The sequence below is a fragment of the Legionella navarrensis genome, assembly GCF_052527415.1.
The window spans coordinates 1-57,671 of sequence record NZ_JBNVZR010000003.1; the positions used below are offsets into that span (position 1 = coordinate 1).

The window sequence follows — 57,671 nt, forward strand, 5'->3', positions numbered from 1 at the left end:
GCGGTACGTAGGCAGTGTAAAAGTAAAGAAAAACTTAAGGCTAATTGGAAGTCCCCGCCTGCGCGGGGAGGGTAAATTATATAAAAATTGAAAAGTGATCCAGTACCGAATTCATATTTCCTTAATATTTTATGCGTATGATACGGCGATATACAAATTGATAAGGTAGTATTCGGACAGACTATGATAAATGATGATGACTTTTCTCTTGAATTTTATGAATCAGACAGGGAGGGTTTCCTGGGGGATTGCTCTACACCCGTTGATGCGACGGCATCTCCTGCTTCTCTGTATGATCCTTACCATAATTTTCCAACACCGGAACTGTTTGACTCTTCCATGCACGGAATTTTAAGTGTACCTGAAATAACACTCTTGTCTTCAGCCACTGATGCGTCAGAGAGCCGTGCCTGCCAGACAAATGCCCCCGGTTCTCCGGCAGAGGAAGGAGGTGTTTCAGCAGAGGCGCCATCCCTCATTACTCAGACACAGGTAATCGGTGGATGGACAATTTTGACATTTGATAATTCTCACGCCAGGGTGGGGAAGCGAGACGTGCGAAACGTGGTACCTGAACCTTCTTCAAAACGGACAAGAACAACCACAAATCTACGCAAAGCAGCAGTAATAAACAACGAGCCTTTAATTTCTCGACTGAAAAAATTCGGAATACACCCCGAAACCTACGTGCGTTATTGTGCTTACCTGAATGAGCTGGGCTACGATGAGAAGAGCATCAACAGACTGGTGATAGGCAGGAGCAGGCATAAAACGATTGAGGGTGTGCTCTCAATGCACCGTATCTTTATGGATCGGTTCAGCAAGTATGGGTTAGGCCATCAGGATTTGGTTCATGTCTGCGCCCGCGATGGTGGTCATAAAAACCTTAAGGCACTGATTATTAATTATAAAAAACTTAAGAAACGCGGCTATTCGCCGAGGGATATTATAAACCTGGCCTCTAATAAAGGCGGTACCGCGATTATAAAAGCGGTACTGAAATATCATGGAAAACTCTCCCGGCGGAACTTTAAAATTAAGCAGATTGTCAGGATGGCTGCGATGGATGGCGGTTCCCGGAATTTAAAGTCTGTAATTAAATACCATGACGCCCTCAAAACGCTGAACCTTTCTATCGAGGAGATAATCCGCGTGGTATCCCATCATGGCGGTTCATCGAATATAAAAACCGTTGTAAAAACTCTTAAGGTTCTGAATGATCATAAGTTTACTAATAGTGAGATTGTCAAATTAGTGTCCCGTGATGGCGGCTCTGGGTGTTTGCAGGCCCTGGCTGATAACGAGGTGGCTCTGCGTGCTCTTGGATTTACCAGAGCCGAGATTATCCGTATGGCAATGACAAAAATCAGCTCTGATAAACTTGCTCTTGTTGTAGAATTTTGTAAAAAAGTGCCAGGGCATACTTTTACGACTACGCAGATTGTGGGTTTGATCTGCAAGGGCTGGCCGTATTTCGAGGCTTATAGAATGGAAATGGAGACGCTTATATACTCATCTTCGGGACCGAAACCCGCTGCCGTGTATAGTCCGACTTTCTTTACGCGCCCTGCGTCTCACAGCCTGCTGCCTGATGCGCTGGTTTACCCGATGTCACAGCCACTTTTTACAGACACCGAGTTACCCAGTTCGTTATTTGATGGGTCAGGCAGTTTTTTCTCCCCCGGACAATCGGTTGTAGAACTGTCTGAGTCTGTTGAGCCGGAATACCCTGGTGTTAACCTGTTTTAATGAAGCGGCTCCCGGCGGTGTACTGATGATAATGCTCGTTTCATTTGCCACGATGTCAATGATTAACTCCGCCAAAGTCGTATCGATGGGCGGTGGCGAGGCGTCGTGGGGTAGGGTATAGACCATATCTCCCTGATCATTTATAGACTTTATCGCATTTACTTTCCTTAACAGTCTCGATACTTTGGATTGATTTAACTTATGCCCTTTGGCTTCGAGGCTGAGCATATGGCTTTCTGGGTGCTGTTAACCCCTTGAAGTAACACATTTCTCAGATCATCAAGTACGCTTAGCAAGCATTTTTTCGGTTTTCGTTAACAAGAGTTAATTTGGTCAAATACTGTGGACTTATGAAAACTATTCAATTATTGTCGGCATGACCGTAGAGTAATTATTAATAAATAAGGAGAGTTTTGTAATGAGTAGTAATTCTAACGGGTTATTTAGTGGTGAAACTGGAAATCAGCTGGCGGCACAATCATTAGTCAAAAAACTATTAACTTTAGATGCGGCGGCTGGTAATGATTTAATTAATCAACTCATTCAGCGTAAGAAATTTGAAGTATTGGCAGCAGCCGGAATGATTATCAAAGCTGATTTGGAAGCACGTTTATCGCCCATGCAAGCCATTGAAAATGAAGCTAAAGAATCGTTTCCAACAGCCCGGGCTACATCCGTGCAGAGTGATTTGATAGCTTGTTACAGCGCAATCAGTAATAATCGTGGCGAATCATTTGTGCCCCAAACACCAGAGCTTCAAGACGAAGCCAGTTTGCAAATATTAAAAAGCTTAGCCAATAAACTTATAGCCTTGGTCGAGGAGTCAGAAAGAGTTGTGGCGGTGGTGCATAAAATGGAGAGTGCGCTCCAAGATGCAGCGCTTCAAGAAAAGCTTAATGCAGAAAAATCATCTTCATGTGCGTTGTTATAATATATTGACTGTCAAACCATCAGATGAGATCTGAGTTTCCTGATGGTTTTCTTTTTTCTTACCTTCATAAAAAAAAGGAAGCGATCTGGCTTGAGTTTAAAGGCATATATTTTATCACCCTCATGGCGAAATTTTGTTATGTCTTTAATAATCCCAGCATCCCCCATACGCTTGACCAGCTTTGAAAGCTGGATTTTTTCATCCTTGCTTTGCTGTTTATCATCGAATCAGTTCATATTTCCTTAATATTGAATATGTAAAATATCACGGTAATACGGGTTTGCATAAATAATATCAGGACCAATGATGCCAGATGATCTTTTTTTTCCCTGTAATCCATCGAATGATGGCGAAGCATACAGTTCGGCTTTTTCCACGGCACTCTATGCGCCGGTTTATATGAACAATGTCCCATGTGCCGATGGACCCTCCCTTCAGACGCGGGGAGATGATTCGCTTCCGGAATTACCTGTTATAGCTCCTTTGTCCCCGCCTCCTGACTCATCCCCCCTTCCTTTATTTGAAGTGCGAAGACCGGTCTCGCCTTTCCCTCAAGCCATGGTTGATTCCTACAGCAGAGGATTGAAGCGGGTTGAGCGAGGCGAGGAATGGGCGGCTTCAACGAGTTCAGGCGTTGCTAAAAGTCAACGCACGAGGTCAGGAAAACAGGTTGTTTCAGATGTTCGAAACGACGCATCGGTGGTTTCCCGGCAGCTACTGGACCTGACAGACGACGCTGATGTTATGCCGTTGCCCTCGGTTAACAGAGCTTTCTCTCAACTGGGTATACCGGCATCCGTTCTCTCTCTTTTTTCGGAAGAACGAAGACCGGTTATGCTTTTCCCTCATCCCATTCCACAGACTCCCATGATCCACGTCATGGATACTGAATACTCCTGGCCACCTCAACCGGCTCCCAGTGCATTAATAGAAAATCCTGGTGGGGATGATGATTTAGAAGCTGACCTCAAACCATTTAAATTACTTGGCTATTCGGCTCAGGCTATTAAAAAGCTGGCCTCACCATCGTTCGGCCTGGATTATTTAGAAGCCATATGGAAACACCATCGAATGCTTACTGGTTTTGGCTTCAAACCTGACGAGATTGCCCGCGTCGTGTCTTGCAAAGGTGGTCCAGATTTTTTACAGGCCATGGCAGAGAACTGTGAGTTTCTGATGAAAAACAGGTTTCAAAGAAGCGATATTCTACGCATCGTATGCCATCCGGACGGCATACATAAACTGGATCTGGTCAGAGAGTTTTTAGGCCGTGTGCCTTTGACCACGTTAACGGGCAGCGATATAACGGATATTGTTGTCTCAAAGCCCATGGAAAATATTCTGCAGGCTCTTGAAAATCAAGAGAAGTGGTACCTTGAGGAGGTGCGTAAAGACGCCGTTCAAGACGCAATTCACCCTGTGCAGGTGCCCGCCTCAAAAGATAGTCCCATCACCTGTGAAGACATATTATCTCTCAGCCAGTTGCCTGTTGCTGCCGTTTCGGCACTACCGCATCGCTCTGCAGATGCTGCGCCATCGAGCCCCCTGTCTGGCGGTCGCAGCCGGTTTTTCCGTCATCAGTATCCTGTTTCAGGACAAGGTGAGCAGGAATCTCCGGCTCAGGATTATCTGGCCTCTCTACCTGGAGATCAGTGGTTCATATTCCCTTAATACTGAAAATGATGCAACGCCCCTGCAATGTGAACTGATTAACTTCAGTTCACTTTAAATATTCACAAGTCGAAGTTTATGGCTTATATTCAGCTGCTGATTATCTGGAATGGTTTTATATTCCACACCGTTTATAAGGGATATCTATGCTCCAATCTGCGCTAATACTGGCACTCATGACGTTTAGCCTCATTTCTCACGCGGTCTTACCTGCTGATCCCATCCAGAGATGTCTGGATGTGAGACGGTTTGTCGATTTTACCTCAAGGCAGAAAATGGCGGCAAAGGAACCAGGGGTACTGCGCTTTAAGTTTCATAAGGTTTCGGCCTCGGAGCTGCCTTCGGAAAATCCCCAGGGTAACATGCAGGAAGTGATAAAGGCCCTGGAAATCCAGATAAAAAACTGCAGCAAAAAACGCGCGGAATATCACCGGGTGACCATCGCCGGACGCAGTGTAAAGCGACAGGAATGGTGCATGGATACCAATAAGAAAATGCTGGAACTCGCCAGGGCTGCCCGCGGTGATTTTAAAAAATATATATCCAGCATCAAAAATGAATTTGACTGGTATAAAAGTGAGGGCTGGCCTGAAAATCATGCCGGATTTAAAAAGGGCGAGTTTCAGTTTACAGCCTATTACGCACCTGCGGCAGTCGAGGCTCGCAGTAAGCGCAGCGGACAGTTTGTCCACCCGCTTTATCGCAACCCAGGTATTGTAAATGCCTCTGCCGAAGCAAGAAAGCGTGGTATGAAAGGACCACTTTGCGGCGTTGATCCGCTCACAGGCCTGCCACGCTATTTTTGCCTGAAAAATCCTGATGGCTCTTATTCCATGCTGCCAGATCGAGGCGAAATTGAGCAGGGTGCTCTGGATAAAAAATACATCATTGCCTACGTTAAGGATCCCAATGATCCGCCATTCTTAATGGTAGAAGGTTCTGGCTCCCTGATGCTCGATGGCAAATTATTTCACATCAACTACGATGGCGCCAACGGCCGGCCCCGCACCATGCTCGGCCGCATAGTGCAATGTGCGCAGGATCCCACCTGCGGTGGCAACCTTGACACCATGGAACGCTGCGCCAGGGATCCACGTTGTCACGATGAGGAAAAACTGCGCTGCAACGTTACCAAAGAAATCAGACAAAGCGCCGCATCCGAAAAACAAATCCGCCAGTATCTGGATCACCCGCTCAACCGAAGCAAGGCTGCAGATTTGCGTAACCGCGACCAAAGCTACGTGTTCTTTGCCAAAGAAGACGGTGGCCCCTATGGTTCAGATAACATACCCCTAACACCCCACGTATCCTGCGCGACCGATCATAAAGTCATTCCTGTGGGCATGAATTTTATCTTTAACTGTAAGCAGACAACGTCATGGTGCGTTGCTCAGGATACCGGCGGAGCGATTGTTGGAGCTCATGTTGATAATTACAAGGGAGAGGGTGATCAGGCGGGGATAGAAGCCAACGATTTGAATCATGCCGGTACATTATTTGTGGCTCTGCCAAAACGCGGTTGATTCTTTCTGTTAAGAGACTACTGATATGCTGGGACTGGTTCCGTTGTATAAAAATAATTTTTGGCACCAGTTCCTGGCGTTTCGCATTCGATACTACTGTAATGAAACCAGCGAGCTTATCGCCAGACATAAATTATTAACTGTTTTTATATTGTGTCTGCTGGCACCGGGGGTAAGAAATATTCAGGCTGTTGGTGTTCCATTTTATGCGCTGATTGATCCAGCTGCCGCTCTTAACACGAAATTTTTTTATCTGGTCGGGTTACTCTTTTCTCTGTTGAGTCTGACCAGGGCACAATCCTCTTTCATAAAAGGCGGGGTGTTCAGAGACTATCTGCAGACCGTATACATTCCAGCCCGTATTCACAAACGGATAGATTTTATTATTCTTGTGCTTTCTCTCAATATAATATGGATTGCCATTATCTTTGGGGGTGTCACAATTCTCTCAAATACGGATGATTCTGTATTTCGTACATCCCAATACTGTCTGTATGCCTCCACCATATTCGCACTGTGTACCTTGCTGTTTAATTTTCTTCATAAAAATACAGGCAGGGTATTTATCGTTTTACTGGCCCTTTTATTAGTTGTCGATATTTCAAGGCAAGGACAGTGTGTAGTAAATTTTGGTCTGGGAGCAGGCGTCGCTGTTTTGTGTGGCCTTATGTTCAAAACGACAGAATTTCATCGTCCCAGGTACGCCTTTACATTTAAAATACCTCGTGCGGATGCCTTCAATGGCTTAAGAGGTGTTTTTATTATTCAGCTGGCTGTTTTAAGAAAATACAGGCTTTCGCTCGTCATTCGATTTGTGATTTGTTGCTCCCTGTCGATACTTGTCTTCAACATATTAAACTTTCAGGAAACAACGGAAAGACCTCAGGCGATTGTTCTTGTATTGTCTGGATTGCAGATTTATATCCTGTCGACCCTGTTTACTCTTTTTGAAAGAGAAAGATTAGAACATGCTGTATTTCACCATATATTTCCTTATCAGAAACAGATTCAGCCCTTAAAAGAAGCAGTGCTCATCTGGACGGGATTCATGTTGGTATCAGCACCCGTATTGTCAGGCACATTTCATTTGATAACAGCTTTGATTATTATTGCGCTAAACAGATTTATTTACACACTCTCCTTGCGGTTTTGCCTGTTTAGCTCTTTGCTGGCAACAGCAGGGGCCTGCATTGCGCAATATTTTTTTCTGGGGGCCTGGTATGGCTGGTAACATACAATTACATGAGGTTAACAAGGCGTTTTCTAATAAGGTTTTGTTTGCAAATCTTTCCTATGTTTTTCTTCAGCGGACTTACCATATTATTGGTAATAACGGTACCGGAAAGTCGTCTCTGTTACGTATGCTGGTTGGCCTGGACACCCCTGACTCAGGTTCGATAATATTAAATCATCATTATTCAGCAGGCGATTACAGCGTCAATGCAAAAAGGCTGTTTTATGTTCCAGACGATTTGGCTGTTTATCCTTTCCTGACTGGAATCGAGTTTTTATCCTGGCTTGCAAACGCAAGAACAAATAATGCCGGGGATCTGGATCGCATCCTTGAGCTTTTCGAATTACAGCCACATTTAAACACCCGCATTTCCAGCATGTCTTTTGGCACTAAAAAGAAGTTTCTTTTATGCTCAGCATTAATGGGGCAGCCAGATTTTATTATTTTGGATGAGCCGTTAAATGGTCTGGATAAAAAATCTCAGCAAACCCTGCTGCTTCTTTTACAGGAGAAAGCCCTTCATTGCGGTATTATTTTAACAACCCACCACGAGGCGCAGCTTGATTTACTTAATCCTGTCAGAGTTGAACTGACCGGGCAACGTCTGGTTGATCTAAGCCATTTGCAGCCGGAGCTGTCCCAGTAAAACTGATATGAAGCGATAGCACGATCTGCTCCCTTCTTCCTGTGTTTAGGGAGAAGGGCTGGGGATGAGGGTGAGGCTAAGTGATAACCGGGAGCCCTATTATGAAACCCATATAAATAAAAAATAACGCTGGCTTCGAAGCCCTGGTGTATCTGATGAAATGACCCTCATCCCCAACCCTTCTCCCTGTGTTGAGGGAGAAGGGAGCAGATCGTGCTATCGCTTTATATCCGTTTTGTTGCAACAGCCCTGCATTTGCAGCGGCAACTCCTTGTACACGTGGAAGAATCTCCGCTAAGATGAACATTGGTTTTATTCTCTCGGAACAGGAGGTTCCTTATGAATCGCACGTGTATTTCATCGTTTATATTATTCGCCGCACTCACATTGGGCATGGTGGGACAGGCAGTGTCGGCTGAAACGAGTCCGTCTCCCTATGGCAGGATCATGACCGAATCGAAACAACAGAATATGACACCGGATGAGGCTTTGCAAAAGCTCAAAGACGGAAATAAGCGCTTCCTATCCAATACTCCACGCCAGCGCGATTATCTGAAGCAGGCAAAACTGGCATCCTATGGTCAGTTTCCTTTTGCTGTAGTTTTAAACTGCATGGATTCCCGTAGCATTCCTGAATTGGTTTTTGATCAGGGGCTGGCTGATTTGTTTACAATCAGAATTGCCGGAAACGTGCTGAATCCTGATATTGTTGGCAGTATGGAGTTTGCAACAGAGGTCGTGGGAGCACGGCTTATCGTGGTACTGGGGCATACCTCCTGTGGAGCCATGTCTGGCGCCTGCAGTGGCGCAGAACTGGGTGATTTAACTCAGCTTCTGGATAAAATAAAGCCGGTGGTTAAACCAGCCATGAAATCGACAGGTCTGGAAAACTGCACCGATCCAAAGCTGATTGACGCCATTGCCAGTGATAACGCCACTTTTGTCGCTAATCAGATTCAGGAAAGCAGTCCCATCATAAAAAATCTGGTCAGCAAAGGGCAGATTAAAATTGTAGCGGGCATGCACGATATTAAGACCGGCGAGGTACGATTCCTTGATGCTGCCGCAAAATAACCGCTCACTCGCAATGACGGCCGGATTCCGTCATTGCGAACCTTGTCGCAGTAACCTCTTATCCAACCCCGTGGTTTATGATAAAGTGGCAGACATGATGTCCAATATGATGGAAAACCCGTGTTTGAGCGTTTTTACTGCCGTGCAGGCAAAATATCCAGAATAAAGCTCATGGTCCTGGTCGGCCTTCTGGCAAGTGCTGTTGCTGTCTTTTACTATAAACGTGCGACTCCTGCCGGTAGCCCGGATCCAAAAAAAATTGTTGAAGTGGTCACCCTGAAAAGTCAGCCTTTTCAACACAGCATCCGCCTGCTGGGCACGATACACCCGGCTCATGCCACAGTGCTTGTTTCTAAAGGCGCCGGTACACTTGATGCCTTGATTCCAAGCGGGCAAAAAATAAAAAAAGGTACCCTGATCGCAAAAATCATTAATACCGAACTGGAGCGCAGTCTGCAATTGTCCATCAGCGCAGAAACCCTGGCCAAAGCCCAGTTTGATCGATTTACTCCGCTGTTAAAGTCTGGCTTCGTCAGCACCCGCGAAATTGAAGAAAAAAAACAGGCCGTGATTGATGCCCAGAAAAATGTGGCTAAAGCTCAAATCGAACTGGATAATCTGCGCTTTTATGCCCCATTTGATGGCGTAATCGGCGCCTACAAAAAACGCGAAGGCACACAGGTCAATCCCGGGGATGCAGTAGTCGCGCTCTACGATCCCGCCACGCTCGTGGTCGATTTTGACATTCCCTGCCACAAGGTCATGGCAATTCACGAAGGGCAGCCGCTGCGGGTTCTGGGACATACCTACGCACTCAGTCACGTGCAGAAAATGCTGGATGAGGAGACCCATATGTGTCCTGCTGACGTGGACATTGTCTGTGATGACTGCGTAGTTGGTTCAACCGTTGCCCTCGATCTGGTGCTCGTTGAAAAGAAAGATGCCCTGGTTATTCCGATGCAGTCGGTCTTCCTGCGTAATGGTAAAACCTTCGTGTACGTGGTTGACCATGGGCAGATCGCCCTGAAGCCGGTCACAACGGGATTACAACAGGACGATACCATGGAGGTTGTTGATGGACTGGAGCCTGGTGCGCTTTTAATCAGCAAGGGAACAGAGCGTCTGTATCCTGGTTTGGCTGTTGATATTGACCAGGATGCAGTGAAAACCATATGAAACTGACACGTTACTTTATTGAACATCCGGTCATCGCTATTGTCTTGAACAGCCTGATTGTCATGCTTGGCCTGCTTTGCTGGTATAATCTGCCCGTGAGAGAGTATCCCAACATCAGTTTTCCGGTCATCAGCGTCAACGCCAGCTATCCGAATGCCAGCCCTGAGTTGATTGAAAGTTCGGTAACCAATATCCTCGAGGATCGCCTCGCGGGCGTGGAAGGGCTGGATACCATCACCTCACAATCAAGCGCCGGACGCGCTGAAATCACCTTGCTTTTTCGCTCGGGTGCCTCGATGGATCGAGCCATGAGTGCTGCCCAGGACGCCGTTGCTCTGGCCAGATCCAGGCTGCCGCCTGAGGTTCAATCGCCGACTGTCGAGCGTCAGCGTAAGGTCAACGGTCTGCCTTTTATTGGGATTTCAATCGAATCGACCAGCAGCAGCTTCGGTGATCTGACCCATTACGCCAATCTTAATCTGAAAAATCTGTTTCGCAGTATCCAGGGGGTGTCATCCGTCAATATCTGGGGGCAGCCATATACCTACAGCGTCAGCCTCGACCCGGAGCAATTGTTTTCTTTTGGTGTGAATGTTGATGAAGTGACCGACGCACTGGCGAAAAGCCGGGTATCAATGCCCGTTGGCCTGTATAAAAATAAAATTCCCGGCACACTGGATTCTGAACCAAGGAGCCGTGACGACTATGAAAACCTGTTGATCAAAGCTGATCCACAGCATCCACTTGTGCTTAAGTCTGTGGCGCAGGTGGCACTGGAATCAGACAACAGCCGCATGCGTATCCGCGTAAACGGACATACCGGCGTGGTTTTATCCATCAATCGAGCCAACGACGCTAATCCGCTCGATGTATCGCGCGAGGTGCGCAGGTTGTTAGCCCAGGTACAGCAAAGCCTGCCGCAGGATATGAAGGCCACTGTGATCATCGATCAATCCAGTTTCATCAATGCCTCCATAAAAAATATCCGTTCGGCCATTGGTGAAGCCATTTTGCTGGTTTTGATCATTGTATTTTTATTTTTGCGTAACGTCAGAGCTACCTTAATTCCTCTGGTCACCATTCCCATTTCACTGCTGGGCTCTCTGCTCTTTCTCAAACTCTTTGGTTTTTCGCTTAATCTGATGACCTTGCTGGCCATGGTACTCGCTATTGGTCTGGTCGTGGATGATGCCATCATTGTGCTGGAAAATATCTGGCGCCACATCGAGCAGGGGGCTTCTCCACGGGAGGCCGCGATCAACGGTGCCTCAGAGATTGGGTTTGCCATTGTCGCCATGACGTTTACCCTCGCCAGCGTGTATTTACCGGTCGCATTCATACAGGGTATGCTGGGACAGCTGTTTATCGAGTTTGCCGTGGCGCTGGCGGGCAGTGTGGTGATTTCCGGCGTTGTGGCGCTCACTCTGTCGCCTTTGATGTGCGCTGGTTTTTTGAAAAGCGACAGTAAAAACTGGTGGCCACAGGTGGACAGGCTGCTGGATAATCTGGAAACGCGCTATGCCGGTATTCTAACCTTCCTGCTCAAGCGCCGTTCCATTGCCTATAGCGCTGCCATCCTGTCGGTTTTGACCAGTATTGCCCTGTATTTTGTCATCCCTCATGAAACAGCCCCAAAAGAAGATCGTGGCCTGATTGGCGTTTATGTTCCACCGGTGGCCGGTGAGGATATCCCGATTATGGACGCACGTGTCAACCTCGTTGAGCAGGCGGTGAGACAAGTGCCCGAAGCCGGCAATCGCCTGACCTTTATTGGTGACTGGGGTGGTAACGTGCTGATGCCGCTCAATGCACATGCCAGAAGGCAGCGATCCGCGAATCAGATAGTTGAAGATCTGAAACCCCTCGTTAATCATTATCCATCCATGGATCCACACGTCTGGAGCTGGGACACCGGGCTTCCTGGCATTGATAATGCCGGTACAGGTTCCGAGCTGGCGCTGGTGATTTCAAGCCCGGATACTTATCGTCAACTGTTCGAGCAGACTGAAAAACTCAAGGCCAGTATGGATAAAAGCAGTCAATTTGAATCGACGGGTTTTGATTTGAGACTGGATACCATGGGCTACCGGATTGAGCTGGACAGGAATCAGATGGCCAGGCTGGGCTTATCCCCTGCAACCGTTGCCAAAACCATCGAGGTGTTTTTCAGCGGGGACAAATCGCAGACCTTTGAAAAAGACGGCGTTATGTACGAGCTGACTATCAAAGGACGAACCAGCCCGTCCACGCTGGACGAGCTGTATGTGACTACTCCGGCAGGAAAGCGGGTATCATTAGGCTCGTTTACAAAAATGGTTCCTCAGGCGCAGCCGGCAACGCTTGAGCACGTTCAGCAAATGCGTTCAACTACGCTGCATGTGCAGCTGCATAAAGGTGACTCCATGGAAAAAGCCATGGATAAAGTCTGGACGATCGCCAAAGAGTCATTACCCAGACAGTATCAGCTCAGCTGGAGTGGTGCGGCCAAATCATTTCATGAATCATCCAGTACCATGTTGTTTTTATTCTTTTTGTCTCTTTTTTTTATTTACGCCATACTGGCGACACAGTTTGAAAATTTTATCGATCCGTTTATCATTTTGTTTACTGTTCCACTGGCTTGTTCGGGTGCGATGTTGTTTACTTATATATTCGGACAGTCTCTTAATATTTATACGCAGGTGGGGTTGATAACCCTGACAGGGCTTATCAGCAAGCATGGTATTTTGATTGTCGAATTTGCCAACCAGCTGCGGAAGAGCGGTGTCTCCGTGCAGGACGCAATACAGAAAGCCGCTGTGTTGCGTTTAAGACCCATTCTGATGACCACCGGCGCCATGGTATTTGGCGCAATACCGTTGATTTTATCGCATGATGCCGGCTCTGAATCGCGACATGCGATTGGCACCGTTCTGATCGGTGGCCTGTGCCTGGGCACCTTGTTTACGTTGTTTGTGTTACCTGCGGTTTATACGAGGATTAAGTCAAAATAAGGATAGGGATTAATGTCATTTTTAAATGATTTTTTTCAGCAGGGATTGCCGCCGGCCAATGCGATATCTGGCTACTATAATTACAGCCTTGTGGCCTTGTCTTACCTGATTGCAACCGTTGCGTCATACATCGCTCTGGATTTTTCAGCCAGACTGCGCAGGGAGCATAATCGTCAGGCACGGCGCCCATGGCTGCTCGGAGGTGCCTTTGCCATGGGGGCCGGAATCTGGTCCATGCATTTTATCGGAATGCTGGCCTTTGTCATGCCAATGCCCATGACTTACGAACCGGTTCTGACGGCTCTGTCCATGCTGGCTGCCATCATCAGCTCCGGTCTGGTTTTATTTTTGCTGCAGAGCGAAACCCGGCAAACCCGCTATTTGATTGTGGGGGGGATTTTTTCAGGTCTTGGGATCGCAGGCATGCACTATATCGGCATGTCGGCCATGTTAGACATGAGCATTCGCTATCAACCTGCCTTGTTTTTCCTTTCCATAGGTATTGCCATTTTTGCATCGGAAGCGGCGCTCTGGCTGATTTTACAGAGTAATCAAGGCACGCAGCGACAACAGATCAGGCTTAAGTTAATCAGCGCGCTGATCATGGGCTTCGCCATTTGTGGCATGCATTACACCGGCATGTCTGCCGCTGTTTTTACCTCCGCGCATGATATGTCAATGTTGCCGGAAGCTGCCATAGACAGCCATGCTCTGGTTTATTATGTCACGGGTATAACCGGCTTTATTTTTGTCATCGCTCTGATTGTTTCTACATCCAGACAGCTGATGCTTGGGGCTGTTGAAAAGGAAAGGAACTTTTTAAATGCCATTCTGCATAATTTATCAGATGGGATTCTGGCCTGTGATATAAATGGAACCATCACGGTCGTTAACAAGGTATTTCAACGCATGACCGGCCTCAGAGAAATGCGTGGCAATGCAGGGGATGTTCTGTTTTTTCAACCCAATAATGAAACGCCGATTCCGGCTACGGAGCAGCCGCTTATCCGTGTATTACAGGGAGAGTCAATCCATCAATTAGAGCTCGAATTGCAAACGATCGATAATTCCCGTCGCTACGTCATCATTGACGGTGATCCCATTTACAATAATGATCAGGAAAAAACAGGCGCTGTAATTGCCGTTCATGACGTGACCGAACAGAAAAAACTTGAGGGCCAGCTTTTTTATCAGGCAACACATGATGCCCTGACAAATCTGCCGGGACGCATTTTGTTGATGGATCGGATTGATTCCGCTATTGCTCAGGCGAAACGTAACAATAACAGTATTGCGGTTATATTTATCGACCTGGATCATTTTAAAGAGATTAATGACAATTACGGTCACAGTGAAGGGGATCGTCTGCTAAAAACCATGTCGGAACGCATGACGCAGGTTATTCGTGCCTCAGATACGGTGTCTCGTCTTGGCGGAGACGAATTTATCATTTTGTTAGGCTCGCTCGATAATGAAACAACGGTTGTTTCCATCCTGCATAAACTGATGCAGGCCCTGGCTCAGGATTTCAGGATTGGGGATCAGGTGATTAATATGACGGCCAGCGTCGGTGTCAGCACTTACCCTAAAGATGGCGAGGATCCCGAAACCCTGCTGAAACGTGCGGATATCGCCATGTATCGCTCTAAAACGCGGGGACGAAATGCCTTTCAGTTCTACGCAGAAGAGATGAATATCAGCTCCATGAAACGGCTTGAGAAAGAACTGGCTCTACAGAACGCCTTGAAGCTGAATCAATTCAGTGTGCATTATCAGCCGGTTTTTGATCTGGCTAATGAATCGATTACCGGCGTTGAAGCCCTGTTACGCTGGGAGCATCCTGATTTGGGTTCGGTACCTCCCGGAGAGTTTATATCCATAGCGGAAGAGCTTGACCTGATTATTCCAATAGGTGCCTGGGTCATGAAAACAGCCTGTGCGCAAAACAAAGCCTGGCAAAGTCAGGGATTACCTAACCTGAAAATTGCCATTAACGTATCCGGAAAGCAACTGAGCAGCCCCGATTTTCTGGAGACGGTAAGGGCCTGTCTCGATGAGACGCAACTGGAGGCGGAATACCTTGAGCTGGAAATCAGAGAAAGTGTTATTCTGGAAAGTCCAGATCAAGTGATTCAGTCTCTGCACGCACTGAAGAAGCTGGGTATTCATATTGCTCTTGATGATTTTGGCACGGGTTATTCCAGTCTTGGTTATCTGGCGCAGTTACCCATCAACAAAGTAAAAATTGATCGTTCGTTTATTAGTCAGATCGATCACAGCCTGAAGAAGTCAGCGATGGTTTTGGCGATTATCGGTATGGCCTCCAGTTTAAAACTGAAAGTAGCCGCCGATGGTGCTGAAACAGAAAATGAAATGACTTTTCTGCGTTTTAACCGCTGTGACCAGGTTCAGGGCTTTTACCTTTGTAATCCATTGACTGCAGAGGCATGTACTGAATTTTTACACGAATACAAACGCAGCAAAGGAAAAAATAAGGCTTGACGTCCTGGCGCGCGGGATGATTTAAAACAATGTACATACAGTAGGTTGGGCCTTGGCCCAACAAGGAATATACCAGATCCATTGTTGGGCCAAGGCCCAACCTACGCTCGAGGCATGGTTGATTTAAACAGTGAACACCGTTGACGACAGGGCATTCAATTGTTTGCTTTCCGGGTTAAGAATGCTGACCCCTGCAACAGCCGGCAGGTTCAGGTAATGCTCTGCTTCATCCCATTCAATTTCTGCAGGAAACAGGCGCAGCATGGGCAGGCACTTGTTTAACAGTGCGCAAAAAGACAGGCTGGCAGGGTAGGGTCTGGCCTGATGACAGCCCAGAGCCATAACCTGCATGGCCTCTGAAATGGTGGCAATGCCGGGCAGATAATTAATAGAGTAAATAGATGCTGTCTGAGCAATGCCAGGTAAAAAGCCCGGGCTGGTGATAAAGTGCGCGCCCGCCTGGTAACAGTTTTCCAGCTGCTGGGTATTAATGACGTTACCGGCACCAATCCGCAGCGAAGGAAACTCCTGTAAAATCGTTTTAATTAAACCCTGATCCGCGGTATTGATTTCCGCGATGGAAAAGCCAGCCTGAGCAATCTGCTTCAGCCTGTTGAACAGCAGGGCATCAACATCCAGTGTTATAATAACAGATTGTGTGTCGAATAATTTGTCAGTCATAATGTCTCTTACTCGCTATCTCCAACATGTGACTATGGTAGAAGAATTGCGGCTGGCAGGCAATGACTATTCCGATTAATTCATCGCTCAATAACCTGCTCCTGCTTTCCTGATGAAATGTACAGGCGTCCAGGGATGACCATGATTCCCCGGATTACGGCTACGCCTAATCCGGGCTACGTATCGGTTGTAAACGACCATCGCAAATTCCTCGTAGCCCGGATTAGCGCCAGCCTAATCCGGGAAATAGGCTAATAGAGGACGTTATTTTCCTGGCTTGGGCGGCCAGGTGCCAAAAGGCGTTGGTGCCGTAGAAACCGGAGCTGGTGCAATCGGAGCCACCTTTGGTTCCATTTTTGCCTTGATGGATGCAAACTCCAGTTTAAACAACTGCGCGTTCAGATTCATCATGATGCGCAGGGGCACGGGTTGTCCGGGTTTGATGCGGTTCATGTCCTGCAGGACGTGTTTAGGTACGTCCTGTCCGATTTTATTGAAGAGGTTTGCCATGCCGCCTGAAAAGGCTGTGATTTGAGCCTGATTGGGGTTGCGCTGCATGTTATTGAGAGTTTGGCGCATACCCTGAATGCTTGCATCGTGGCCAAAACTGCCGTAGGCGAAGGCGTGACCATTATTGGACAGTTTAGGAATGGCATTGCCAAGACCCACAGCACGTTCCATATCGGGGGCTGGTTTTGTCAGTTCGGCGGTAATCGCTGCCTTGGCCGACTCGAGGTGACGTCGCTGGTTAGCCAGCAGATTGATGTCATCCTGCAGGCTTTTGCTGTGCAGATGCGCGTTATGTTCGCGCTGGCGGTGCAGTTCCTTTTCCAGTCGGCAATGATGATGAACCAGCCGGGGTACCGTCAGAATCTCGGTCTGTTTCTTATCAAATCGATTCAATGCCTTACTTTTTTGCGCTTCGTCCATCTGATTCAAATCTTCATTAATACCAATCAGATAAAACTTGCCGGCGCCGTCTTTAGCGATTTTCTGGCTGGGTGTCAAAATAAAATGCGCATCGTGCATCGAGCGTGTTTCCTCGCCATCGAGGTTGAACAGACGCCTTTCGCCACGGGCTACCAGCAGCATATCCTGCAGGCCTTCATTGTGAAGGAGATGAGCGCTGTGACGCTGCATTAAATGACTGGCCTCGCTGTGTCGGTTATTGCTGATGCGATCATTAATCTCGGCATCGAGCATCGACAGGCTGGTGCTGATTTCGTTAATTTTAAGGTTGATTGCGTCTTCGTGCCGATCGGGTGTAACCGCCAGCTCAGACAGATGTCTGGAGAACTGCTCCAGCTCGTCAACACTTGCTGTCAGAACGGCCTGCCTGTCCAGAATGCTGTCCCATTGCTTTTGCAGCGTATGCAGTTCGGCATCAATTAATGCTTTTTCTGCCTGTCTGGATTGCAGTTTCATATCGAGCGCTTTAGACGATTCAGAATAGGTGCGCAGATAGTCATCGAGCAGCTCGTTACGCAGGCTTACAGCATCTTCGCTGCTGTCTTTTTTATGAAGCCTTTTATCAATCTGCTCCTGGATGAACTGATTCAGGTGCTGTGCATGAGCGCGGCGTTTGTGGAGTAACCCGAGAAAAAGCCAGGCCATTGCGCGCAGGCGTCTCGTCTGATGATCACGTTCTTCAATGAACTGCTGCTCCTGAATCGAGGCGATTTCTGCCAGTTCTTCATTAATTGCTTTTAAAACGGCTTCACCGTTTTTGGATTTTAGAAAGGCAATGACGTCATGCGGAGTTTTCAAACCATATCGCCCTAAAAGCTGATCGTGGAGTGGTTCCTCGAGAAACTGATCTTTTTTCTGCTCCTGTCTTTTATCATGCAGGGTGGCGAACCATTGCTCCAGTCTGACCGTGCTTAATTCGTGTTTTTTACCGTCACGGGTTTGAAAGACAACAGATTCCGGCAATCGTAGCCGCGCATGAACATGTTGCAGGACTTTTGAATCGGCAGGAGGGGTCATCTGGATTGAATTAGACATGGGCTCGTTCTACCTGTAAGAAACATAAATTACATTATACACCATCATTATGGCCTTGCAATGTTCTGATTGACTTCAAACTATTCAACAAGGCGTGCTGAAACTGGCTTACCAGCATTTGCTGACAGGACCGGTTGGTGTGCCTTTGGCGCCGGCAGCAATGCCTTTAGCGCCGAGATTGGTCAGGGTCAATGACTGGCAGGTTGTATCTGCGGTGGCCTGAGCATTGTTGGGTGATGCCTGAAGGGTGTAGGTTGATGCGGTCTGTACTGGAATACTCAGGGTATACCAGCCTTCCGGCGATTGATTGGATGCGCGTACATCGTTGGCACCGCCTGCGCCAAGCGTGGCATTGAGATACGTATTGCGCTCAGAGTAATAGCGTTCCATCTGACTGGCCAGATCCAACAGGGCAGCCTTACCGTCGCTGCGTCGGCTGCGTACGATATAATCCTTGTAGCTGGGGACGGCGATGGATGTCAGAATGCCGATAATAACCAGGGTTATCATCAGTTCCATCAGGGTAAATCCGTTTTTCATGTTCATGCTCCATCTAAACCTGTTAAGAGGACTGCAACAACACAGGCGCGTGGGCTGCATCCCGTGATCCGGCCTGAGTGGAGGCCTGCCACAATGAGTAACTGTGATGATCCTCGTCGTCATCTCTTTTTTCCAGGGAACCTGTCCCGGTTACTTTATGGTTCAGCAAGGCACTCAGCAGACAGGTGGTCGAGTCGCCGTGCCGGTGAGGCAGCTGTTCGAGACGCAGTGGCCTGTCGAGAAAATAATCGACGTCGTTGTTGACCGCATGCGTGCGCGCATCATCCTCAGCAAAGGCCCAGTGTTGTGTGGCTCGACGCCCGACCTGGATCTTTTCCAGGATGAACTGTTTGGCCGCACCGGCTTTGTTGTCCAGCCAGTTGCTGCTTAAGGTCACGCCTTCTGCCAGCGTACGCAACAGGATTCCGACGGAATTATCCCATACATACCCACTCAATACCAGCGCCTTTCCAGCGGCAAGCATGAGCAGGCGACTTAAGGGATCGAGCAGGGTGGCGCCGACTCTGATGCTCAGGGACATGATTTCCAGAGCCGGCAGGATCGCGATATTTTTAAGGAGCTGTGCCGTCGGCAGAATGATAAGCATAGGTACGATGATGAAACCATTCAGGATTCGATTATCGACGTATTGCCGCACAGGGTTATCAAATCCATAAAACTGGGAGTGGTGATAGCCAGACAGGTAATCCATACGCGATTTGCGATTGGCGACACTGAGCAGTAAGCCGCCAATGGGCTGCCAGTGTCCCAGCAGTCCAAGGCTCCGGCTGAGCGCGTTGGTAACGCCGCGAAAGGGTACGTGAATCATCATGGCGGTGAATTCAAGGAAGGGAATGGTGGCTATGGCCAGTGTCAGATCCACCAGCGCGGCAATGGTCTGTTTCAGCGTTTTGACCAGCAGAGCCCCACTTTTACGCCAGCCAGAAAGAAAGCCGTCGTGATATCCATAGTAGCGTCCTTCAATGAACGGGGCGATGAGGAGCTTACTCAGTACCATCACGCCGCGCATGAACCATTTCATTGAGCCAAGCAGCCAGTCGTCACCTGGGTGCATGATGGTGTCATATACCGGTGCGCCGACAAATTTCGCGCCCAGAGTTGCGTAGTTGGGATAGGGGAAGGGGCCCATCTCTTCCTGAAAAGCCGGTATGGCGCGGCAAAGGCCATAGCCAATTGCGATAGCCAGCGTCACGATAATGGCGACCTCAGCCGGGTCGTCACGCAGGACGGTGATGGCCTGAATCAGAAAGTTGTCCAGATCGCCCGCTGTGATGATTCCCTGCCAGTAGGTTACCGCGGCCGAAATCGCTTCGGACAGGGTGCCGTTACTCATCCATTTTCCAAACTCCTGGGTGGGTTTGATCCCGGCAATCAAACCACTCATATGCAGTTTGGTGAGAATGGCTGTCAGGGTTTGGGGCGCAATAACCGCACCAGCGGCATAAAAATAAACCGCCAGGGCCAGGGTGCCCACAATGGGATTTTTTTCGCTGCTTTCGACGAAATAAGCGGAAAAATGACGCAGGACGCTGAGGCTGCGATGAAGCGGGTTGTTATAGGCTGTCGGACTGGGTGGGTGCTGTTCGCGAACAATCACATACTGGCTGTTTTCCAGATGCTGGCGCACAAAATCTTCGAGTGTCTGCCCACTGCTCATTAAGCCTTGTCCAGTCAGAACATCATGCAGCGAATCCAGGCTCAGTCCGACACCGTTCTGGTTCTGTTCCGCTAATGAGCTTCTCGTCTCACCGACTCGTTCGCGGGCGGGATGATTACTGTGAATATGCTGGCGCCAGTCATCAGGCAGCTCAACGGTCAGAGCGTGGCGCAAATGTTTGTACAGGTATTTGAAAAATGCCGGTACCCTGGTGATAAAGGTTTTGAAACCGAGGTATATTTTTTCGAGGAGAAACAGATGCTTTTTACTGATCTGACTGAGCCTCTCCAGATCATCGCCATTAGGCAGTAAAAAAAACTGCTCGTGGTCCCGGGCGTAGCGAAGTGGTCGCATCTCGTCATTGAGACGGATGATGATCTGGTTTGTGCCACGTATGCTGACCCACTCACCATTCGCTCGACAGTTCAGCATGGACAGGGCATCGTCACGATTGTCTGCCTGCAGCCCCGGAAATTGTCTGCCCGAATAGGCCGTAACCATATCGTTTACGTTGTTATATCGCTCTTGCTGTTGCCCATCGAAACAGTAGTAGGGCGCGACATCTGTACTGGAAATGCCTTTGTGCACGGTTTTGACGGTGTGTTTCTGCTTTGGCTTACTTGACTGGGAGAGGTAAGCCACCCAGTCCAGACCATCCTGCCAGAGCTGGTGAAAAAATCTGTTCATGCGATCGAATCGATTGGCTGGCTGATTCGTCAGGATGGTTCCTGGATCAAGGCCATAGGTCTGACAGATGGCGCGCAGGGTATCTTTCAAAGCCAGCTCATCATGGCCAATGTGGAGGTCGCTGTCCCAGACGAAGCAGGGCTGCTTATCATGGTTCGCCGTCTTTTGATCAGAAAAATCGAGTTGGTCCAGCTTCGTAACCGGGTAGACGCGATTGTATTCATATTGCTGAACCCGTTGCCTCAGATCATAAAGCAGATTACCGAGCGCCCCTTCGGTAATTACCGGGTTGTTGGCAATCAGGCGATTGGTGTCGCGGCATGTCTCAATGATGGTAATCACCTCTGTGCGCAGGCGCTCCTGAGCCGACCAGTCGGTACTGCCCATGTTACGTTCCCTTTCAAGCAGCAGGCTCAGAGACTGAATTGCCTGGCGAGTGGCATCGTATTTTGCCTGTTGTTCCATTGAGCGTGGCTGAGCGTAGCTGTCGGAGCGAATCAGATAGCGATTGAGTGTGGCGATGGTGCCTGCAACCAGCGACGAGGGACGTTTTCCTGGCAGGCTGCGCAGTTTTTCCGGATCGTGCGTGAGGAGAAAAACCTGAGCCTGCGAACGGTTATGATTGGCAACCAGTTGCAGGCAGTCGCCGCCTGGAAGGTCGTAACGCATGGTGTAGTGGCCATGCAGTAAGGTTCCTGCCTGTTTACTGATGGTGGAACCGGTAATGGTTGGCATCGTACTGAAATGGGGTTGTACGTGTAAGGAAAAAATCGCCTGCCGCTGCTCGTTGACCTTAACCATCACATCTCCCTGTTTTGTGCATTGATTAATCGACACTACCTTAATTTTCGATTAAATTGCAACCAGTTTTTATGCCTTGTCGAGAGGCTGGTATTCCGGCGGACAGGCTGTTAAAATGACTTAAAAATAGACAAGTAAAATCGAGGATTCATGACAACGCATTGTGGTTATATCGCTTTGGTTGGACGCCCCAACGTGGGCAAATCAACCCTGCTGAACTGTATTTTAAAACAGAAAATCAGCATCACCTCCCGTAAGCCGCAGACGACGCGGCACAGCATTCTGGGTATCGACAGCCATGAGGATTATCAATACATCTACGTGGATACCCCAGGTATTCATCAAGGCTCAAAAAAGGCGATGAATCGTCTGATGAACAAAACTGCCAACAGCGTGCTGCGTGATGTAGACGTTGTGGTGTTTCTGGTTGATGGTCTGCACTGGCATGATGAAGACGAGTTTGTGCTGCGCAACATCATTCAGGCCGGTACGCCCTGCATTCTGGCCGTAAACAAGGTCGATAAGATTGAAGACAAAATGCAGCTGCTGCCCTGGATAGACAACCTCAGCAAACGCCATGATTTTGCCGCCATCATTCCTTTATCGGCCAAAACAGGGCTGCAGGTAGACGAGCTGCAGCAAAAACTGCGACCCTTTCTGCCGGAAGGGCCGCATTTGTTTTCTGACGATCAGGTTACCGATCGCCCGATTAAGTTTTTGTGTGCCGAATTATTGCGCGAGAAAATTTTCCGTCGCTGCGGTCAGGAGATTCCTTACGGAACCACGGTCGATATTGAATCCTATAAAGACGAAGGCACGCTCGTGCGCATTCACGCGCTGATTCTGGTCGATAAGGAGAGCCATAAACGCATCGTCATTGGTGATAATGGTCAGAAACTTAAGGAAATGGCTACCGATGCCCGCCTCGATATGGAGAAGCTGTTGGGTAAAAAGGTATTTTTGCAATGCTGGTGTAAGGTCAAGTCGGGCTGGTCCGATGATGAGCGCATGCTGAAGCAACTCGGTTATGATAACTGACGCGCTGGATGCCTGGTTATTAGCAAAAACACCCTCCGGTGACAGCAGCCTGCGTCTGCACCTGTTTACGCGGGAACAGGGGATCGTCAGCTGCTTTTACAAAGGCGGACGTACCCCGAAAAAACAGGCCGTGCTGCAGGCCTTTCTTCCCTTATGTCTGTCGCTCGACAGCCGCCGCGACTGTCATTTCGTCCGTAGTATTGAAACCCCAGGCGCTGCCTTGCCACTGGCCGGCCATGCGCTGTTTTCGGCGCTGTACGTTAATGAGCTGATCCATCACGCCCTGAAGCCCTTTGATCCACATCCTGACGTATTTGAAACCTATCAGTACACCCTGCAGGGTCTGACCCTCGCCCACGAACGCCTGACGCTGGAGTCTCTGCTGCGCCGTTTTGAATGGGTGTTGCTGCGGGACTGCGGTCATCGTCTGGCATTTGTTGACGACAAAGTGGCCCCATTTTATCAATTTGTTGCCGGTTCGGGCTTTGTTTCTGCTCCAGAAGGCTTTCCGCACGATACTGCATCCGCTATTATCGCGGGCGAGTTTCATGATGTTCGCGTAGTACAGGCCGCTAAACGCACCATGCGTCAGGCCGTTGACTATTTACTCGCAGGCCGCGAATTAAAATCGCGGCAATTGTTTGGTACTCCGCGCGTCCCACAGAATGTTTAAATATCCGTTAGGGTGACTTATGAGAAAAGAGATTTTATTAGGCGTGAACATCGATCATATCGCAACTGTCCGCCAGGCACGGGGAACCCGTTACCCTGATCCCGTTCAGGCTGCCATAGACGCGGAAGAGGCCGGCGCCGACGGTATTACCCTGCACATGCGCGAAGATCTGCGCCATATTCAGGCACGCGATGTACGCTTAATCCGCGAGGTGCTGCAGACCCGGATGAACCTGGAGCTGGCTGTAACCGATGCCATGCTGAGCTTTGCGGAAGAAATTGTTCCAGAGCACAGTTGCCTCGTACCTGAAAACCGGGCAGAAATTACCACCGAAGGCGGTTTAGACGTGCTGGGTAATTTTGATACGGTTGCGCGGGCCGTCAATCGTCTGCAGGCCTTTGGCAGTGAGGTGTCTTTGTTCATCGATCCGGATATTCAGCAGATAGATGCTGCTGTTGCCGTGGGCGCACCCGTCATCGAAATTCATACCGGATGCTACGCTGATGCGACAACAGTAGCCAAGCGCGAGCAAGAGTTGTATCGTATTAAGATAGCTGCAAAACATGCGGCAAGTCGGGGCTTGATTGTAAACGCCGGACACGGGTTGAATTATCAGAACGTAAAACCCGTTGCGGCAATAGGCGAATTACACGAACTCAACATTGGTCATGCCATTATCGCGCGTGCGTTGTTCACAGGATTAAAAGACGCCGTAAGAGACATGCGCCAACTTATGCTGGAAGCAAGAAACTATGTCAACGAATGACGCAATTGTTATCCGAATTACCGGGGACTCCGGTGACGGGGTTCAGCTTCTCGGTGAACAGCTGACCATTACGGCGGCTGTTACCGGCCGAGATGTGCGCACCTGGCCTGATTTTCCAGCCGAAATCCGGGCGCCTGCCGGTACCGTTGCCGGGGTATCGGGTTTTCAGCTCGCCATGGCGGAAGAGGCACTGTTCACCGCAGGTGAAACGCTGAATGTGCTGGTGGCGCTGAATCCTGCTGCGCTGAAAAACTCCCTCGAACAATTAACACCCGGCGGCCTGCTGCTTATTAACGAAGACAGCTTTCAGGATAAAGACTGGCAAAAAGCCGGCCTGGACAGCAGTTTTCTCAGCAACGTAGCGGAGCATTATCAGGTCATCAGATTGCCGCTGATAAGCCTGACGCTGCAGGCCGTGGAATCGCTGGCCATGAATCATGCCCAGGCGAAAAAGGCCAAAAACTTCTATGTGCTGGGGCTGGTGCTCTGGCTGTTTGATTTGCCGACTGAGCATTGTCTGGCCTTTATTCAGCAGAAATTCAAAAACAAAGCCGACATCATCGAGGCGAACAAGCGGACTTTACTGGCGGGCTACAATTACGCCATGACCCTGGAGTTGAGCCGTCAGTCGTTCATGATGAGTCAGGTGAATCGTGAAGGTGGGGATTATCGCCAGGTGACCGGTGTGGAAGCAGTAGCCATGGCTCTGGCAACGCTTGCGGTTGGCACCGGCACGCGCATGTTTGTTTCCGGTTATCCCATCACGCCCTCATCTGCAATTCTGCACGAATGCGCGAAGCTGAGTGATTATGGCGTACAGCTGTTGCAGGCTGAAGACGAAATTGCTGCCATTTGCGCCTGCCTTGGTGCGTCGTACGGTGGCTGCCTCGCTCTGACCTGTACCTCAGGCCCAGGGCTTGATTTAAAAAGCGAGAGCCTGGGGCTGGCTGTCATGGCCGAGCTGCCGCTGGTTCTGATTGACGTTCAGCGCGCGGGCGCGTCAACCGGTCTGCCGACTAAAACCGGACAAAGCGATCTGCGTCAGGCCTTTTATGGCCGTCATGGCGAAGCGCCCTTACCGGTTATTGCCGCCAAATCACCGTCGGATTGTTTTAATACCCTCATTGAGGCATTCACGATTGCCACAAAATACATGACCCCGGTTATCGTGCTGATGGACGCATTTCTGGCGATTGCTGCCGAACCATGGAAGCTGCCTGCGCTGGACGGGGTAGCCTTGCCAGCGCTTGAAAAAAACCGCGCTCCCAAACCCTTCCAGCGAGATGAACATCTGGCGCGCAGCTGGAATATACCTGGCAGCTCAGGTTTTATTCATCAGATTGGTGGTCTGGAGAAGCAGGGCGACTCAGGGCGTGTCAGTTATGATTCGGCCAATCATCAGGCCATGGTTAAGCTGCGTGCAGCCAAAATCAACGGTATTTCCAAAGATTACGCGCCACTTGTAATTGAGGGCGACGCCAGAGCGCGGGTGCTTTTGATTGGCTGGGGAAGCACCTGGGGGAGTCTGAAAGCTGCCGTGCATCAGTGTGAGCTGGATGGTCTGCCGGTGGCTCTGGTTCATTTACGTCACTTAAATCCACTGCCGGATGATCTGGCGGCTATCCTGTCAAACTATGAAACCGTCCTGGTGGCCGAGTTAAATTCCGGTCAGTTGTGCCAGATAATCCGTGCCAGCTATCTGGTGGATGCACGTTCGATCAGTCAGTGCGATGGTCAGTCATTCACGGTCAGCTCCCTTGTCAACACAATAAAAATGGAATGCCACTATGAGCAACAAGACGTACACGCGTGAGGACTTTGCCAACAGCACTGAAGTGCGCTGGTGCCCTGGTTGCGGTGATTACGCCATTTTAATGGCTTTGCAGCGTCTGCTGCCTGAGCTCGGCCTGCCCCCGGAAAATCATGTGTTTGTATCCGGTATCGGCTGCGCCGGGCGCTTGCCATATTATATGAACACCTACGGTTTTCATACCATCCATGGACGCGCCACGGCTGTCGCTACCGGGCTGAAAGCCATGCGTGATGATCTGACCGTGTGGGTGATCACAGGCGACGGAGACGCGTTGAGTATCGGTGGCAATCATTTGATTCATTGCCTGCGCCGTAACGTCAACGTCAATATTCTGCTGTTCAACAATCAGGTTTATGGTTTGACCAAGGGGCAGTTTTCACCCACGTCGCAAAAAGGGCAAATCACCAAAACATCGCCTCAGGGGGTGTCCAATGAACCGATTAACCCCTTGCAGCTGGCGCTAGCTTCGGGCGCCAGTTTTGTGGCGCGCGCGGTTGATAAGGATCCAGCACAGTTGATGGCAGTGTTGAAGCAGGCTTACGAGCACAAGGGCTGTTCCTTTGTTGAAATTTATCAGGACTGCAATATTTTCAATCACGGAGCCTTTGACGAGTTTGCGCTGAAGGCAAACCGCGCTGAACAAACGGTGATGCTCGAAGAAGGCAGGCCGCTGGTCTTTGGTGCCGGGCGCCAAAAGATTCTGGCCCGCGATGGGGAGCAATTGTGCGTAGCAGAGTATCGTGAAGGGGATGAAACAACCTATCACCATGATTCATCGGATTTTATGGCTGCCATGCGACTTGCCCGTGCGCACTATCCTGAACTGCCTGTTCCGCTGGGTGTGTACTATCAGGAGCAGCGAGATAATTTTGTCTTGAATAAGCCTATAGTCAAAACGCTGGGTGACGTTGAGCGTTTGATGAGAGCGAAGGCGTTCTGGCGTCAGGATTGAGTTAACAGCAAAGAGTCGAGAATCGTAGCCCGGATTAGGCGTAGCCGTAATCCGGGACGCCATGGTCATCCCGCACGGTCTACGTTTGTGGCCTGTTTCCCGGATTACGCTGGCGCTAATCCGGGAAACAATACTGCGAACAAAGTGAAACCACGGTTCCGTGCTCAGGAAGCGAATTATTTAATTTTAAATGAATTTATTATTGAAGAAATTTTGAAAACTAAACTGAAGATAATCAGGATAAAACAAGACCGCCAAATCTGGCGGAGAGACAGGGATTCGAACCCTGGGAAGGTTTCCCTTCAACGGTTTTCAAGACCGCCGCAATCGACCGCTCTGCCATCTCTCCACGGCGAATATTATAAGAACCGGTATTTCATTGCAAGCATTTTTTTAACTTAAAACGAAAGCAGCAGTAAAATTCCTTCGTAGGAGGTGCGCATCCTCAAATTTTAATATATAGAGTTCGCAAATCATTGATGGATGAGTATAATGTGCCGAAATTGCTGTTACGCTAATTGCTTACGGATGTGTTGATATGAAACGAATACAGATTTTTCTTCTGATTACTGCCTTGTTGTCTCTGACCTCCTGTGCATCATGGTGGAACAAGGATAAAGACGACAACAGCCCCTACAAAGGCATGACAGCGAAGCAGCTGTTCACCAGCGCAGAAGATGCCATGGCAAAAAAGGAATACGCTTCAGCTGCCAAGCGTCTGGAGGCTCTCGAATCCATGTACCCCTTCAGTGATTATGCCGAAAGGGCACAGAAGGATTTGATTTATGCCTATTATCAAAACAAGGATTATCCGTCCGCAGCTGCTACCGCTGAGCGTTTTATTCATCTCTATCCGCGCGCCAGAGACGTTGATTATGCGTACTACATGAAAGGGCTGGCCAATTTCCAGCAGTCACGTGGAACCTTTGCTCAGGTATTACCAATGGACGAATCCTGGCGTGATCCAGGAACGCAATCTCAGGCCTACGCTGATTTTTCCGTGTTTGTGCAGCGTTTCCCCGACAGCCGCTACAAAGCCAATGCCTTGCAACGCATGATCTATTTGCGTAATATGTTTGCTCAACGGGAATTAAATACGTCGACTTACTATTTCGAGAGAAAAATGTACGTCGCTGCGGCAGAGCGTGCCAGTTACCTGGTGAAAAACTATCCGCAGGCGCCCAGCGCACAACCCGCTCTGGTTTTGCTGTATAAAGCCAATATGGCCTTGGGTTTGAAGAAGGCGGCAGCTGACGCACTGGCCGTTTACCAGGCTACGTACCATAGCCAACCAGCCGGAATCACCGGCTAATGCGAGATTAATGTATAAACGTCTGGGTTGTTACGTAACAAGCATATTGTTTTTTACGCTGATGACCCCGGCGCAGGCCTTGTCGCCCGACGAGGCGCATCTGTTGCAAAAAGACTATCAACTCTACCAGATGTGGTCCATCAGCCGCGATTATCTGTTTGGCATGACACATAAGGCTGATCGCGTTCGCGCCCTGGCCTGGCAGTTAGCCTATGTTGATCACCTGCCTGCCGCTTACCCACAAAAAAATGCACAATTGGCCTTATATCAGCGAGGCCTGAGTCCGGCACAACTGGCCGAGGCGGCAGCACTCGCGAGACAGATTGCCATTGAACATGGTTTGAATAAACCGGTCAGTGAAGAGGAGATGAGCCGTGTCTATCCGCTTCGTGATGAGCTGAATCCATGGAGCAGTTTCAAGCCGGACATACCACCTGAAGATATTTATCATCGGTTCCAGACCTGGGTTCAATGGGTCGCCGGACATCAGGATGAGGATACCGCCTTCACCCTCGATCAACGCGCTCTGTCGCTGCTCAAGTCGAAGCAGCTTCCAGTATTGTATGGCCAGGTTATTGTCAAAGGTCCGGAATCCCCTGACATGGTGAGCAGTGAGTTTCAGCTTCTGCCCGGTGGGTATTTTGTCGGGCACAGCGATAAGACCAGCATGCGTTTTGTGCTGGCGGGCTATAAACCGGTGGTGGTGGCCGTGAATCAAGGGCAGCAAGTGCAGGCTCTGCCGCCCATCATTATGGAGCCTTTGCCAAGAAACAGAAAAACCGGCGTGGTCGGGCGGGTGCTGCCCTGGTCCGATCTGGCACATAGTAATATTTTACTGCAGGCAGAACAGGCGGACAGGCAAAGTAACGGCAACCCATGGTTAAATCCGTTCTTACCCCTAACGGTAACCAATGTCGGTGAGTTTTATACCACGGGCCTGCCGGCCGGTCGTTACGAGCTTTTGATCAGCACCCAGGGATTAAGCACCCGGGTGCGATTTGGTGTGAAAGACGGCGAGGTCAGAGGCTTATCCCTGATCAATCTTAACAGGCATTAACATTCAGTCTGGTTAACCGCAAGCCCCCCAAGCGATGTTTCCTTATAAATACTCTGCATATCGTAACCCGTCTGTTTCATGGTTCTTATCACTTTATCGAGCGAAATATGATGTTCTCCGTCACCAATCAAGGCCAGACGTGAGGCATTGACCGCTTTTACAGCGCCCATCGCATTGCGCTCAATACAGGGAATCTGCACCAGGCCCAGTACCGGATCACAGGTCATGCCGAGATGATGCTCCATGGCAATTTCCGCCGCATTTTCAATCTGATCGATGCTTCCGCCAAGAACAGCCGTAAGTCCTGCCGCTGCCATCGATGAGGCCACGCCAACTTCACCCTGACAACCCACTTCAGCACCGGATATGGACGCGCCTTTCTTGTACAGGATAGCCATGGCGGCTGCGGTCAGAAAATAGGTGCAGATGTCGTCATCGCTGCCTTTGTTATGCGCCTCCTGGGCGTATTTCATGACCGCAGGAATAATACCGGCGGCACCATTGGTTGGCGCAGTAACGATGCGACCTCCGGCGGCGTTTTCTTCATTTACGGCCATGGCATACAGATTCAGATGATTCATCAGATCAGCATTTTCAAAGGCACTGGGTATCCCTTTGTGTTCTATCAGTTTCTTGTAAAGATCAGGCGCGCGGCGTTTTAGCAGCAGACCGCCGGGTAAAATACCGGGATGGTGACAGCCACTGTTGATGCATTCCTCCATAACCCGCGCGATGGCCAGAATACCCTGCCTGATCTCATCCTGTGTACGCCAGGTTCCTTCATTGGCCATCATCAGTTCGGCAATACTCAGTTTGTTGTCCTGACAGCGGGTTAATAATTCATAAGCTGTAGAAAAAGGGTAGGGAACGGCGTCTGTCAGAGAGTCCTGGTGATCATACTCTTCTTCCGTCGTAATAAAGCCGCCGCCAATTGAATAGTAAACCTGGCGGGACAGGACGCTGCCATCTGCAGCATAGGCCGTGAAACACATTCCGTTTGTATGCTTTGGCAACAGTTCTTTTTGTAAAAAAAGAAAATCAGTCGTGTCATTAAATGAGATTTCATGCGTTGCATTCAGGTTGAGTCTGCCGCTTGCGATGATCTCCATCATACGTGGAACCATGGTGTCGGGAATAACTGTGTCAGGTCGCTTTCCTTCCAGCCCGTTCAAAATGGCTTTATCTGTACCGTGTCCTTTGCCCGTCAAGGCCAGAGAACCATACAACTCTATTTTGATGCGCTGCGTCTGTTCCAGCTGTCGGGTTTCATTCAAACGGCTGACAAACGCATTGGCAGCCGACATGGGGCCAACAGTGTGAGAGCTGGATGGGCCAATTCCGATGGAAAACAAGTCAAACAGGCTGATGCTCATAATGGATAATTCCAGTGCAGATTGAATATGGAGAAGTTTAGAAGGAAAGTGTGAAGGAAACAATACACGCCAGCATAAAAGATAAGTGTTCTCCCTTACTGGTATTTTTCATATAACTTAGGCAGAATAAGCAGGCAAATTTGCAAGAATGCAAATCTTACAAAAGACAGAAAGGGGATTGTTTATGAAGATGAAACTGGTTGCTGCTGCGGCTATGGGGTTGGCACTGTCAACATCACTCGTTGCGGCAGATGCTGTAACATTGAGCAGTGACGCAGATAAATTGTCTTATAGTATCGGTGCTGATCTGGGCCGGAATTTTAAAAAGCAAGGTATTGAAATCAGCCCGGCTGCCATGGCTCAGGGTCTGCAGGATGGCATGGGTACAGGCACGCTGTTGTTGACTGACGATCAAATGAAAGATGTGTTAAACAAGTTTCAAAAGGATCTGATGGCCAAGCGAAATGCAGATTTCACTAAAAAAGCAGATGAAAACAAGGCTAAAGGTGCCGCATTCCTGAGCGAAAACAAAGCAAAACCTGGCGTAGTGACCACAGCCTCTGGTCTGCAGTACAAGATCATTGAGAATGGCACAGGCGCTAAACCTGGTAAAGACGATACCGTAACGGTTGAATACACAGGTACACTGCTGGATGGTAAGGTATTTGACAGCACAGATTCTGCTGGCAAACCCGCTACGTTCAAGGTATCTCAGGTAATTCCTGGCTGGACTGAAGTTCTGCAGTTAATGCCGGCTGGTTCCACATGGGAAGTTTACGTTCCTGCCGACCTGGCTTATGGCTCTCGCAGTGTTGGTGGTCCTATCGGTCCAAATGAAACGCTGGTTTTCAAAATTCATTTGATCGATGTTAAAAAGAACGCAGCGTAATATCTGCTCCCGGATTACGCTACGCTAATCCGGGCTACACAAATCAGGGCGGAAGCATTTGTACCGCAACAGCGTACTCACGCTCTCCTCCGGACTACCAGACACGACGGCAGACAATATGAATAAACGCCTGATGATTGTTTTTTTACTGGGTTTTTCATCTGGTCTGCCCTTGTCCCTCATTACCGGCACCCTGCAGGCATGGTTTGCTGATGCGGGCATGTCTACCATGGCAACCGGCCTGTTGAGTCTGCTGGGTCTGCCTTATATTTACCGTATATTCTGGGGACCACTCCTCGACCGTTATACTCTGTTTTCTCTTGGCAGACGACGCAGCTGGATGCTCAGCATGCAGGTCGTGTTGCTGCTGGGCTTTAATCTGATGGCCTGGTTTAATCCGGTTCATACGCCAGAGCTGCTGGCGGCTCTGGCTTTCTGCCTTGCCTGCTTTTCCGCAACCCAGGACGCAGCCATTGATGCGCAGCGAGTGGAGTATCTGCCCGCCAGCGCTCATGCTCTTGGCGCTTCGCTGGCGAGTCTGGGCTACCGTCTGGCCATGCTGGTTTCGGGAGGACTGGCCCTGGTGATCGCCAGTCGATATGGCTGGTCCCTGACCTATCATGTGATGGGCTCCATGATGTTGATTGGTATTCTGGCCACGCTTGTAAGCCGTGAGCCGATTGCTGATCTTCGTATCCAGGAATCGACCGTCTTAAACAGTTTTATTGCCCCCCTGAAAGAATTAACCGCCAGACCAGGACTTCTGTATCTGCTTGGCTTTATTATTTTTTACAAACTGGGAGAAGCCTTCACCACCACATCCAGCGGGATTGTGATGCCTTTTCTGATTCAGGGCCTGGGCTTTCCTTTAGACACCATCGGTTACATCAATAAAATACTGGGAATTGGCTCGATCATTCTGGGTGGTCTGCTGGCAGGTGTGTTGTTGATCCGCTGGTCTTTGTATCGTGCTCTGATGGCATTTGGACTCCTTCAGGCTGTCACCAACCTTCTTTTTGTCGCACTGGCCATGGTGGGTAAGCATGTCACGCTGCTGGCCATAGCGGTTGCCTGCGACAACTTTGCTGCCGGCATGGGCTCGACCGCTCTGGTGGCGCTGTTCATGCGTCTGGTTAACCAGAAATTCACCGCAACGCAGTTTTCTCTGCTGGTTGCAGTGTCTGCCTTGCCCAGAGTATTTTCCGGACCGATTGCCGCGTCCATTCAATGGTATCTGGGCTGGGTAGGTTTGTATCAGCTGTCTTTTCTGCTGGCGCTGGGGTTTATTCCTTTCCTGATGAAGATAAAACCACAGACTTTAGAACAGAACATTACGAGCGAGATGCCGATTCCAGCGCAGTGATTTTTTTGAATGAAGTAAGGGAAGACGTGAAAAAAGAAGAGCATGCCGGGCTTGAACATCAGGGAAATAATCCTGATGGTACCGAGGGTCGGACTCGAACCGACACGGTGTCACCACCACCGGATTTTGAATCCGGCGCGTCTACCAATTCCGCCACCCCGGCATGCGCGATGATTATAACAAACCCGATGTGTTATACAATGGATCTGCTAAAATAATTTTGGAGGTAGTTGCCAATGAATCGTTTTTTGACCGCCAGCCTGCTTGTCGGCGCGCTTTATCAGCCTATGGCTGTGGCTCACCAGTGTCCGGATCCGGATAACAGCTCGTTAAAATGGGGTGCTATTCCCGCGCCCTGGGAGCCGAATCCCTTTTCAGCCAACCCGGTTCAGGGCGAAGCAGGCACCCGCTTTGTTCGTGCCAATGTACTGGTTGCCGGACTTGGTCGGGGCGCGATGTGTACGTATCGAAACTCCGCCGGCGAATACTCCATCTGGTGGCCGGTCCTGGTAAAAATTCCAGCGAAAGTGGATTACAACTGGATAGATACGCAAGGGGGCTTTGTCTGTACTCAGAGCCTGATGGATTGTCAGTTTTACGCAGCAGAATAAGGGAGAGGAAGGAATGCGATTATTGCCAGGTATTATGTTGTGTGCTTTGAGCCCGGCGCTTTGGGCCGCAGATTCCAGTACGGACTGGATGGACAGGACGGTCTCCCCGGGCAGCAATTTCTATCAGTACGCCAACGGCAACTGGCAAAAGCAGAACCCCATTCCTCCCGAGTATTCTATCTGGGGTACCTTTTCGGTTTTGAATAAAAAAAACGAAGCGCGACTGCATCAGTTATTGCTGGATGCTGCCGCCGATAAGTCAGCCAGACCGGGCAGCCTGCAACAGAAGGTCGGCGATTTTTACTACAGCGGCATGGATGAGGCTACAATCAACCGGCTGGGCTATGAGCCATTAAAACCAATGCTGGCGCAAATCGAGAGCATCAGAAGCATTAAGGATCTGCAGGATGTGGCCACCGATCTGCAAAAGGCTGGCGTTGATGTGCTCTTTGGCTTCGGCAGCATGCAGGATTACAAAAACAGCGAACAGGTGATTGGGGTGGCCCAACAGGCAGGGCTGGGGCTGCCTGACAGGGATTATTACCTGAAAGACGACGAGAAATTCCGTGCCATCCGCGCGGCCTACGTACAGCATATCAGCAGAATGTTTGTGTTACTGGGTGACGAGCCGGCACACGCTGAGCAACAGGCGAAACGTATTCTGAGTATTGAAACTGATCTGGCCAAGGCTTCCATGTCGCAGACGGATCAACGCGATCCTCATGCTGTTTATAACATCATGGATCGCAAACAGCTGGCTGGTCTGACACCGGTTTTCTCCTGGCCAGAATATTTTACCGCACTGGGGCAATCTGATCTCCAGCGCATCAATGTCGCCATGCCGGAATTTTTCAAGGCCATGAATCAGCAATTGCAGGCTGTGTCTATTGACGACTGGAAAAGTTATCTGCGCTGGCATTTGATAGATGCCTTTGCTCCGTACCTGTCCCAGCCTTTTGTGGATCAGAATTTCTGGATGACCAGTCAGCTGACTGGGGCCAAAAAACTGCTGCCACGCTGGAAGCGCGTGGTCGCAACGGAAGAGGGGGCGCTGGGCTTTGCAATCGGTAAATTATACGTTGAGCGCTATTTTTCAGCCAGTGATAAGAAAGAGGTGCTGGAGATTCTGCATGCCATTCGTAAAACGCTGGAGCAGGATCTGCAGACGCTGGCCTGGATGACACCAGCAACCCGCAGCGCCGCCCTGAAAAAACTGGCGATGATTGAAGAGCGTGTTGGCTACCCGGATAAATGGTGGGATTACTCAAAACTGGTGGTTGATAAAGGTCCTTATGTGTCCAACGTCATTCGCGCCAACCGCTTTTTGATCGAGCGTGATTTGAATAAAATCGGTAAATCGCTGGACAGAAGCGAATGGGCCATGACACCGCAAACCATCAATGCGTACTATGATCCGTCCATGAATAACATTAATTTGCCGGCGGGTATTCTGCAGCCACCGTTTTTTGATCCGGAGGCGCCTCCGGCCGTTAATTATGGGGCGATTGGTTTTGTGATTGGCCATGAACTGACTCATGGATTTGATGACCAGGGCGCACAGTTTGATGGCAAGGGTAATTTAAACGACTGGTGGACGGCTGAGGATCTGACCCGCTTTAAACAGGCAACCGATTGCATCGTTAAACAGTATTCTGCATACACTGTTGCGGATGGTTTGCCCGTTCAGGGAAAACTGGTGGTGGGTGAGGCAACTGCAGACCTTGGCGGTGTGACCCTGGCCTACCGGGCATTCCAGTCATCGCCTGCCTATAAACAGGCTGCTACCATTAACGGCATCACGCCGGATCAACAGTTCTTTTTATCGGTAGCACATGTCTGGGCGAGCAACATCCGTCCGGAACAGGCACGAAACCAGGTTACAACCGATCCGCATCCGCCGGCTATCTATCGGGTAAATGGCACGCTGGCTAACATGCCTGAGTTTCAAAAAGCCTTTGATCTGCCTGACAACGCTCCGATGATCAATCGATCACGCTGTGTCATCTGGTAAGATCCAGGCATTGCCCGGATGCGTCAGCGTATCCGGGCTTAATCCTGGTGATGTTCTCTGCACTGGATAAAAACTCCGGGCTGTCATTCCCGCGCAGGAAGGGAGAATTATATAAAGATTAAAAAATTGCCCAGTACAGAGGGTGATGCTATTCCTTAAATCAAGCCTCTGTTGATGAAATAGTAAATGTGGTAATATTAGTCGCAAAATTAAATTGCCACAGGAACAACCGATATTATGAACACATATGTTATTGCTGCTTTTTATCGATTTACCCCCATCAGCGACTACGAGGATTTAAAGCAACCGTTGCTAACGCTGATGAAAGAACAGAACATCAAGGGAACCATTATCCTGGCCAGTGAAGGGGTGAATGGCACCTTTTGTGGAGAGCGGGCGGCCGTTGAAGCTCTGTATGCGTTCATGCGCGCTATTCCCGGACTTGCGGATTTGTTTTTCCGTGAAACCTTTGATTCTGTTAATCCTTTTGAAAAAGCCAAGGTCAAACTGCGTAAGGAAATTGTAACGATGGGTGTGGCGTCTATCGATCCGCTGGCGCAAACAGGCACGCACGTTGATCCTGAGGAGTGGAATACACTTATTTCTGACCCGGATGTGGTGCTGGTTGATACACGCAACGACTACGAATTCAAACTGGGCACCTTTGAAGGCGCGATAAATCCCTTAACAGATAATTTCCGTGATTTTCCGGAGTATGTAAAAACGCAGCTGCTGGATAAAAAGGATAAAAAAATCGCCATGTTTTGTACTGGCGGTATTCGTTGCGAAAAATCAACGGCTTATCTCATGCAACTCGGATTTGACAAGGTCTACCAGCTGAATGGCGGTATCCTTAATTATATGGCGTCTATCCCACAGGAGAAGTCGCGCTGGCAGGGCAGTTGTTTTGTTTTTGACGAACGAGTTGCTCTTGATCATTCACTCAAAAGTCTTGAAAAAGGTTCCATTGATACAGAGTGGAAAAATAAGAATAAAATTCACGCTGCTGGCAAAGAGACTTTATAAACGTAGCGAGATATTCTATTGCAATCTCTTGAATATAGTTTACAGGCCTTAAATCATTACATTCGCGGTGGGCAGCCTCGTGCGCTGGTTAAGGAACTGGCGTATTACGATGACAGAATCCGCGAATTAAACCGTGATTTTTACCAGATCAGGATAAAAGAACCAGCCATCCGGCAGCAGATTGAAGCGATTCTGCGTAATCTTTATATTTCAGAATCCAAGCGGGCGAGGTACCTCAAGTCTGATATGACTGTGTCGGATTTTCTGGCTGATCTGACTAGCAAGGGAAACATTCAGGTTGCCTATTTTCTTGAGGTTATCGAGAAGAAAAAATCCTTCAGATTCTGGGACCTGCTCATGGGCGGACTGTTAAGTCTGGCTTTGGTTGGCGGTTTCTTAGGCTTGCCATTTATGTCTGGGGTTTTAAGCGCTATCACCGGCTTTCTGTCTTCTTCTACCGGCATGCCCATCATCGGCATGGTTTTTTCTGGTCTGGGTCTGCTGATTGGGACTTATAACAATCTGTCGGACAAGAAAAAATCAAAGCTTGATCGTGCTCGTGATCTGGTTTTTTCTCTTGCCAATGCGGCGCTTACCTTCGCTGCCTACGTTCTCTGGCTGTCGTCTTTTCCTGTCATGCCCCTGGCCGGCGGGCTTTTGTTTGTCGGTGCCTCGGTTGTTGATGCCATTCGTGAAACGGTATGTCTGCTTCAGGACTATATCCGTTACAAAAACAGACCAAAACTGTATGGAGATGAAAAAAACTGCGCAAACGCTCAGATAAAATTCAGCTATAAAAAGCATAGAAATGCTGCAATGATTAACACGGCTGTCGCACTGGTTCTGGTTGGATTAATTGCTACCTGGTCTTTTGCTCCGGCTGGTATCGGCGTAACCCTGGGCATTGTTACTGCCATTCTTGTCGTGTGTGTTGTCAAATATGTGTGCCTGAAACGTAATGAGCGAATCATGAGAGAGCGGCTGCAGACAGAGCTGAGCACAATCATGGCCGATAAAGAAACGGATAATGACCTGCACGTAACACATGACGAAGGGCCAGAACATAACGCAACGCTCAACCATGGCGGTCGTTCGCTGGCACTGTCCCAGGTTGAGGTCAATGGCAAAAAAAACGCCTACAACCCGTCTTTCTTCCCTGTGCCTGAAGAAGATGCTCCAGACCAGCGTTTGACCCATTCTGATTCGATATCGAACAGATCCAGTACTCTTCCCACGCTGTGATTGACGATATCATCTATGGTTGCAGGCTGGTTGTAAAAAGCAGGTACCGGCGGCGCGATAATAGCTCCCATTTCGGTGACCAGTGCCATATTACGGATATGAGCCATGTTAAGCGGTGTTTCCCGTATCATCAGCACCAGCCTGCGCCGTTCTTTGAGGATGACATCAGCGGCCCGGGTCAGCAGATTACTGCTGCTCCCATGAGCAATATCCGCCAGCGTACGCATGGAGCACGGAGCGATGATCATGCCCAGCGTTTTATATGAGCCACTGGAAATGCCGGCAGCAATGTCTTCAATTTTGTAGTGTTTGTCTGCCAGCTGATACAGCTCGGTGGCAGAAAGCCCTGTTTCAACAGCCCGGGTAAGCTGCGCGGCTTTAGATACAATCAGATGCGTTTCAATATCGGTTTCCTTCAGGTATTGCAACAGACGGATACCGTAAATAATCCCGGACGCGCCACTGATTCCAATAATAAGCCGCTGTTTCTTCATATAGTAAGCTTGGATGACTCAGACTGACCTCATTATAGCAATATTCAGCTGCGGAGTATAAGGTTTCAGGCTTTATATCCAATCCGAAATAATCCGATTGAGTCTGTCTGGCTGTTCCAGCATCACGAGATGACCGCAGTTTTCTATTGTAACCAGCTCAGCATTACGTATTTTGTCTGCCAGTATGTCTGACTCCCTGGAGGGCATGACACAATCATTTTGACTGGCAATAATGAGGGTTGGGCAGTGGATTTCTGACAGTATTGGTATGTGATCCTGTTTGTTTAAAATGGCGTGTAATTGACGACGGTAGTTCTCAGGACCGATGTCTCTGGCCATCTCCTGCGCTATGGGAAGGAGTGTGGAATGTTTTTCCCTGCTGTGGATAGAGTTTTTAAAAATCAGGCTCGTTAATAATTCGAATTTACCCTTGTCTATCAGATCGAGCGAGCGCTCACGTTCTTTTCTTCCTTGCGGTGCAACCCTGCTCGGGGACGAGTTGATAAGGACCAGTTTATCAATGCGTTCGGGTATGTGGTGAAACAGTTCTAAAGCGACATATCCTCCCATGGAAAAACCAATAAGAGCAAATTTTTGTGGTGCAGTTTCAGCAAAGCGTGCAGCCATGTGAGCAATAGACGCGCTATTCAAAACATCCAGGTGCTGGCAGCGAACATTGGCCGGAAAATAATTTTCCAGTTCACCCCATAGTCTCGGGGTTGCCAGTGCACCGGGAATCAGTACGATGTCCTCAAACATAAATTGACCATAATTCAAATAAAAACGGCCTGCTGAGTTTAAACCGAACCGCAGGTATATAGGAATAGCCCGTTTTCATCTATAATCGCAATGATATACCTAATTATGTTCGAAGACAGCCATGACCGACTTTTTGAATTTCTTTCTGCACATCGATCAACACCTGGTCAGTTTTGTTTCTCAATATGGTCTGTGGGCTTATGCCCTGTTGTTTCTGATTATTTTTTGTGAAACAGGCCTGGTGATCACGCCTTTTTTACCCGGCGATTCACTTCTGTTTGCTGTTGGCAGTCTGGCTGCTCAGACAACGCAGCCCCTGAATATTATGGTTTTGCTTGCTTTACTGATCCTCGCATCCATCCTCGGAAATCAGGTCAATTACCTGATTGGACGCTATATTGGCCCGCGGATATTCAGGCAAAGCGACAGCCGCTTTTTAAATCGAAAGCACCTGGAGCGGGCGCACAGGTTTTATGAAAAAAACGGGGCGATCACTATTATCACTGCACGGTTTTTACCGATTATTCGCACTTTTGTGCCCTTTGTGGCCGGAGTCAGCGGCATGCGGCATCGGCAGTTTGCGCTTTATAATGTGTTGAGCGCGTTTCTCTGGATTGGTCTGTTGCTGGGATGCGGCTATTTTTTTGGCAGCATCCCAGTCATTAAGAATAACTTTGCCATCGTAGTCTATGGCATCATCGCGGTGTCGCTGCTGCCGGTGTTCTGGGCGCTCGTCAGCAACCGGCGCGTGTAGCGCGCCGAATGATTTAACAATGTATATAAATTCACCACAGTAGGTTGGGCCTTGGCCCAACAATTAGCTTAGGCGCCAACGCCATGTTGGGCCAAGGCCCAACCTACGTCATATCAAGAGCATTGTGATGGATGTTGGTTTCAATGTGTCCTGTATTGAAACCGTATGCATTGTTTTGAGTCATTAGGCGCTCTACCGCGCCGGTTGAGGGTCAAGGCCTGTAGCGGTAGGGCAGGTATTCCGGTTCCCAGGTCAGTTGCTGAATGCTTTTTTTAAGTTGGTCATCGCTCTGATAATCGGCCAGCTCCGAACGAACCGCCTCCTGCGCAACCGCAAACGCAACGGCATGTGCAACTTTCCTTACGTCTGCAATAGGCGGCAGAAGGTTGGCGTTAACATCGTGCCGGGCTGGAGAGCACGAGGCCAGTGCTTTTGCAGCCACCATAAACATTTTATCCGATACGGTTCTGGCTTTGGCTGCAATCAACCCAAGCCCCATGCCCGGAAAAATATATACGTTGTTGGTTTGATCCACCCGGAAAGACTGGCCATTTTTGATGATGCTGTCAAAGGGGCTGCCTGTGCCAATCACCGCGCGACCATCTGTCCAGGTCATCAAGTCCGCAGGAGTGGCTTCGCTGTGCGTGATGGGGTTGGACAGCGGCATGATGATTGGCCTGGCTACGTGTGCCGCCATGCTGCGGATGATGCTTTCTGTAAAAATGCCAGCCTGACCGGAAACGCCGAGCAGAGCATTGGGGTGCAGATTGTTGATTACGTCCTCCAGGCTGATATACCCATCCTCCACGCCAGTCCAGCCGGCTATATCCTCCGGAGATTTCAACAGTTTTTCCTGGAAGGGCAGCAGATCAGGCATGCCTTTCATCAGCAGGCCATTGCGATCGATCATATAGATTCGTGCCCTGGCTTCGGGTTCTGACAGACCATCGTCCATCAGAGCATGTACGATCAGCTCGGCAATACCACAGCCGGCTGAGCCTGCGCCAACAATCACAATGTGCTGCGAGTGCAGGGGAATTCTGGTCACGGCCACAGCCGCTAACAGGGTACCTGTTGCGATGGCGGCGGTGCCCTGAACGTCATCATTAAAAGTACATAATTCATTACGATAACGCTCCAGCAGGCGCGTCGCGTTTTGCAGAGCAAAATCTTCCCATTGCAGCATAATGTGCGGGAAGCGTTTTTTCAGCGCCTGCACAAAGGCATCGACAAAATCGTCGTAGTCCTTTCCGCGCACGCGCTCGTGCCGCCAGCCAATATACATTGGGTCGTTGATAAGCTCCTGATTATTGGTTCCGGTATCCAGCAAAACCGGGAGCAGGGTGGATGGGTGCAGACCTGAACAGGCCGCGTACAAAGCCAGTTTTCCGATCGGAATACCCATGCCGCCAGCACCCTGATCGCCTAAGCCAAGAATCCGCTCACCATCGGAAACCACAATGACCTTGACGCTGTCAAAACGTGGGTTTGCCAGAATTTCGTCAATGCGATCCTTGTAGGGATAGGCAATAAAAATACCGCGTGGGCGACGATAAATGTGGCTGAATGTCTGACAGGCTTCACCCACCACGGGCGTGTAGACAATCGGCATGATTTCGGTGATATGCTCGCGCAGGAGGTTATAGTACAGGGTTTCATTGGAGTCCTGCAGATCGCGCAGATACAGATACTTTTCAAGATCTGTTTTTTTGCTTTTAAAGGCTTCGTATGAACGCGCCCTTTGCTGTTCAATCGTGCTTTCTTCTGGCGGTAAGAGACCCAGGAGTTTAAATTCTACCCGTTCACGATTGCTAAACGCGGTTCCTTTGTTCAGCAGAGGTCGCAGCAGCAGGCCGTAGTCTGTGTAGGGTACGTCCTGATATGCTTGATTATCCATGTTCTCGTTCATCTTCTTTCTTCCTTGTCTGGCCGTATATTATGACATTATAGACGCTTAAATGATGCTTGAGGGCAGGACTGCCCCATCTTAATTCGAACGGAAGTTAATCAGTTGGCACGTTCTGCTCCCTTCTCCCTTGAGGGAGAAGGGCCGGGGATGAGGGTGGTGGGTGTGGCACGGTTTAACTTCCGTTCAAATTAAGATGGGACATCTCTGTGCTTGAGGGGCGCATCAATTGTTTGTTTGTGTGTTTTCACATAAAATGTCAGGCTTTGCCGTTACCAGGTCTTGAAATGCCCGATTTTTACGATGATTTCCGCAAACGCCGCACCTTTGCCATTATTTCTCACCCCGACGCCGGTAAAACCACGGTTACCGAAAAACTGTTGTTATTCGGAGGCGCCATTCAGCTGGCCGGAACGGTCAAAGGGCGCAAGGCAAGCCGCCACGCCACTTCTGACTGGATGGAAATGGAGAAAGAACGGGGTATCTCGATTACGACTTCCGTGATGCAGTTTGTTCATAACGAACACGTGATGAACCTGCTGGACACGCCTGGTCACGAAGATTTTTCCGAAGACACCTACCGTACGCTGACGGCTGTTGATTCGGCCCTGATGGTGATTGACGTGGCCAAAGGGGTTGAGGACAGGACTATCAAACTGATGGAAGTATGCCGCCTGCGCGACACGCCCATCATGACCTTCATCAACAAGCTTGACCGCGAAGGCCGTGAACCCATCTCTCTGCTGGACGAAGTGGAAACCGTACTGGGCATACAGTGTGCGCCCATTACCTGGCCTGTTGGCATGGGTAAACGCTTCAAGGGGATTTATCATCTTTACCAGGATGTGATTTATCTTTATCAAAGCGGAAAAAACGCGCAGAAACAGGATGCGCTGGAAATTGCCGGTATCGACAACCCCAGGCTTGATGAACTTCTGGGGGATGCGGCTCAGGAGCTGCGTGACGAAATCGAACTGGTTAAGGGCGCTTCCCACGAATTTGATCTGCAGGCCTATCTTGCCGGCAAAATGACGCCTGTTTACTTTGGGTCCGCGATTAACAACTTTGGCATCAAGGAACTGCTCGACGACTTTGCGCAATACGCACCAGGTCCCTTGCCCCGCAAGGCTGTGCAGCGACAGGTTGATCCTGGCGAAGAAAATTTCAGTGGTTTTGTTTTTAAAATTCAGGCCAACATGGATCCCAAACACCGTGATCGCATTGCCTTTATGCGTATCTGCTCCGGTACCTTCAGACGCGGCATGAAACTCAGCCACCTGCGCCTTGGCAAAGAGGTGGCAATCGCCAACGCCCTGACCTTCATGGCCGGTGATCGCTCTCAGGCTGAAGTCGCCATGTCGGGTGACATTATTGGTCTGCACAACCATGGTACGATACGAATCGGAGACACCTTTACTCAGGGCGAAACCTTAAAGTTTACCGGTATCCCCAATTTCGCGCCTGAACTCTACCGCCTGGTCCGCCTGCGCGATCCATTAAAAAGTAAGGCATTGATCAAAGGTCTGATTGAATTGTCTGAGGAAGGTGCCACCCAGGTATTCCGTCCTCTGAACAGCAACCAGCTCATCCTTGGAGCTGTGGGCGTTCTTCAGTTCGATGTTGTAGCCCACCGGCTGCTGCACGAGTACAAAGTAGACTGCGTATACGAAAACGTCAGTGTCAGCTGTGCCCGCTGGGTTTATGCAGAAGACGACAAAGCCATGGCCGATTTCCGCGCCAAGGCCTTCGACTACCTTGCTCTTGATGGCAGTGAGGCGCTCATGTACCTGGCTCCAACCCGGGTGAACTTAAGCATGGCAGAAGAGCGCTATCCCCGGATACGCTTTGTGGCAACGAGGGAACATTAGCAAACGTAGGTCGGGCGCTTCGCCCGACATGCTGTCTGATGAGGTTTTCCGAATTAAGAATATCGACCGGGCATGGATATATGACCATATCCACATGAAGAGTTAATTTAAACAAAACTGTTTACCATTTATCTCAGCTGACTGTACTATATACTCTTCGAAAACGACTGGGGATAGAAAAATGCCTTCGAATGAGCAAAACAATGGCAAACGTAGTTTTTTTAAAAAAAATCGCGGTAAAGTTGAATTTGGAGCCTTGTTACTCAGTACCGGTATTGGAGCTGGCGTTGGAGCGCTTATCGGAACATTTGTATTTCCAGGTTTTGGAACCGCAGCTGGAGCCCTGATTGGGGCCGTTTTTGGCGCTGCAAAGGCTTCACTGGCTATTTGCATGGCCAGGACAATAGCAAGAACGTCTACCATCGCAACCGTTGCCAGCTTCTTCGGAGTTGAACTTGCTGGTTCCATGACTGGAGCGCTTGTTGGCGGTTTGCTTGGCTCATTTGTGTTTCCGATAATTGGAACCGGTTTTGGTGCTGTTATTGGTGCCGCAATCGGTGCTGTAGCCAGCCTGTTATTGCTTTGGGGGATTCACTCAATACCAGCAGTCAGAAAATATCGTAATAAAACCGAAAATGAAGTGACTCAAATGGAGCAGACTACAACGGTAAGCGGCGTCAATAATACGGTCAGCCCCGTAAAGCAAATCAGAACAGATCCTGGTATGAACAGTTACAACCACCCATTGTTTACCGAAAAGCAAGACAACGACTCACAAGAGGATGTTGCTGACTATTTGCCTGGAAGAGTCAGCTCGCCTGCTTAAAGAGGGTGGGGTTGCTAATGTAGGTTGGGCCTTGGCCCAACAAAGGTGCATCCCATGAGCATCATTGTTGGGCCAAGGCCCAACCTACGCTGACAGTTCGAGCGAGTTTTGAAGCTCTGCACCTCTTTGTTCAAGATAATTGTCGATAAGGGTTTGAGATCGTGTTTTTCCTGAATGAAACAGGCTGTAAGTATTCATCATGCTTTGCGAGGCAGCGAGTATGCGATAAGCCTGGCTGCCAAGAATTTCAGACCGGATCCCAGCAAAATTTTCAGGCGTTGCCTGAGAAATTCTGTCATACATTAGCTCAAGAATAGCTGTTTTCAGCGCATCGCCTGACAGTGCGCTAATACTGTCATAGGTAGGGTCACCCGCTAATGAAGCGCCTTGAGCGGGAGCCTTGTGGGTGCGGTCGATAAAAGGGTAGGCCGCATAAACGTGGAATGAGTTCTGACACTGCTCGCAAGCCTGTCTCAGTTCTTGAATCAGCGCCATTGGCTCTGGGTTATCCCGTAAACCCGCATACTCTGAAATGGTTCTGTCTTCATAAACAATTTGACTGTTATTGGCATAACCGAATGGGGGATTGGCAAAATAATTAAAAGCGGCTGTGAGCGAATCAATAAGTCTATCCATTTCAGCCCGAGTGGGCTTGTATCCACCACGGGCAATCGAGTCAAGATTTTTGTAACTGCTTGCTAATCGATTAGCGTTTGGCAACTTCCCGGCACCATAAAGAAACAGCCTGAACGCTGAATCATTGTCTATATTTAAACTAAGGTTTCCTAAAAGAGAACGTTCAAGGATTGTTGATATAACGTTAGCCAGTCTGGGCATAATAAAATTTTCCGAACAAAAAATGTTTCGAAATAATACCATCATGAGTTCATTTTGTACATAATTTTTCTGTCGTAATCCTACGTTAGCCGTAGGTTGGGCCTTGGCCCAACATGGAACTGGCATCCAGGCTAATTGTTGGGCCAAGGCCCAACCTACGGCTTTATGTACATTGTTAAATCATTTGCTCTTTGCTATTTTATGCTGTTGTTATATGTCGCAGGATCGAATTTTTTGTTGGGATCAAAGCCGGCCGTTGCTGCGGCTTCCCGTGCTGCAATAAGGGATAAAAGAGGTTTGTGGCCTTTTCTTTTAAAATCAAAATTTTCATGTGCCTCTATGGCTACGATATTAATCAGCTTCTCGCTTTCAAATGCTTCCCACATAATTTCAAAGCAGAGCCCACCGTCGCTGAGATGAGTATGGTAGAAGCCCTTGCTGACACAGCCTGAATCTGGTGTCTTACATGCACCATGCTTTGGATCGAGTTTAATTTTTCCGGGCCAGGTCTGAGGCATTGGACCATGTCTTTCCAGTTCATGTATCAGTTTATTAGCCTGACTTACAATTTTTTGCTGAAGGGTATATTTTTTTCTGCCGTCTACTACTTTCGGGCCTCCATTCCATAAATCGCTTAAGCATCCACGGATTTTCCCTGAACGATTAACAAACCAGTTAACCACGTGTGGCTCTTTTTTATGCCGTTCTTTTGCACTGGAAGGATCGACCGGTTTAAATATTGAGACGGTTGATATGGAAGAAACGGTTGATATGGAAGAAACGGGTGGTACGGAGCTCGCTGCGTGCGATTTCGTATGTTTTTGGTGTTTTTTTGGCATTGGAGTATCTCTTAATTAAACAAGGAGCGGATTATTTTATCATTTATTGAATAGTATAAAAAGTGTCCGCGCTTAGATTTCAGGCATTTTGAGGTAATTCAATTCAGCCTTTAACATTGATGACACGAGGGAATATGCTAAAATTAAATACAGATATGACAGGAAAAAAAGTATGATACGCGTCCTTGTGTTGCTCATTACACTGCTGTTGACCCCGCTCGCTGGAGCTAAAACGGCCGAAGCGATTGTGGCCGGGGGCTGTTTTTGGTGCGTTCAGTCCGATTTTGATAAATTACCCGGTGTTATCCGTACTGTTGCAGGCTATGATGGTGGCAGTGAGCCTAATCCCACTTACAGTCTTGTCTCGTCTGGCACAACGGATTATGTTGAGTCGGTAATGATTACCTATGATCCTGATCTGCTCAGCTACTCACAATTACTGAATTATTTCTGGCATCACATTGACCCAGAAGCGAAAAACGCTCAGTTTTGCGATCATGGCCGTCAGTATCGGAGTGTCATTTTTTATTTAAACGACGAACAAAAACAGGCCGCCCTCGCCAGTAAAAAGCAGCTGCAGAAACAATTTCCCATTATAGAAACAGATATCCTGCCTTCAACCCATTTTTATCCTGCGGAAGAATGGCATCAGAATTACTATCTAAAAAACCCGATTCGCTATAAATACTATCGTTATACCTGTGGTCGAGATAAACGAATCAAGGAGCTTTGGTATGATTAAATCCAGCTGGCTGTCTTGCTTGCTGCTGGCGGGGCAGGCCCTGGCCTTTACTCCTCAGTTTGATAAGGCTGAGGCACTGAAGCAGTTGACGCCTCTGCAATATGACGTGACGCAAAACATGGGCACCGAAAGAGCATTTGACAATCCCTACTGGAATACAAAGGCTGAGGGAATTTATGTTGATGTGGTATCCGGTGAACCGTTATTCAGCTCCACCGACAAATACGATTCCGGAACAGGGTGGCCGAGCTTCAGCAAGCCGATTGATAATTCTTTTGTTACGCTGAACAAGCAGCGCCATCTCCTTTTTTTCAGCCTGCTTGAAGTACGCTCTCGTTACGCCGACTCCCATCTGGGGCATGTGTTCAAAGACGGGCCGCCACCGACTGGCCTGCGCTATTGCATGAACTCAGCCGCCTTGCGCTTTATTCCCAAAGAGCAGATGGAAGCCGCCGGTTACGGCGCGTATTTATACCTCTTTAACGCAAAGAATAAAGACGAAACTGGTTCATCCGAATCAACGCCGTCGCCGTAACCAGCAGAACAAAGCCCAGTGCCAGCCAGGAAAAGGCACCAGGCCACAGCATCATGGCGATAAAAAATAAAAAAGCCTCCGCCCGCTCCATAAGGCCCGAACTGTAATGAAAGCTTTTATGCGACTGATTACTGGTGAAAATTCCGACCACCAGAAAGCTGGTGATGCATAACAACATACTCCCCAGCATCAGCAGGCACCAGAGGCTTCGCGATTGTGGTGCTACCAACCACAAAGCCATAACCATCGACAATTCAACCGCGCGATCAGTCACGATATCCAGAGCCGAACCCCAGTCGGACACGTTATTGCGCAAACGGGCGAGGGTTCCATCAAGGGTATCGCAGTAACCTGACAGTAATAACAGAGCGATGGCAAGATAAATATGATTCCAAAGGAGGGCGGGTATCAGCAGCAAACCCAATAGCCCTGAGAAAAGGGTAATGTGATTGGGGCTGATGTGGCCACTCAGGCGCTTAACCATGGGCGTAACGAGGTAATGCTGGTAAGTGGGTCTGATGTATTGCTCTATCATGAAAATTTCCCTCTTTATTTGTGGCTCATTTCCCGGATTACGCTGGCGCTAATCCGGGCTACAAGGGCTCTATTATTAAAATTTCCTCAAAAATGAAACCAGATGACGGGTTTTTGCTGAAAATAATCGGGGACGATAAAACTCTCCGGCGGCTCGTTTGCTTATCTCACTCAAAACCGGATAGGGAACGATCACATCAGTAAAGGCGCGCAGATTTTTACCCTCACGCACCGCCATGACCCAGGGTAGAATCATCTCGCCAGCCTGTGCTCCCACGATCGTTGCTCCCAGGATGCGTCCCTTTTTATTCGTGATTATCTTGATTTTTCCTTTTGTAAGTCCATCTGTGTGCGCACGATCGTTATCAGCATAGTGCCATTCCGTGACAATGCCCTCAAACGCACCCACATGAGCGAGCTCTGGCTCAGTATACGTTACCCAGGGCACGGCGCGATAATTGACACGGGCCGGCCATCGAAATGCAATATTGCGCAGCACAATACCGGCCTGATAACTGGCCATGTGGGTGAAGGGCCAGACTCCAATCACATCACCCAGAGCATAAATGGATTTATTTGTGGTTTGTAAGCGCGCGTTTACCTTTATCCCCCTTGATGTGTAAGCGACACCGGCCTGCTCCAGATCGAGGTGGCTGACATTGGGTTGCCGACCGCTTGCCAGCAGCAAATGACTGCCCACCAGGCGGTCTGTTTTTCCGGCTTGTGTCAATGACACGCTAATGCCTCCCTCCGGGGTGTTGCTGAGCTGGTGAATCTGAGCGTGTTCGTAAAGCGCCAGGCCACAAGACAGCAGTTCTTCTCGCAGAACAGCTACGCAATCAGTATCGTCTTTGGGCAGAATACTGACCATATCCAGCAAACTGACCCGAGCGCCGAGCAGGGCAAAAGCCTGTCCCAGCTCGCATCCCACTGGGCCACCTCCTATTACGATCAGATGCTCAGGCAGCTCTTGTAGTTCAAATATATTTTCATTGGTCAGATACGGCACATTCTCCAGACCTGGGATAGTCGGGATGGCCGGCGAAGATCCCGTCGCAATCACAAATCGTTTTGCCTGAATGCCTGTCTCACCCGCCATGAGCGTCTTGCTGTTGATAAAACGGGCGGTGGCCGGAATAACATGCACGCCCATGGATGTGAAACGGTCAAAAGAATCATGCTCAGACAAGTCTTCAATAACGGTACGCACCCGTTGCATGACTTTCGCAAAATCCACGTGACAGGCATCCACCATAACACCGTACTCTGATGCCTTACGTACATCCCGCGCCGCTTTGGCGGCTGCCAGCAGGGTTTTGGATGGAATGCAGCCATAATTAAGACAATCGCCCCCCATGCGGCGGGATTCAATCAGCACCACCTTCAAGCCCAGTTGTGCCGACACAGCCGCAACGCTGAGCCCCCCGGCACCGGCACCGATGACAGCCAAATCGTAACGGTCATCAGAGGATTTTGTTTTTAACCGATTGTATAGAACCGGCAGTAACGACAAGGCAGCCAGTGACAGCAGGGGAACCAGCACCGCAGGGCTGAAAATAATACCCAGATTCGGCTTTTGATCTGCGCTAAAGACCTGATGCAATCCATTGCCCAGCATGGCGTATACCAGAGAGCCAGGAATAATTCCCAGAAAAGTTGCCAGGAAAAAGGTACGTGCCGGCACACCAAGCAAAGGCGGTACCATATTTACAACCCAGAATGGGAAAACAGGAATCAGGCGCAGACTGAGTAAGTAGGAAAACGCATTTTTCTGAAACCCCCGGCGCATACGTTCTACCCAGGCAGCCGCACGTGCCGACACCCAGTCAGCCAGGGCTGTTTTAATGGCAAAAAAAATCAGGAGCGCGCCGAGCGTAGCGCTGATAATAACCAGGGCGGCGCCGCGAAGCGTGCCAAACATAAAGCCACCCGCCAGTGTCAGGAATACAGCCCCGGGGAACGAGGCGGCCACAGCGAGCGTGTAGGTGGCCATGAAGAGCAGGGCCGCGAGCCATGGGTGCGCCTGAACCTGGGCAGTTAAAGCGGCACTGTGTTGTTTCAGAAACTCAAAACTCAGGTATTTATCAAAACCGAACAAAAAATACAGCGCAAGCAGCCCCAGAAGCAAAACCAAGGGTAAACCGCGCTGGAGAGTTGATTTCATTACGTCATCTCTGATGTATAAAATGACAGGATATCACAATATAAATGTTCCCTTAACAAAACGAACGGGCACGCTTGAGGCTCTGGTTTGTCTGATGAAATAACCCTCATCCCCAACCCTTCTCCCTTAACCAGGGAGAAGGGAGTCTTTCCCCGTATTTTCTACGGTACTGTCCATATCAAATCTGTAATAAAATAAGTCAAATAGTAATTTTGATGCGATTAATGAGGGAATACATGACAACAGATTCTGTGATTGCGGCCTCGGCAGGGATTCTTGCTGGTGCCTGCTTTGGTTTTTTTTATCAGCGTTTAACTAAATGCATGGCTCCTCAGACAAAAAGCCATGATGACGGGAATAACTCAAAGGGTGAGCATGAGTTGTATCAAACAATGCTGAATAAGGTTGGTGCCGAACGAGATGCCATACTCGACAGGATGAATCACATACTGAACCAGCCCGGTTCAGGTACGCCCGGTTTCCTCATTTTAGATGAATTTTCAGCGCTCGCACTAGCATTAAATCAGTATCCCAGATTTTTAGCCGAGTTGGAGCGGAATGATCCTGGTTATGTAACCCGTATCCACGGCGACACTCTGAAGCATCATCAAACGGTTACACAAACGGCTGAAGCATTCTTCAGTCGCATAGACAAGATGGCTGACAACCAATACAAACCAGCCGTCCGATCGTTATAGGCGGCTTTTCAAAACTTTTGAAACAGGTGATTTTATGAATACAGTTCGACATGTGGCAACCGGCGGCATTCTTGCGCTGGCAGTAGGTATTTCGTTCGGTCTCGCTGCTTTTTTTTCTACACCCGTCACGGTTGTCGGTGCTGTGATATTTGCTGTCGGGGGAGCTGCTGGTACCGCTCTCGTCTATGGTGCTGGGGCTTTGATGGGGGAACGTTCTGCTGAGGTAGACAATAGAAATTTAGCCGCTGAGGTAAGCGAAGCAGCATCCCTGAGGGTCCTCGGTACGGAGCTGGATTCTGAAAAAGTGAAGCAACTTATAACAGGGCTTCAGTCGCTTGAGACAAGAGTTAACGGCCTGGAAATAGATCTGGCGAATCATAGAGAATTAACCAGAACGCAACAGGACCACACTGATACTGTGCAGCTTGCAGTAAACACCGGGATGAATCCCCCGGTACCCGGTCCGTCAGGAGTTGGTTTGTTCTCAAAAACATCCCAGTCTGTGGCTAATGACCCAGAATCGGTACAGAAGGACAGAACAAGAGGGGTACGCACCAGAACAGGCTAGAACGCCGAATGACTTAATAATGTACATAAAGCCGTAGGTTGGGCCTTGGCCCAACAATTTGCCTGGATGCCAATTCGATGTTGGGCCAAGGCCCAACCTACGGCATAATGCGGCCCGCATTAGAAGTTCGTGCATTGTTTTAAATCATTAGACCCTGGGCAGAAAGAGCCATGAACAATGATAGCAAAGGAAAAACATGTGGAATTTTTTTTCAATACTACCCCTTGGTAAACGTGATCCCGGGGTGATACCCAAAGATAAAAATCTGGATACCCTGCCTGCTGAAAAACAATTCGTCTCTCATCCAAAAGATATCAGCCAGGATGAAAACCAGGAATACACTATCCCTGCTCATCTGATTACCTCAACAGAGCATGGATCTGTTTGTGATAAGGATATAACAATTCTTGAATGGCATATGACAAAAGAGCATTGTCTGGTTATTACATCGCACACAGACAGACAGATTAATCTGTTTGAGAATGTTGAGCTAAAGGAATGTGTTATCAAAGCCAGCGGGCCTGTACAGATAGCCGGAACAATAGACTGTGAATCGGCACTGGTCATTGAAGCGGAGGCGTTGCGTATCACGAAGTCCATCAAGGCAGGGACTTCGGTATTGCTGTCGGCACGCCAGGGGGTGGGGCTTCTTGCCCCTGTGCAGGCACAGGATCTGACAATTCGTGCGACTTACGTTCATCAGGAGGCCGACCTCAGGCTTTCAGGTCAACTGGATGTTTCCTCTCAGTTTTTTAAGCAGGGTGCGGTTAAAACAGAGCTTGAGTCGCTGCGTCTGCTTGCCTCTCAATGTGAAATTAACGGGGAGTTGTCGGTAAATAAGGAATGCTTTTTAACCGCCGATGCCATGCTCTGGGGGCATGAACAGTCGGAGTCAACCATAAAGCTGCATGGTGAACATCATATTCATGCCGGTAACCTCCACATACAGGGTGATACCCAGATTCGGATTGGAGATGCCGATGGTGACAGAGAAAGTGACTTCATTGTTTATAAAAAGCTCATACTTGATAAGCCTGTCATCGTCGATTTGTTTAATACCCGATTTTCTCTCGATGAAATGGATAATCAGGGTGAACTGGCCTGTCATCAATGTACAACGACAGTAAAAACGGTGCGCCAACAGGGTGTTTTTGATTCAATACAATCACTGATCACGGTTTCAGGCGATTTTTATCATGCTGATTTTTCTTTAACGGAGTTAAGGGATACGAGTTTCAGCGCGCCAGAGGTCAATGTTTGTGGCGGAAACTTTGTTGTGAACGATTGTCTTTTTCAGGGGAATTCCTGTCGTGTCCTCAAAGGGGTTTTACGCGTTGAGAACACATCTGAGATGGAGTTCGATAGCTTATGGCAGGGAAAAGAGAGCCATGTCCGTTTTAAAGACAGCAGACTCAGGATTTGTCAGTCCCTGGTGGCAGCCGGGCAACTGCATCTTGACACGACACAGGTAACATTAAAACACTTAAAAAAGATACAGGGCAAGGCCTGTATCAATCAGTCGACCATTACGGCTCAGTCTCAGATCATGCTGAAAGGCGCAACAGAGCTGACAGAATCACGTCTTGTGAGTCCGGTGGTCATACTCCGAGACGGGCTGACGATCAATTGCCTGCAGCTCGATGCGGACATGGCCGAGATTATGTCGGAGCAGGCGACAATTACCGCCCTGTCTTCTTCCTCGAAAACACTTCATTTGCAGGGAAGTAAGACAGCAGAACAGGTACTGCTGAGGCGATGCGCACTCAGCACCAGTCGATTTTCCTGTTCGGGGCATGTCACGCTCGAGAAATCCGCCTTTTTTGGCGTTTCCAGCGAGCCGGTCAGCCACGATCTGCATGCCCATCTTAAACTGCTTGAGTCGCGATTTATTACAGACAGTCAGTTAAGCATCTACGCTGATGGTAAGATGAAGATGGACTATCAGAGTCAATTGCATACAGGCCTGCTGTATTCGCAGGGGGCAATGAAAGCGAGGGATTCGGCTGTCCGCTGCGACTCTATCTGGCAGAAGCATGCTGACTGTAAGCTGGATTCAAGTCGTGTTCAGGTGAACCAGGCCATTGTTCTGCAGGACAGTTGGATGGATTTGAAAAACAACACCATGCTACTGGCTCCAGACGTGCAAGTGCAGCAGGGCTCTATGCTGCGACTCAGAAAAAACAGCCAGTCAGCCAGCTCTCAGCAGCTAAGGACATCGTCTGATTCAACCGTGATTGCCGATCAATCCACGATTGCTTCCTCCAGATTTATCTCAGCAGGACGAACCGATTTATGTTCCAGCCTGTTATCAGCAGAAGAACTGTTTATCTATAATCAATTTGCAGCGAGGCAGCAGTCAAAAATTACAGCAGAAAAGCTGATTCGTATCGCAGAGCAGGCGCATGCTCATATTTCTGATTCTGTCATTGCCAGTTCGGGCCTCAGCACCTTTGGCGACACAATAATCCATAATGCCATCGTTTTGGCTGAGCGAGCCCTTGCAGTCTGGTCTCCCGCCGCCCTGACTTTAGACAACAGTGCTCTCGTTTTGGCCAGAGACATGATTGTTCGCGGTCTGATAACAACTAAAAAAACAGAAGATAATGAACAACGCGGAGCCTGTCTGCTCAAAATTGACAGAGAATTACGGGTTACTAAAAACGCCATGGTGAAGGGAAATGCTGATTTGTCAATTGAGGCCACCCGGTATTCACACCTTGGCAGCATGAAGCTTGATGCCAGCCTGAAAGCAAGGGGAGGCGTATTCAATAACCTTGGTACGATTGAGGCAGACCAGATTTATCTGGGGTTTGATGACAGGGTTGTCAATCTGGGCACATTTTTAGCCGGAAACATGATGGTTCACAGTAATTTTCTGAATCTTACCGGCAGAGCTCATATCCGTGACACGCTGATAATACAGGGATTTTATGGGGTTAATCTCGGGCTTATTCTTGCCCGGAACTACACTGATACGCAGCTGCTTTCTGTTCATGCTGGTCTGACACTGTCCAGTTCACTTGTTGATCCTGAGGCTTTTTTGTCATGGAGCAACCTGGTTTCTGTTGGGAAAATTGTGACAAACAGGTTGTTTGCTAAATACTCAGGCATCATGAATCTCGCCTTTATGATGCCAGGCCTGTTACACCGCGCCTCTTTACTGGCTGATGCGTATCACCATTTTGACTGGGAGCGCTGCAAAAACATGCGCCTTCATGAGTGGATGTCGACCATCTGCCAGATTAAAGAAAATCTCTGGTTGCTTGGGAGCTTGTATAATGCGGCTATGGCATCGGTTGGAGAGCGTTCCGACAGAATGATAGAACTGAACAGCCTGTCTGACTGGCAACGCCTTGGAGCTGATTTTACTGGTATTTTTGCAAACGAACACGGCACACTTTCCCTCGTCGATATCAATTCAGGTATACGTTTCGCAGCCTCAGGGGTAAGAAAGACTCTGCTCAGTGTAAATATGGGCGTTGACGCATCGTTGATGACGCATTCTGTTGATAACCGGTATTTCTATAATGCCGGCTGGTCTGGGGGTGGAAGTGCCTTTTTTGATGCAGACTATGCATGTAATTCTGGTTACCTGACGGGCGTCTGCCAGTTTAATTTTAAAGCCAGTACCATGGAAAATACGGGTTATGTTGGTGGACGCAATACCAGCGTGGTCATCAGGCATCTCAGCCAGAACGGACGACTGGCACTGAGTCATGGACAGGCTCATATTCTTGAGTTTGATGGCACGAACAATGTCAAGACCGAATTGACGGATATGGTCGCAACAGGGCGGACCTTTGGTTTCAACGGTCAGCTGGATGCGCAGCGCGTTCACTTTGTTTATACTGACTCGTTTCAAGCGCAGGACGAATCAACCTTTAATGTCAGTTCAGACGTCCGTATTAAAACAAACGTTTTTTCTCATGGTGGAAAAATTACGTCAACCAACACCGTCGAAGGCGGTTCTGACACGCTTTTTTACGTGGAATCGCAAACGGCCGATTTGCACGGCTCTGCCACCCTCGAAAATGCCTTTTTTAATATCGAGCATTTTGCACCGGCAATTCAGTTTATTTCAGGCCAGGGTGCGTATGAGCAGTATGCTGTGTCCGGACATTTTGGGTTCAAAACCGCGGACCATGTCATTCTGAACGCTCCTTTTAACAGACAGTGCCATTTATCCCTGGAAGCCAGGGGCATTACGATGCTCTCAGATTATCATCAGGCCAGAGATTTAAGCCTGAGCAGCACGGAGGGAGACGTTGAATTACTCAGTGACATCACCAGCAGTAATCTCCATGTAACATCGGCAGGAAACATTAAAACCAATCAAGCCATTGATTGCGAGGGTGTGACCAGTTTCACAGCCGATGGCGCCTTTTATAATGTCGGTGGAACCATCAATGCCGACACGGTTGCAATAAATGCGGCTGAAATTAACAATATCTCGGCTGGCGCTTTGCCCCAATCCCAATCATCCGACCGCCATGTGACGCCCTTTGGCCTGCCTTACTCGACTGAATGCATGGCAAGAGACGTCTCAACACAGAGCCCATGGGGCGTGGCCATGGGCAGCGATGGCATTATCAATGGGCGTAAGGATGTGTATATGGAAGCTGCTTCTGGCGACATTAAAAACAGCGGGGGGATGATTAGAGCAGGAGAATATGCTCAGTTACTTGCCCATGGAAATGTCATTAATGCCTGCAATGTCCGTGCTTATCGCGGTGCTTATGATACCGTTCTTGAGTTTGATGGAGGATTAATCGCCGGTGGAAACGGTGCTGATACGGAAGGGGTTGGTCTTTATATCCGGGCAGGCGGGCAGGTCATTTCGGATGCCTCGGACTTCGTAAGTAATGGCATTAATTATATGGAGGCTGACCAGGGCTTCGATTTTAAGGCTCGTCAGCATACCTGTCTTTCCGAAAAAAAGAAATCAAGAACCTGGTATGGAAAAAAATCGGAAGAGAGAAAGACGAGCACGACGGTTAAAAATTCAACCGTACATTCGTCGAACGGCGCTAATATTCTGGTAACCCGTCAAGGCGGTGTTCAGGCTGTGGCAACACGCTTCACCTCGCCGGGGGGAACCCTGATCATGTCTCGCGATACGGTTCAGTTATACAGCTTAAAGACACAGAGCCGACAGTATAAATCTTCGAGTCGCTGGTGGGGCCTGTCAAAACGTACGCGCTCCGAGAAGCATCAGGAGGCAATGCCCACCCTGTTTTATGATAATGGTGTGACCCGAATTGAGGTAACGGACGGTTCAATTGATGCGCGCGGCGCTTATTTTGCCGGTGCCGGTGATTTGGAGCTGAAGGCTTCGGGGCGTATCCGCTTTGGTGTTGATATATTAGATCATAAGGTTGTGGAAAAAAAACGCGGTTTTGAGCTATCAGCAACCGGAGCAGGTGCCTGGAAGGCGTGGAAGAGCGGCGGCAATCTTATGGATATGGTGAGTGCGGAAGACGCCACCATGGCCAAACTGAAGGCCATGCTTAACAGCCGCCATGATGGCGAACGATCAGCCAGCGCGACCAGTTTAGGGATCAATGTATATAACACGGTAAATAATCTGGCGCGTGGCGTGGCGAAGGGGACTCTGGACAAGGAATTACTGGCACGCTATGGGCTGGGAGGAGATAAAGGATGGTCACCTGGTGTCAGTCTGTCCGTAAGCAACAGTAAAACGGTTACGAAATACCAGACCCAGGGCCCAGGGGGTGTTGAGCGGGAAGGCGATGTGTATCTGCAGGCAGGAGAGGGGATAGATCTGGAAAATGGTGTTCGTGTGCATGCTGATGGCAATCTGGTGGCTGATGCTCCTGAACTCATTGCCACAGCAGCGACATTGCATTCCTCCGTTGATCAAAAAAGCGTAAGGGCTTCCGCGTCTTCTGCAGGAGGGCAAATTAACAGCGCTTCGGTCGGGTATTCTCACAGCAAAACAAGAGAAACGCATTACGCTCCCGCTGAATTATCGGCAGGCGGCAACTTGAGTCTCAGTGATCAAGGCCAGGCCATGAGCCATGTCGTACTGGATGGCGCCCAGATAAAGGCCGGTACGTTAGAGGCCAATATCGAACAATTAGACATAATTGACAGGCAGGACAGGGCGGTAA

The 57,671-nt window shown here is 49.1% G+C and carries 44 protein-coding genes and 2 tRNA genes (1 of these 46 running past the window's edge); 31 read left to right on the forward strand and 15 right to left on the reverse strand.

From position 1 onward, the window contains the following. The first annotated feature begins 183 nt into the window (after positions 1-183). Complete coding sequence (locus ACQUTA_RS02735) at positions 184-1,749, forward strand: hypothetical protein (protein ID WP_444986668.1); 1,566 nt, start codon at positions 184-186, stop codon at positions 1,747-1,749. Here the strand turns inward: ACQUTA_RS02735 and ACQUTA_RS02740 are convergent. Further along, positions 1,663-1,977 (reverse strand): arginine repressor, encoded by a 315-nt coding sequence (locus ACQUTA_RS02740; protein ID WP_444986669.1) that lies wholly within the window; start codon positions 1,975-1,977, stop codon positions 1,663-1,665. The two genes, ACQUTA_RS02735 and ACQUTA_RS02740, sit on opposite strands and share 87 nt — an antisense overlap. 190 nt (positions 1,978-2,167) lie before the next feature. On the opposite strand from ACQUTA_RS02740, the gene ACQUTA_RS02745 reads away from it, so the two are divergent. The 9 genes from ACQUTA_RS02745 (at position 2,168) to ACQUTA_RS02785 (ending at position 15,499) form a co-directional block, all read left to right on the forward strand. Then, positions 2,168-2,680 carry a hypothetical protein gene (locus ACQUTA_RS02745; RefSeq protein ID WP_444986670.1) on the forward strand — a complete coding sequence of 171 codons (513 nt, stop codon included), beginning with the start codon at positions 2,168-2,170 and terminating at the stop codon, positions 2,678-2,680. A gap of 306 nt (positions 2,681-2,986) precedes the next feature. Then, on the forward strand, positions 2,987-4,351 hold the full coding sequence (locus tag ACQUTA_RS02750; RefSeq protein ID WP_444986671.1) for a hypothetical protein: 1,365 nt from the start codon (positions 2,987-2,989) through the stop codon (positions 4,349-4,351). A 146-nt stretch (positions 4,352-4,497) separates the two neighbouring features. Then, a complete protein-coding gene (locus ACQUTA_RS02755; RefSeq protein WP_444986672.1) occupies positions 4,498-5,874 on the forward strand; it encodes an MltA domain-containing protein in 1,377 nt (458 codons plus the stop codon). 25 nt (positions 5,875-5,899) lie between these two features. Beyond that, positions 5,900-7,105 carry a DUF6136 family protein gene (locus ACQUTA_RS02760; RefSeq protein ID WP_444986673.1) on the forward strand — a complete coding sequence of 402 codons (1,206 nt, stop codon included), beginning with the start codon at positions 5,900-5,902 and terminating at the stop codon, positions 7,103-7,105. Beyond that, positions 7,095-7,754: an ABC transporter ATP-binding protein gene (locus ACQUTA_RS02765; protein WP_444986674.1), complete on the forward strand. Its 660-nt coding sequence runs from the start codon at positions 7,095-7,097 to the stop codon at positions 7,752-7,754. The genes ACQUTA_RS02760 and ACQUTA_RS02765 overlap by 11 nt, the downstream gene beginning before the upstream one ends. 339 nt (positions 7,755-8,093) lie before the next feature. Then, positions 8,094-8,828: a carbonic anhydrase family protein gene (locus ACQUTA_RS02770; protein WP_444986675.1), complete on the forward strand. Its 735-nt coding sequence runs from the start codon at positions 8,094-8,096 to the stop codon at positions 8,826-8,828. Between the two features lie 171 nt (positions 8,829-8,999). Further along, complete coding sequence (locus ACQUTA_RS02775; protein ID WP_444986676.1) at positions 9,000-10,004, forward strand: efflux RND transporter periplasmic adaptor subunit; 1,005 nt, start codon at positions 9,000-9,002, stop codon at positions 10,002-10,004. Beyond that, the gene (gene lpeB / locus ACQUTA_RS02780; RefSeq protein ID WP_444986677.1) at positions 10,001-12,997 is read left to right on the forward strand and encodes a multidrug efflux RND transporter permease subunit LpeB; all 2,997 of its coding nucleotides are present in this window, start codon (positions 10,001-10,003) and stop codon (positions 12,995-12,997) included. The genes ACQUTA_RS02775 and lpeB overlap by 4 nt, the downstream gene beginning before the upstream one ends. 12 nt (positions 12,998-13,009) lie before the next feature. Beyond that, positions 13,010-15,499: an EAL domain-containing protein gene (locus ACQUTA_RS02785; protein ID WP_444986678.1), complete on the forward strand. Its 2,490-nt coding sequence runs from the start codon at positions 13,010-13,012 to the stop codon at positions 15,497-15,499. 123 nt (positions 15,500-15,622) lie between these two features. On the opposite strand, the gene ACQUTA_RS02790 is transcribed toward ACQUTA_RS02785, so the two are convergent. The 4 genes from ACQUTA_RS02790 to ACQUTA_RS02805 all read right to left on the reverse strand — a co-directional run bounded on the left by ACQUTA_RS02790 (position 15,623) and on the right by ACQUTA_RS02805 (position 21,890). Continuing rightward, positions 15,623-16,183 carry a bifunctional 4-hydroxy-2-oxoglutarate aldolase/2-dehydro-3-deoxy-phosphogluconate aldolase gene (locus ACQUTA_RS02790; protein WP_444986850.1) on the reverse strand — a complete coding sequence of 187 codons (561 nt, stop codon included), beginning with the start codon at positions 16,181-16,183 and terminating at the stop codon, positions 15,623-15,625. Positions 16,184-16,444: 261 nt separating this feature from the next. Next, the gene (locus ACQUTA_RS02795; RefSeq protein WP_444986679.1) at positions 16,445-18,184 is read right to left on the reverse strand and encodes a hypothetical protein; all 1,740 of its coding nucleotides are present in this window, start codon (positions 18,182-18,184) and stop codon (positions 16,445-16,447) included. A gap of 108 nt (positions 18,185-18,292) precedes the next feature. Then, the gene (locus ACQUTA_RS02800) at positions 18,293-18,724 is read right to left on the reverse strand and encodes a type IV pilin protein (protein ID WP_444986680.1); all 432 of its coding nucleotides are present in this window, start codon (positions 18,722-18,724) and stop codon (positions 18,293-18,295) included. A 22-nt stretch (positions 18,725-18,746) separates the two neighbouring features. After that, entirely contained in the window at positions 18,747-21,890 is a 3,144-nt protein-coding gene (locus ACQUTA_RS02805) for a hypothetical protein (RefSeq protein ID WP_444986681.1), read from the reverse strand. A 150-nt stretch (positions 21,891-22,040) separates the two neighbouring features. On the opposite strand from ACQUTA_RS02805, the gene era reads away from it, so the two are divergent. Genes era through ACQUTA_RS02830 form a run of 5 tightly spaced genes read left to right on the forward strand, consistent with a single transcriptional unit; the run spans position 22,041 to position 27,132 of the window. Further along, positions 22,041-22,928 carry a GTPase Era gene (gene era, locus ACQUTA_RS02810; RefSeq protein ID WP_444986682.1) on the forward strand — a complete coding sequence of 296 codons (888 nt, stop codon included), beginning with the start codon at positions 22,041-22,043 and terminating at the stop codon, positions 22,926-22,928. Beyond that, positions 22,918-23,601 (forward strand): DNA repair protein RecO, encoded by a 684-nt coding sequence (gene recO, locus ACQUTA_RS02815; protein ID WP_444986683.1) that lies wholly within the window; start codon positions 22,918-22,920, stop codon positions 23,599-23,601. Before era ends, recO begins: the two co-directional genes overlap by 11 nt. Before the next feature lie 19 nt (positions 23,602-23,620). Continuing rightward, complete coding sequence (gene pdxJ, locus ACQUTA_RS02820; protein WP_444986684.1) at positions 23,621-24,367, forward strand: pyridoxine 5'-phosphate synthase; 747 nt, start codon at positions 23,621-23,623, stop codon at positions 24,365-24,367. Continuing rightward, positions 24,354-26,180, forward strand: a complete 1,827-nt coding sequence (locus ACQUTA_RS02825; protein ID WP_444986685.1) for a 2-oxoacid:acceptor oxidoreductase subunit alpha — start codon at positions 24,354-24,356, stop codon at positions 26,178-26,180. The genes pdxJ and ACQUTA_RS02825 overlap by 14 nt, the downstream gene beginning before the upstream one ends. Further along, the gene (locus ACQUTA_RS02830) at positions 26,155-27,132 is read left to right on the forward strand and encodes a 2-oxoacid:ferredoxin oxidoreductase subunit beta (RefSeq protein ID WP_444986686.1); all 978 of its coding nucleotides are present in this window, start codon (positions 26,155-26,157) and stop codon (positions 27,130-27,132) included. The genes ACQUTA_RS02825 and ACQUTA_RS02830 overlap by 26 nt, the downstream gene beginning before the upstream one ends. A gap of 261 nt (positions 27,133-27,393) precedes the next feature. Here the strand turns inward: ACQUTA_RS02830 and ACQUTA_RS02835 are convergent. Then, positions 27,394-27,481 (reverse strand) — tRNA-Ser (locus ACQUTA_RS02835). Between the two features lie 189 nt (positions 27,482-27,670). Here ACQUTA_RS02835 and ACQUTA_RS02840 point away from each other — a divergent pair. Both ACQUTA_RS02840 and ACQUTA_RS02845 read left to right on the forward strand, forming a co-directional pair. Further along, positions 27,671-28,444 carry an outer membrane protein assembly factor BamD gene (locus tag ACQUTA_RS02840; protein ID WP_444986687.1) on the forward strand — a complete coding sequence of 258 codons (774 nt, stop codon included), beginning with the start codon at positions 27,671-27,673 and terminating at the stop codon, positions 28,442-28,444. A 10-nt stretch (positions 28,445-28,454) separates the two neighbouring features. Further along, on the forward strand, positions 28,455-29,501 hold the full coding sequence (locus tag ACQUTA_RS02845; RefSeq protein ID WP_444986688.1) for a hypothetical protein: 1,047 nt from the start codon (positions 28,455-28,457) through the stop codon (positions 29,499-29,501). On the opposite strand, the gene ACQUTA_RS02850 is transcribed toward ACQUTA_RS02845, so the two are convergent. After that, positions 29,498-30,874 carry an L-serine ammonia-lyase gene (locus ACQUTA_RS02850; RefSeq protein ID WP_444986689.1) on the reverse strand — a complete coding sequence of 459 codons (1,377 nt, stop codon included), beginning with the start codon at positions 30,872-30,874 and terminating at the stop codon, positions 29,498-29,500. The genes ACQUTA_RS02845 and ACQUTA_RS02850 overlap by 4 nt on opposite strands. Positions 30,875-31,058: 184 nt before the next feature. On the opposite strand from ACQUTA_RS02850, the gene bamJ reads away from it, so the two are divergent. Further along, positions 31,059-31,763, forward strand: coding sequence for a BamJ family beta-barrel-assembly machinery protein (gene bamJ, locus ACQUTA_RS02855; protein WP_444986690.1), 705 nt, complete (start codon positions 31,059-31,061; stop codon positions 31,761-31,763). Between the two features lie 118 nt (positions 31,764-31,881). After that, entirely contained in the window at positions 31,882-33,126 is a 1,245-nt protein-coding gene (locus tag ACQUTA_RS02860) for an AmpG family muropeptide MFS transporter (protein WP_444986691.1), read from the forward strand. Between the two features lie 76 nt (positions 33,127-33,202). On the opposite strand, the gene ACQUTA_RS02865 is transcribed toward ACQUTA_RS02860, so the two are convergent. After that, positions 33,203-33,289, reverse strand: a tRNA-Leu gene (locus ACQUTA_RS02865). Positions 33,290-33,362: 73 nt separating this feature from the next. On the opposite strand from ACQUTA_RS02865, the gene ACQUTA_RS02870 reads away from it, so the two are divergent. The 4 genes from ACQUTA_RS02870 (at position 33,363) to ACQUTA_RS02885 (ending at position 38,016) form a co-directional block, all read left to right on the forward strand. After that, positions 33,363-33,737 (forward strand): DUF3757 domain-containing protein, encoded by a 375-nt coding sequence (locus ACQUTA_RS02870; protein WP_444986692.1) that lies wholly within the window; start codon positions 33,363-33,365, stop codon positions 33,735-33,737. 34 nt (positions 33,738-33,771) lie between these two features. Next, on the forward strand, positions 33,772-35,748 hold the full coding sequence (locus tag ACQUTA_RS02875) for a M13 family metallopeptidase (protein WP_444986851.1): 1,977 nt from the start codon (positions 33,772-33,774) through the stop codon (positions 35,746-35,748). A gap of 237 nt (positions 35,749-35,985) precedes the next feature. After that, positions 35,986-36,774 (forward strand): oxygen-dependent tRNA uridine(34) hydroxylase TrhO, encoded by a 789-nt coding sequence (gene trhO, locus ACQUTA_RS02880; protein ID WP_444986693.1) that lies wholly within the window; start codon positions 35,986-35,988, stop codon positions 36,772-36,774. Between the two features lie 18 nt (positions 36,775-36,792). Then, entirely contained in the window at positions 36,793-38,016 is a 1,224-nt protein-coding gene (locus tag ACQUTA_RS02885) for an MATE family efflux transporter (RefSeq protein ID WP_444986694.1), read from the forward strand. On the opposite strand, the gene ACQUTA_RS02890 is transcribed toward ACQUTA_RS02885, so the two are convergent. Together ACQUTA_RS02890 and ACQUTA_RS02895 are read right to left on the reverse strand one after the other, a co-directional pair. Further along, entirely contained in the window at positions 37,911-38,510 is a 600-nt protein-coding gene (locus ACQUTA_RS02890) for a UbiX family flavin prenyltransferase (RefSeq protein WP_444986695.1), read from the reverse strand. The two genes, ACQUTA_RS02885 and ACQUTA_RS02890, sit on opposite strands and share 106 nt — an antisense overlap. 72 nt (positions 38,511-38,582) lie before the next feature. Further along, positions 38,583-39,269 carry an alpha/beta fold hydrolase gene (locus tag ACQUTA_RS02895; protein ID WP_444986696.1) on the reverse strand — a complete coding sequence of 229 codons (687 nt, stop codon included), beginning with the start codon at positions 39,267-39,269 and terminating at the stop codon, positions 38,583-38,585. A 121-nt stretch (positions 39,270-39,390) separates the two neighbouring features. Between ACQUTA_RS02895 and ACQUTA_RS02900 the strand changes: the two genes are divergently transcribed. After that, positions 39,391-40,023, forward strand: coding sequence for a DedA family protein (locus tag ACQUTA_RS02900; protein ID WP_444986697.1), 633 nt, complete (start codon positions 39,391-39,393; stop codon positions 40,021-40,023). Positions 40,024-40,234: 211 nt separating this feature from the next. Here ACQUTA_RS02900 and ACQUTA_RS02905 read toward each other — a convergent pair whose 3' ends face one another. After that, positions 40,235-41,920: an NAD-dependent malic enzyme gene (locus ACQUTA_RS02905; RefSeq protein WP_444986699.1), complete on the reverse strand. Its 1,686-nt coding sequence runs from the start codon at positions 41,918-41,920 to the stop codon at positions 40,235-40,237. A 296-nt stretch (positions 41,921-42,216) separates the two neighbouring features. Here ACQUTA_RS02905 and ACQUTA_RS02910 point away from each other — a divergent pair, with 296 nt between their 5' ends. Beyond that, positions 42,217-43,797, forward strand: a complete 1,581-nt coding sequence (locus ACQUTA_RS02910) for a peptide chain release factor 3 (protein WP_444986700.1) — start codon at positions 42,217-42,219, stop codon at positions 43,795-43,797. A gap of 181 nt (positions 43,798-43,978) precedes the next feature. After that, positions 43,979-44,623 carry an MFS transporter gene (locus tag ACQUTA_RS02915; protein ID WP_444986701.1) on the forward strand — a complete coding sequence of 215 codons (645 nt, stop codon included), beginning with the start codon at positions 43,979-43,981 and terminating at the stop codon, positions 44,621-44,623. An 84-nt stretch (positions 44,624-44,707) separates the two neighbouring features. Here ACQUTA_RS02915 and ACQUTA_RS02920 read toward each other — a convergent pair whose 3' ends face one another. Together ACQUTA_RS02920 and ACQUTA_RS02925 are read right to left on the reverse strand one after the other, a co-directional pair. Continuing rightward, the gene (locus ACQUTA_RS02920; protein ID WP_444986702.1) at positions 44,708-45,505 is read right to left on the reverse strand and encodes a hypothetical protein; all 798 of its coding nucleotides are present in this window, start codon (positions 45,503-45,505) and stop codon (positions 44,708-44,710) included. A 149-nt stretch (positions 45,506-45,654) separates the two neighbouring features. Next, positions 45,655-46,299, reverse strand: a complete 645-nt coding sequence (locus tag ACQUTA_RS02925) for a hypothetical protein (RefSeq protein ID WP_444986703.1) — start codon at positions 46,297-46,299, stop codon at positions 45,655-45,657. 172 nt (positions 46,300-46,471) lie between these two features. Between ACQUTA_RS02925 and msrA the strand changes: the two genes are divergently transcribed. Together msrA and msrB are read left to right on the forward strand one after the other, a co-directional pair. After that, the gene (gene msrA / locus ACQUTA_RS02930) at positions 46,472-47,041 is read left to right on the forward strand and encodes a peptide-methionine (S)-S-oxide reductase MsrA (protein WP_444986704.1); all 570 of its coding nucleotides are present in this window, start codon (positions 46,472-46,474) and stop codon (positions 47,039-47,041) included. Then, the gene (gene msrB, locus ACQUTA_RS02935) at positions 47,034-47,576 is read left to right on the forward strand and encodes a peptide-methionine (R)-S-oxide reductase MsrB (protein ID WP_444986705.1); all 543 of its coding nucleotides are present in this window, start codon (positions 47,034-47,036) and stop codon (positions 47,574-47,576) included. The genes msrA and msrB overlap by 8 nt, the downstream gene beginning before the upstream one ends. Here msrB and ACQUTA_RS02940 read toward each other — a convergent pair. Continuing rightward, a complete protein-coding gene (locus ACQUTA_RS02940; RefSeq protein WP_444986706.1) occupies positions 47,521-48,111 on the reverse strand; it encodes a CDP-alcohol phosphatidyltransferase family protein in 591 nt (196 codons plus the stop codon). The genes msrB and ACQUTA_RS02940 overlap by 56 nt on opposite strands. 75 nt (positions 48,112-48,186) lie before the next feature. After that, positions 48,187-50,274, reverse strand: coding sequence for a dihydrolipoyl dehydrogenase family protein (locus ACQUTA_RS02945; RefSeq protein ID WP_444986708.1), 2,088 nt, complete (start codon positions 50,272-50,274; stop codon positions 48,187-48,189). A 236-nt stretch (positions 50,275-50,510) separates the two neighbouring features. Here ACQUTA_RS02945 and ACQUTA_RS02950 point away from each other — a divergent pair, with 236 nt between their 5' ends. The 3 genes from ACQUTA_RS02950 to ACQUTA_RS02960 all read left to right on the forward strand — a co-directional run. Then, positions 50,511-50,972: a hypothetical protein gene (locus tag ACQUTA_RS02950; RefSeq protein ID WP_444986709.1), complete on the forward strand. Its 462-nt coding sequence runs from the start codon at positions 50,511-50,513 to the stop codon at positions 50,970-50,972. Positions 50,973-51,006: 34 nt separating this feature from the next. Then, positions 51,007-51,540 carry a hypothetical protein gene (locus tag ACQUTA_RS02955; RefSeq protein WP_444986710.1) on the forward strand — a complete coding sequence of 178 codons (534 nt, stop codon included), beginning with the start codon at positions 51,007-51,009 and terminating at the stop codon, positions 51,538-51,540. Positions 51,541-51,736: 196 nt separating this feature from the next. After that, positions 51,737-57,671 carry the 5' portion of a hemagglutinin repeat-containing protein gene (locus ACQUTA_RS02960; protein WP_444986711.1) on the forward strand. 1,589 nt of this gene lie beyond the right edge of the window, so 5,935 of the gene's 7,524 nt are visible here — the first part of the coding sequence; it begins with the start codon at positions 51,737-51,739; its stop codon lies beyond the right edge, outside the window.

Coding starts and splice junctions, on each gene's coding strand:
- ACQUTA_RS02735 (WP_444986668.1), top strand. CDS start 184: ATGATAAATGATGATGACTTTTCTCTTGAATTTTATGAATCAGACAGG.
- ACQUTA_RS02740 (WP_444986669.1), bottom strand. CDS start 1,977: ATGCTCAGCCTCGAAGCCAAAGGGCATAAGTTAAATCAATCCAAAGTA.
- ACQUTA_RS02745 (WP_444986670.1), top strand. CDS start 2,168: ATGAGTAGTAATTCTAACGGGTTATTTAGTGGTGAAACTGGAAATCAG.
- ACQUTA_RS02750 (WP_444986671.1), top strand. CDS start 2,987: ATGCCAGATGATCTTTTTTTTCCCTGTAATCCATCGAATGATGGCGAA.
- ACQUTA_RS02755 (WP_444986672.1), top strand. CDS start 4,498: ATGCTCCAATCTGCGCTAATACTGGCACTCATGACGTTTAGCCTCATT.
- ACQUTA_RS02760 (WP_444986673.1), top strand. CDS start 5,900: ATGCTGGGACTGGTTCCGTTGTATAAAAATAATTTTTGGCACCAGTTC.
- ACQUTA_RS02765 (WP_444986674.1), top strand. CDS start 7,095: ATGGCTGGTAACATACAATTACATGAGGTTAACAAGGCGTTTTCTAAT.
- ACQUTA_RS02770 (WP_444986675.1), top strand. CDS start 8,094: ATGAATCGCACGTGTATTTCATCGTTTATATTATTCGCCGCACTCACA.
- ACQUTA_RS02775 (WP_444986676.1), top strand. CDS start 9,000: ATGGTCCTGGTCGGCCTTCTGGCAAGTGCTGTTGCTGTCTTTTACTAT.
- lpeB (WP_444986677.1), top strand. CDS start 10,001: ATGAAACTGACACGTTACTTTATTGAACATCCGGTCATCGCTATTGTC.
- ACQUTA_RS02785 (WP_444986678.1), top strand. CDS start 13,010: ATGTCATTTTTAAATGATTTTTTTCAGCAGGGATTGCCGCCGGCCAAT.
- ACQUTA_RS02795 (WP_444986679.1), bottom strand. CDS start 18,184: ATGTCTAATTCAATCCAGATGACCCCTCCTGCCGATTCAAAAGTCCTG.
- ACQUTA_RS02800 (WP_444986680.1), bottom strand. CDS start 18,724: ATGAAAAACGGATTTACCCTGATGGAACTGATGATAACCCTGGTTATT.
- ACQUTA_RS02805 (WP_444986681.1), bottom strand. CDS start 21,890: ATGGTTAAGGTCAACGAGCAGCGGCAGGCGATTTTTTCCTTACACGTA.
- era (WP_444986682.1), top strand. CDS start 22,041: ATGACAACGCATTGTGGTTATATCGCTTTGGTTGGACGCCCCAACGTG.
- recO (WP_444986683.1), top strand. CDS start 22,918: ATGATAACTGACGCGCTGGATGCCTGGTTATTAGCAAAAACACCCTCC.
- pdxJ (WP_444986684.1), top strand. CDS start 23,621: ATGAGAAAAGAGATTTTATTAGGCGTGAACATCGATCATATCGCAACT.
- ACQUTA_RS02825 (WP_444986685.1), top strand. CDS start 24,354: ATGTCAACGAATGACGCAATTGTTATCCGAATTACCGGGGACTCCGGT.
- ACQUTA_RS02830 (WP_444986686.1), top strand. CDS start 26,155: ATGAGCAACAAGACGTACACGCGTGAGGACTTTGCCAACAGCACTGAA.
- ACQUTA_RS02840 (WP_444986687.1), top strand. CDS start 27,671: ATGAAACGAATACAGATTTTTCTTCTGATTACTGCCTTGTTGTCTCTG.
- ACQUTA_RS02845 (WP_444986688.1), top strand. CDS start 28,455: ATGTATAAACGTCTGGGTTGTTACGTAACAAGCATATTGTTTTTTACG.
- ACQUTA_RS02850 (WP_444986689.1), bottom strand. CDS start 30,874: ATGAGCATCAGCCTGTTTGACTTGTTTTCCATCGGAATTGGCCCATCC.
- bamJ (WP_444986690.1), top strand. CDS start 31,059: ATGAAGATGAAACTGGTTGCTGCTGCGGCTATGGGGTTGGCACTGTCA.
- ACQUTA_RS02860 (WP_444986691.1), top strand. CDS start 31,882: ATGAATAAACGCCTGATGATTGTTTTTTTACTGGGTTTTTCATCTGGT.
- ACQUTA_RS02870 (WP_444986692.1), top strand. CDS start 33,363: ATGAATCGTTTTTTGACCGCCAGCCTGCTTGTCGGCGCGCTTTATCAG.
- ACQUTA_RS02875 (WP_444986851.1), top strand. CDS start 33,772: ATGTTGTGTGCTTTGAGCCCGGCGCTTTGGGCCGCAGATTCCAGTACG.
- trhO (WP_444986693.1), top strand. CDS start 35,986: ATGAACACATATGTTATTGCTGCTTTTTATCGATTTACCCCCATCAGC.
- ACQUTA_RS02890 (WP_444986695.1), bottom strand. CDS start 38,510: ATGAAGAAACAGCGGCTTATTATTGGAATCAGTGGCGCGTCCGGGATT.
- ACQUTA_RS02895 (WP_444986696.1), bottom strand. CDS start 39,269: ATGTTTGAGGACATCGTACTGATTCCCGGTGCACTGGCAACCCCGAGA.
- ACQUTA_RS02900 (WP_444986697.1), top strand. CDS start 39,391: ATGACCGACTTTTTGAATTTCTTTCTGCACATCGATCAACACCTGGTC.
- ACQUTA_RS02905 (WP_444986699.1), bottom strand. CDS start 41,920: ATGGATAATCAAGCATATCAGGACGTACCCTACACAGACTACGGCCTG.
- ACQUTA_RS02910 (WP_444986700.1), top strand. CDS start 42,217: ATGCCCGATTTTTACGATGATTTCCGCAAACGCCGCACCTTTGCCATT.
- ACQUTA_RS02915 (WP_444986701.1), top strand. CDS start 43,979: ATGCCTTCGAATGAGCAAAACAATGGCAAACGTAGTTTTTTTAAAAAA.
- ACQUTA_RS02920 (WP_444986702.1), bottom strand. CDS start 45,505: ATGATGGTATTATTTCGAAACATTTTTTGTTCGGAAAATTTTATTATG.
- ACQUTA_RS02925 (WP_444986703.1), bottom strand. CDS start 46,299: ATGCCAAAAAAACACCAAAAACATACGAAATCGCACGCAGCGAGCTCC.
- msrA (WP_444986704.1), top strand. CDS start 46,472: ATGATACGCGTCCTTGTGTTGCTCATTACACTGCTGTTGACCCCGCTC.
- msrB (WP_444986705.1), top strand. CDS start 47,034: ATGATTAAATCCAGCTGGCTGTCTTGCTTGCTGCTGGCGGGGCAGGCC.
- ACQUTA_RS02940 (WP_444986706.1), bottom strand. CDS start 48,111: ATGATAGAGCAATACATCAGACCCACTTACCAGCATTACCTCGTTACG.
- ACQUTA_RS02945 (WP_444986708.1), bottom strand. CDS start 50,274: ATGAAATCAACTCTCCAGCGCGGTTTACCCTTGGTTTTGCTTCTGGGG.
- ACQUTA_RS02950 (WP_444986709.1), top strand. CDS start 50,511: ATGACAACAGATTCTGTGATTGCGGCCTCGGCAGGGATTCTTGCTGGT.
- ACQUTA_RS02955 (WP_444986710.1), top strand. CDS start 51,007: ATGAATACAGTTCGACATGTGGCAACCGGCGGCATTCTTGCGCTGGCA.